General features: G+C 64.5%; 52 protein-coding genes (2 of these 52 running past the window's edge). 27 read left to right on the top strand and 25 right to left on the bottom strand.

The genetic code is table 11. The annotated features are described in order from the left end of the window. The 5 genes from treY to ABE434_RS01850 form a co-directional block, all read left to right on the top strand. On the top strand, positions 1–1,427 hold the 3' portion of the coding sequence (gene treY / locus ABE434_RS01870) for a malto-oligosyltrehalose synthase (RefSeq protein WP_346477600.1). 1,138 nt of this gene lie to the left of the window's left edge; only the last 1,427 of its 2,565 coding nucleotides appear in the window; the start codon falls outside the window, past its left edge; its stop codon occupies positions 1,425–1,427. A 60-nt stretch (positions 1,428–1,487) separates the two neighbouring features. Next, positions 1,488–3,710: a glycogen debranching protein GlgX gene (gene glgX, locus ABE434_RS01865; protein WP_346477693.1), complete on the top strand. Its 2,223-nt coding sequence runs from the start codon at positions 1,488–1,490 to the stop codon at positions 3,708–3,710. A gap of 141 nt (positions 3,711–3,851) precedes the next feature. Further along, positions 3,852–4,166 (top strand): KGG domain-containing protein, encoded by a 315-nt coding sequence (locus ABE434_RS01860; RefSeq protein ID WP_346477599.1) that lies wholly within the window; start codon positions 3,852–3,854, stop codon positions 4,164–4,166. 201 nt (positions 4,167–4,367) lie between these two features. Further along, positions 4,368–4,877, top strand: coding sequence for a ferritin-like domain-containing protein (locus tag ABE434_RS01855; protein ID WP_346477598.1), 510 nt, complete (start codon positions 4,368–4,370; stop codon positions 4,875–4,877). 246 nt (positions 4,878–5,123) lie between these two features. Then, entirely contained in the window at positions 5,124–6,026 is a 903-nt protein-coding gene (locus tag ABE434_RS01850; protein WP_346477692.1) for a manganese catalase family protein, read from the top strand. A 117-nt stretch (positions 6,027–6,143) separates the two neighbouring features. Here ABE434_RS01850 and ABE434_RS01845 read toward each other — a convergent pair whose 3' ends face one another. The 3 genes from ABE434_RS01845 to ABE434_RS01835 are packed head-to-tail and all read right to left on the bottom strand — an operon-like array spanning position 6,144 to position 8,447. Next, on the bottom strand, positions 6,144–7,319 hold the full coding sequence (locus tag ABE434_RS01845) for a zinc-dependent alcohol dehydrogenase (RefSeq protein ID WP_346477597.1): 1,176 nt from the start codon (positions 7,317–7,319) through the stop codon (positions 6,144–6,146). 19 nt (positions 7,320–7,338) lie between these two features. Beyond that, positions 7,339–7,842 (bottom strand): hypothetical protein, encoded by a 504-nt coding sequence (locus tag ABE434_RS01840; RefSeq protein ID WP_346477596.1) that lies wholly within the window; start codon positions 7,840–7,842, stop codon positions 7,339–7,341. Between the two features lie 17 nt (positions 7,843–7,859). After that, positions 7,860–8,447 carry a DUF4142 domain-containing protein gene (locus ABE434_RS01835; protein ID WP_346477595.1) on the bottom strand — a complete coding sequence of 196 codons (588 nt, stop codon included), beginning with the start codon at positions 8,445–8,447 and terminating at the stop codon, positions 7,860–7,862. A 243-nt stretch (positions 8,448–8,690) separates the two neighbouring features. On the opposite strand from ABE434_RS01835, the gene ABE434_RS01830 reads away from it, so the two are divergent. From ABE434_RS01830 to ABE434_RS01815, 4 genes are all read left to right on the top strand, one after another. Then, on the top strand, positions 8,691–8,972 hold the full coding sequence (locus tag ABE434_RS01830) for a DUF3247 family protein (RefSeq protein ID WP_346477593.1): 282 nt from the start codon (positions 8,691–8,693) through the stop codon (positions 8,970–8,972). Between the two features lie 10 nt (positions 8,973–8,982). After that, positions 8,983–9,177, top strand: a complete 195-nt coding sequence (locus tag ABE434_RS01825) for a DUF3606 domain-containing protein (RefSeq protein ID WP_181406109.1) — start codon at positions 8,983–8,985, stop codon at positions 9,175–9,177. Between the two features lie 3 nt (positions 9,178–9,180). Continuing rightward, positions 9,181–9,429: a hypothetical protein gene (locus tag ABE434_RS01820; RefSeq protein ID WP_346477592.1), complete on the top strand. Its 249-nt coding sequence runs from the start codon at positions 9,181–9,183 to the stop codon at positions 9,427–9,429. A gap of 109 nt (positions 9,430–9,538) precedes the next feature. Beyond that, the gene (locus ABE434_RS01815) at positions 9,539–9,985 is read left to right on the top strand and encodes a hypothetical protein (protein WP_346477591.1); all 447 of its coding nucleotides are present in this window, start codon (positions 9,539–9,541) and stop codon (positions 9,983–9,985) included. Positions 9,986–11,078: 1,093 nt separating this feature from the next. Here ABE434_RS01815 and ABE434_RS01810 read toward each other — a convergent pair. From ABE434_RS01810 to ABE434_RS01800, 3 genes are all read right to left on the bottom strand, one after another. Next, complete coding sequence (locus tag ABE434_RS01810; protein WP_346477590.1) at positions 11,079–11,564, bottom strand: DUF4126 domain-containing protein; 486 nt, start codon at positions 11,562–11,564, stop codon at positions 11,079–11,081. 39 nt (positions 11,565–11,603) lie between these two features. Next, entirely contained in the window at positions 11,604–11,768 is a 165-nt protein-coding gene (locus ABE434_RS01805) for a hypothetical protein (protein WP_346477589.1), read from the bottom strand. A 602-nt stretch (positions 11,769–12,370) separates the two neighbouring features. Then, positions 12,371–13,576 (bottom strand): tyrosine-type recombinase/integrase, encoded by a 1,206-nt coding sequence (locus tag ABE434_RS01800; protein WP_346477588.1) that lies wholly within the window; start codon positions 13,574–13,576, stop codon positions 12,371–12,373. A 270-nt stretch (positions 13,577–13,846) separates the two neighbouring features. Between ABE434_RS01800 and ABE434_RS01795 the strand changes: the two genes are divergently transcribed. The 4 genes from ABE434_RS01795 (at position 13,847) to ABE434_RS01780 (ending at position 19,696) form a co-directional block, all read left to right on the top strand. Next, entirely contained in the window at positions 13,847–14,119 is a 273-nt protein-coding gene (locus tag ABE434_RS01795; protein WP_346477587.1) for a DUF6538 domain-containing protein, read from the top strand. A 342-nt stretch (positions 14,120–14,461) separates the two neighbouring features. Next, positions 14,462–15,418, top strand: coding sequence for a DUF2971 domain-containing protein (locus ABE434_RS01790; protein ID WP_346477586.1), 957 nt, complete (start codon positions 14,462–14,464; stop codon positions 15,416–15,418). Positions 15,419–15,897: 479 nt separating this feature from the next. Continuing rightward, positions 15,898–17,199 (top strand): hypothetical protein, encoded by a 1,302-nt coding sequence (locus tag ABE434_RS01785; RefSeq protein ID WP_346477585.1) that lies wholly within the window; start codon positions 15,898–15,900, stop codon positions 17,197–17,199. 454 nt (positions 17,200–17,653) lie between these two features. Further along, positions 17,654–19,696: a DUF3732 domain-containing protein gene (locus ABE434_RS01780; protein ID WP_346477584.1), complete on the top strand. Its 2,043-nt coding sequence runs from the start codon at positions 17,654–17,656 to the stop codon at positions 19,694–19,696. A 298-nt stretch (positions 19,697–19,994) separates the two neighbouring features. Here ABE434_RS01780 and ABE434_RS01775 read toward each other — a convergent pair whose 3' ends face one another. Beyond that, positions 19,995–20,966 (bottom strand): AraC family transcriptional regulator, encoded by a 972-nt coding sequence (locus tag ABE434_RS01775; RefSeq protein WP_346477583.1) that lies wholly within the window; start codon positions 20,964–20,966, stop codon positions 19,995–19,997. Between the two features lie 104 nt (positions 20,967–21,070). On the opposite strand from ABE434_RS01775, the gene ABE434_RS01770 reads away from it, so the two are divergent. Both ABE434_RS01770 and ABE434_RS01765 read left to right on the top strand, forming a co-directional pair. Continuing rightward, positions 21,071–22,315: an MFS transporter gene (locus ABE434_RS01770; RefSeq protein WP_346477582.1), complete on the top strand. Its 1,245-nt coding sequence runs from the start codon at positions 21,071–21,073 to the stop codon at positions 22,313–22,315. Positions 22,316–22,454: 139 nt separating this feature from the next. After that, on the top strand, positions 22,455–23,138 hold the full coding sequence (locus ABE434_RS01765; protein ID WP_346477691.1) for a thermonuclease family protein: 684 nt from the start codon (positions 22,455–22,457) through the stop codon (positions 23,136–23,138). Between the two features lie 5 nt (positions 23,139–23,143). Here the strand turns inward: ABE434_RS01765 and ABE434_RS01760 are convergent, their stop codons facing one another. Further along, entirely contained in the window at positions 23,144–23,506 is a 363-nt protein-coding gene (locus tag ABE434_RS01760) for a hypothetical protein (protein WP_346477581.1), read from the bottom strand. 200 nt (positions 23,507–23,706) lie between these two features. Between ABE434_RS01760 and ABE434_RS01755 the strand changes: the two genes are divergently transcribed. Further along, positions 23,707–24,033: a helix-turn-helix transcriptional regulator gene (locus tag ABE434_RS01755; protein WP_346477580.1), complete on the top strand. Its 327-nt coding sequence runs from the start codon at positions 23,707–23,709 to the stop codon at positions 24,031–24,033. Positions 24,034–24,078: 45 nt separating this feature from the next. Next, on the top strand, positions 24,079–24,939 hold the full coding sequence (locus tag ABE434_RS01750) for an OST-HTH/LOTUS domain-containing protein (protein ID WP_346477579.1): 861 nt from the start codon (positions 24,079–24,081) through the stop codon (positions 24,937–24,939). A 100-nt stretch (positions 24,940–25,039) separates the two neighbouring features. Here ABE434_RS01750 and ABE434_RS01745 read toward each other — a convergent pair whose 3' ends face one another. Together ABE434_RS01745 and ABE434_RS01740 are read right to left on the bottom strand one after the other, a co-directional pair. Further along, a complete protein-coding gene (locus ABE434_RS01745; RefSeq protein ID WP_346477578.1) occupies positions 25,040–25,966 on the bottom strand; it encodes a DUF6624 domain-containing protein in 927 nt (308 codons plus the stop codon). Positions 25,967–26,046: 80 nt separating this feature from the next. Further along, positions 26,047–26,595 (bottom strand): DUF805 domain-containing protein, encoded by a 549-nt coding sequence (locus ABE434_RS01740; RefSeq protein WP_346477577.1) that lies wholly within the window; start codon positions 26,593–26,595, stop codon positions 26,047–26,049. Between the two features lie 166 nt (positions 26,596–26,761). Here ABE434_RS01740 and ABE434_RS01735 point away from each other — a divergent pair, with 166 nt between their 5' ends. Next, positions 26,762–27,673, top strand: a complete 912-nt coding sequence (locus tag ABE434_RS01735; RefSeq protein ID WP_346477576.1) for an NAD(P)/FAD-dependent oxidoreductase — start codon at positions 26,762–26,764, stop codon at positions 27,671–27,673. Positions 27,674–27,732: 59 nt separating this feature from the next. On the opposite strand, the gene ABE434_RS01730 is transcribed toward ABE434_RS01735, so the two are convergent. The 13 genes from ABE434_RS01730 to ABE434_RS01670 form a co-directional block, all read right to left on the bottom strand. Next, complete coding sequence (locus tag ABE434_RS01730; RefSeq protein ID WP_019184192.1) at positions 27,733–27,903, bottom strand: CsbD family protein; 171 nt, start codon at positions 27,901–27,903, stop codon at positions 27,733–27,735. 147 nt (positions 27,904–28,050) lie between these two features. Then, positions 28,051–28,794: an SOS response-associated peptidase family protein gene (locus tag ABE434_RS01725; protein WP_346477575.1), complete on the bottom strand. Its 744-nt coding sequence runs from the start codon at positions 28,792–28,794 to the stop codon at positions 28,051–28,053. Between the two features lie 23 nt (positions 28,795–28,817). After that, positions 28,818–29,777, bottom strand: a complete 960-nt coding sequence (locus tag ABE434_RS01720; RefSeq protein ID WP_346477574.1) for a cation diffusion facilitator family transporter — start codon at positions 29,775–29,777, stop codon at positions 28,818–28,820. A 101-nt stretch (positions 29,778–29,878) separates the two neighbouring features. After that, positions 29,879–30,259, bottom strand: a complete 381-nt coding sequence (locus tag ABE434_RS01715) for a response regulator (protein WP_179458622.1) — start codon at positions 30,257–30,259, stop codon at positions 29,879–29,881. A gap of 147 nt (positions 30,260–30,406) precedes the next feature. Next, the gene (locus tag ABE434_RS01710) at positions 30,407–32,830 is read right to left on the bottom strand and encodes a PAS domain-containing protein (protein WP_346477573.1); all 2,424 of its coding nucleotides are present in this window, start codon (positions 32,828–32,830) and stop codon (positions 30,407–30,409) included. Further along, positions 32,823–33,296, bottom strand: coding sequence for a response regulator (locus tag ABE434_RS01705; protein ID WP_176988594.1), 474 nt, complete (start codon positions 33,294–33,296; stop codon positions 32,823–32,825). Before ABE434_RS01705 ends, ABE434_RS01710 begins: the two co-directional genes overlap by 8 nt. After that, positions 33,293–35,530: an ATP-binding protein gene (locus ABE434_RS01700; RefSeq protein WP_346477572.1), complete on the bottom strand. Its 2,238-nt coding sequence runs from the start codon at positions 35,528–35,530 to the stop codon at positions 33,293–33,295. The genes ABE434_RS01705 and ABE434_RS01700 overlap by 4 nt, the downstream gene beginning before the upstream one ends. Before the next feature lie 176 nt (positions 35,531–35,706). Then, positions 35,707–38,265, bottom strand: coding sequence for a TonB-dependent receptor (locus ABE434_RS01695; RefSeq protein WP_346477571.1), 2,559 nt, complete (start codon positions 38,263–38,265; stop codon positions 35,707–35,709). A 147-nt stretch (positions 38,266–38,412) separates the two neighbouring features. Beyond that, a complete protein-coding gene (locus ABE434_RS01690) occupies positions 38,413–38,949 on the bottom strand; it encodes a TlpA disulfide reductase family protein (RefSeq protein WP_346477570.1) in 537 nt (178 codons plus the stop codon). Next, the gene (locus ABE434_RS01685) at positions 38,946–39,947 is read right to left on the bottom strand and encodes a cytochrome c peroxidase (RefSeq protein ID WP_346477569.1); all 1,002 of its coding nucleotides are present in this window, start codon (positions 39,945–39,947) and stop codon (positions 38,946–38,948) included. Before ABE434_RS01685 ends, ABE434_RS01690 begins: the two co-directional genes overlap by 4 nt. A gap of 13 nt (positions 39,948–39,960) precedes the next feature. Then, entirely contained in the window at positions 39,961–40,410 is a 450-nt protein-coding gene (locus ABE434_RS01680) for a protein-disulfide reductase DsbD domain-containing protein (RefSeq protein ID WP_346477568.1), read from the bottom strand. Further along, positions 40,407–40,988, bottom strand: coding sequence for a YceI family protein (locus ABE434_RS01675; protein WP_346477567.1), 582 nt, complete (start codon positions 40,986–40,988; stop codon positions 40,407–40,409). The genes ABE434_RS01680 and ABE434_RS01675 overlap by 4 nt, the downstream gene beginning before the upstream one ends. Positions 40,989–41,102: 114 nt before the next feature. Continuing rightward, positions 41,103–42,452, bottom strand: coding sequence for a TlpA disulfide reductase family protein (locus ABE434_RS01670; RefSeq protein WP_346477566.1), 1,350 nt, complete (start codon positions 42,450–42,452; stop codon positions 41,103–41,105). A gap of 386 nt (positions 42,453–42,838) precedes the next feature. On the opposite strand from ABE434_RS01670, the gene ABE434_RS01665 reads away from it, so the two are divergent. From ABE434_RS01665 to ABE434_RS01630, 8 genes are all read left to right on the top strand, one after another. Further along, entirely contained in the window at positions 42,839–43,888 is a 1,050-nt protein-coding gene (locus tag ABE434_RS01665) for a hypothetical protein (RefSeq protein WP_346477565.1), read from the top strand. Between the two features lie 356 nt (positions 43,889–44,244). Further along, positions 44,245–45,105: an STAS domain-containing protein gene (locus ABE434_RS01660; RefSeq protein WP_346477564.1), complete on the top strand. Its 861-nt coding sequence runs from the start codon at positions 44,245–44,247 to the stop codon at positions 45,103–45,105. A gap of 1 nt (position 45,106) precedes the next feature. Further along, positions 45,107–45,478 (top strand): STAS domain-containing protein, encoded by a 372-nt coding sequence (locus tag ABE434_RS01655; protein WP_176988605.1) that lies wholly within the window; start codon positions 45,107–45,109, stop codon positions 45,476–45,478. Further along, complete coding sequence (locus ABE434_RS01650; RefSeq protein WP_176988606.1) at positions 45,475–45,876, top strand: anti-sigma regulatory factor; 402 nt, start codon at positions 45,475–45,477, stop codon at positions 45,874–45,876. The genes ABE434_RS01655 and ABE434_RS01650 overlap by 4 nt, the downstream gene beginning before the upstream one ends. Then, positions 45,867–46,883, top strand: coding sequence for an ATP-binding protein (locus tag ABE434_RS01645; protein ID WP_346477563.1), 1,017 nt, complete (start codon positions 45,867–45,869; stop codon positions 46,881–46,883). The genes ABE434_RS01650 and ABE434_RS01645 overlap by 10 nt, the downstream gene beginning before the upstream one ends. Beyond that, positions 46,880–47,740, top strand: a complete 861-nt coding sequence (locus tag ABE434_RS01640; protein ID WP_346477562.1) for an ATP-binding protein — start codon at positions 46,880–46,882, stop codon at positions 47,738–47,740. Before ABE434_RS01645 ends, ABE434_RS01640 begins: the two co-directional genes overlap by 4 nt. Then, on the top strand, positions 47,727–49,670 hold the full coding sequence (locus tag ABE434_RS01635) for a response regulator (RefSeq protein ID WP_346477561.1): 1,944 nt from the start codon (positions 47,727–47,729) through the stop codon (positions 49,668–49,670). The genes ABE434_RS01640 and ABE434_RS01635 overlap by 14 nt, the downstream gene beginning before the upstream one ends. A 55-nt stretch (positions 49,671–49,725) precedes the next feature. After that, positions 49,726–50,514, top strand: a complete 789-nt coding sequence (locus ABE434_RS01630; RefSeq protein WP_346477560.1) for a CHAD domain-containing protein — start codon at positions 49,726–49,728, stop codon at positions 50,512–50,514. Positions 50,515–50,532: 18 nt separating this feature from the next. Here ABE434_RS01630 and ABE434_RS01625 read toward each other — a convergent pair whose 3' ends face one another. Together ABE434_RS01625 and ABE434_RS01620 are read right to left on the bottom strand one after the other, a co-directional pair. Continuing rightward, positions 50,533–53,280 carry a UvrD-helicase domain-containing protein gene (locus ABE434_RS01625; protein ID WP_346477559.1) on the bottom strand — a complete coding sequence of 916 codons (2,748 nt, stop codon included), beginning with the start codon at positions 53,278–53,280 and terminating at the stop codon, positions 50,533–50,535. Between the two features lie 107 nt (positions 53,281–53,387). Continuing rightward, positions 53,388–54,602 carry an MFS transporter gene (locus ABE434_RS01620; RefSeq protein WP_346477558.1) on the bottom strand — a complete coding sequence of 405 codons (1,215 nt, stop codon included), beginning with the start codon at positions 54,600–54,602 and terminating at the stop codon, positions 53,388–53,390. 387 nt (positions 54,603–54,989) lie between these two features. Between ABE434_RS01620 and ABE434_RS01615 the strand changes: the two genes are divergently transcribed. Next, positions 54,990–56,645: the 5' portion of a type IV secretory system conjugative DNA transfer family protein gene (locus ABE434_RS01615; protein ID WP_179458636.1), read on the top strand. The gene runs 21 nt beyond the window's last position; only the first 1,656 of its 1,677 coding nucleotides appear in the window; the start codon lies at positions 54,990–54,992; its stop codon lies beyond the right edge, outside the window.

Genomic DNA, 56,645 nt, shown 5'->3' with positions numbered 1-56,645 from the left:
CCGTGGTGCGTCGCCTCGGCCGCGCTGGCCACCTGGACACTGCAGCGCCGGGCGCGCCGGTGGTGGAGCGCGCCATGACCGAGCTGCTGGTGCATTTCCCGGTGTATCGCAGCTATGTGCATGGTCGGCGGCACGGCCCAGGTGATCGCGCGAGTTGGGCGCAGGCATTGGAGGCGGTCGAACGAAGCACGCCCGAAGACACGGCGCTGGTGGCCCGGCAGCTGACAGACTGGTTCTGGGGTGGCGCGGAGGCGCCCGCACAGAAGCGCGCGCGCGACCGGTTGCGTCGGCGCATCCAGGCATTGAGCGCTCCGCTGAACGCCAAGGCGGTGGAGGACCGCGCGTTCTACCGCCATGGCGTACTACTGTCACGCAACGAAGTGGGCAGCGACCCGGACCGGTTCGCCCTCGACACGGCGCAGATGCACGCCTGCGCCCTCGCCAGGCGCGAACGCCACCCCTACGCACTGCTGGCCACCGCCACCCACGACCACAAGCGTGGCGAGGACGCGCGGGCCCGGTTGGCCGTGCTGTCGGAGCGACCGCCGTGGTGGGTGCGGCAGACCGGCGTGCTGCGGCGTCTGGCTACGCGCAGCGGCATGCCGTTGCCCCCGCCGGACGTAGAGCAGATGCTCTGGCAAACGCTCGTGGGCGCATGGCCGGTAACGCCGGTCGACATGTCGTGGTTCACCGCGCGCATCGTGCAATGGCAGGCCAAGGCACTGCGTGAGGCCGCGCTGCACTCCAGTTGGGCCGATCCTGTGGAAGCGGTGGAGCGGGATGTGAAAGCGTTCGTGGAGGGCGTGCTGCTTTCGCCGCGCGGCGAACCGATACGGCGGCGTCTGCACCTCTGCGTCAGCGCGGTGGCGGCGGCCGGCGCGCGCAATGCCCTGGCCCAGACCGCGCTGCGGCTGACCTTGCCGGGAGTGCCGGACCTGTACCAGGGCACCGAAGGCTGGGACCTGTCGCTGGTGGATCCGGACAACCGCCAGGACGTGGACTACCCGCTGCGCCGCGGCTGGCTGGACGACACACGCACGTGGTCGCACCTGCTCCAGCACTGGCAGGACGGCGCGGTGAAGGCGCGCCTGGTGCAACGGTTGTTGGATTGCCGGGCACAGCAGCCCGCGCTGTTCGCCCAGGGCGACTACCAGCCCCTTCAGATCCCCGCGCACGTGCCGCTGCTGGCATTTTCCCGCCAGCACGGCCAGGTGCGGCTTCTCGTGTTGGTGGCCAGGCACACTCATCGCAGCCCCGCAGTACTCGGTGCCGGGCTCGCCGACTCGCACTGCCGCGGGGCGGCGCTGCAGGTTCCACCGGGCCGGTATCGCAACGTGCTGACCGGCGCCACGATCGACGCCGGGCGACGGCCCGTGCGCCTGCGCACCTTGCTGGGCGGCAGCCCGGTGGCCATTTACCTACGTTGACAGGAGACCCATGGACGACGTGCAGAAGCAGTACCGGACCCAGGAGCTGGCCAGGCAGATCTGGGAAGCCGAAGGGCGACCAGACGGGCAGGCCGACCGGCATTGGCGCATGGCAGAGCAACTGGTCGCCGCCGAAATCGAAGCGGCCCAGCACGACCAGGCGCCGCAGGCATGACCCGCGCCGCCGTGGGAGCCCGTTCACGCGTGCGACAAGGTCAGCCGTTTCCGCTGGGTGCCACCTGGGACGGTATGGGCGTGAACTTCGCCCTGTACAGCCGGCACGCCACCAAGGTTGAGCTGTGTCTGTTCAACGCACGTGGCCGGGAGGTGGAGCGGATCGCACTGCCTGAATACACCGACGAGGTGTGGCACGGCTACCTGCCCGATGCCCGGCCCGGCATGCGCTACGGCTACCGGGTGCATGGGCCGTATGCGCCGGATGCCGGACACCGGTTCAATCCGCACAAGCTGGTGCTCGACCCTTACGCGAAACAACTCGTGGGCGACATCAAATGGGCGCCCCATCTGTTCGGTTACACGATCGGGCACAAGGACGCCGACCTGAGCATGGACCGACGCGACAGCGCGCCGTACATGCCACGATGCGTGGTGGTCGATCCGGCCTATACCTGGGGGCGTGACCGGCGACCCTGTACGCCCTGGGACCGGTCGGTTATCTACGAAGGCCACGTGCGCGGCCTGTCGATGCAGCTGCCTTCTGTGCCGGACGCCCTGCGGGGACGGTTCTCCGCCGTGCACGCCGATGAACTGGTCGACCACCTCCGGTACCTGGGCGTGACCGCGCTGGAGTTGTTGCCCGTGCACGCACACGTCGATGATCAGTATCTGGTCGAGCGTGGTCTGAGCAACTACTGGGGGTACAACACCCTGGGTTTCTTCGCCCCCCACCCGGGCTTCCTGTCCGGAACGGACATCGCCGAGTTCAAGCAGATGGTCGCCGGGCTGCACCACGCCGGGCTCGAGGTGATCCTGGACGTGGTCTACAACCACACCGCCGAAGGCAATGAACTGGGCCCGACCCTGTCGTTCAAAGGCATCGACAATGCCAGCTACTACCGGCTTGCCGACGACCGCCGTTACTACATCAATGACACCGGCACCGGGAACACCTTCGACCTGACCAACGCCGGTGCATTGCGCATGGTCATGGACTCGTTGCGATACTGGGTGCAGGACATGCACGTGGATGGCTTCCGCTTCGACCTGGCCACCATCCTGGGGCGCGAGCACGCCGGTTTCGACCCCTCCAGCAGCTTCCTCGACGCGGTACGTCAGGATCCCGTTCTGAGCCAGGTGAAGTTGATTGCCGAACCATGGGATATCGGGCCGGGCGGCTACCAGCTGGGCCGGTTCCCGCCGGGCTGGTCGGAATGGAACGACCGGTTTCGCGACACCATGCGCGCGTTCTGGCGGGGCGACGAAGGACAGTTGTCGGACTTCGCCACACGGCTGATGGGCTCGGCCGATCTGTTCTCGCACCTCGGGCGCCGCCCGTCGGCGTCGGTGAATTTCGTTACTGCACACGACGGATTTACCCTGCACGATCTGGTCAGCTACAACGACAAGCACAACAACGCCAATGGTGAAGATGGCCAGGATGGCAGCGACAACAACCTGTCGTGGAACCATGGCGCGGAGGGTCCCACCGACGACCCAGACGTGCGCGCGCTGCGCCAACGGCAAGTACGCAACCTGTTGGCCAGCCTCATATTCTCCCAAGGGACGCCGATGCTGCTGGCCGGCGATGAATTCGGACATGGACAAAACGGCAACAACAATGCCTATTGCCAGGACAACCCGTTAACATGGTTGGACTGGGAGCGCGCCCAGAACGCGGAAGGTCGCTCGCTCAGCGCGTTCGTCCGCCGACTGCTGGCGTTGCGACGCCGCTACCCCCAGTTGCGTCGCAGCCGCTTCCTGCAGGCACGCGACGCGCACTCTGAAGAAGGCGTGCACTGGTACCAAGCCGACGGGCAGCCAATGACCGTGGACGACTGGAATCATCCCCAGGCGCGCAGTCTGATGCTTGAGATGCCCGCAGCGTTGGACGCCGGGCAGACGCCCCGCCAGACAAGCCTGCTGTTGTTGATCAATGCGGGCGCCACAGATCAACGGTTCATGCTGCCAGCGCTGGATACCGGTCGTTGGAAGATCATGATCAGCAGTGCGGCTGCGGCGACGGAGATCGGCGACGACGGTTCGGTCGTGTTGGTCGACCGCGCGCTGATGCTGCTTGCACGACGTCATGCTGCGGAACGCTGAAGCGTCCGTGTCATGATGTCGTGGACTACTGCCGCGTCCGGTATCACGTTTCGTCCTCATGCGCTCGACGGGGTTTTCAAGCATCGCGCTCTACGCTGGATACGTCGGCAGTCCCGCCGACTTCTACGCTAGGAGAACGAAATGGCAAACAGCAACAACCAGTCCAATCGTGGCTTCGCTGGCATGGACGAAGACAAGCAGCGTGAGATCGCCGCGCAGGGCGGTCGCGCCGCGCACGAGTCTGGCAACGCGCATGAATTCACTTCTGAGGAAGCACGCGAAGCAGGTCGCAAGGGCGGCGAGGCCGTGAGCCAGGACCGCGAACACATGTCCGAGATCGGCCAGAAGGGCGGTCAGCAGCGCCAGGACGATGGCGGCAACCAGGGCAACAACCAGGGTAACAACCAGGGTAACAACCAGGGTGGTCGTCAGCAGGGCGGTCGCCAGCAGAAGTAACCCCTGAGCATCACCCGTTGGCCCGGCACCGGGAGCGCAATGGCTCCGGTGCCGGGCCTTTTCTTTATGGCGAACGCTAATTCAGTTGTGGAGGCCCTAACACCTTCTGCACCGGATGGAGACGGTGTATCCACCGTCTTTTGGCAGTCGGTTGACAACGCGTCCTGCAAGCTGGACGTCCTTCTAGGGAGAATAGTCACCATGACCGAGATCAAGGAAAACCTGTTGGACTGGCTGCGCGATGCTCATGCCATGGAGCAGCAGGCAGAGCAGATGCTGAAGGCACAGGCGGGTCGCATCGAGCACTATCCCAAGCTGAAGGCGCGTATCGAGGAGCACATCCAAGAAACGGTGGGCCAGCGTGAGCGCCTGGAGCAGTGCATCAACCGCCTGGGTGGCTCGCCCTCCATTCTCAAGGACACGTTGGGGAAGATGGCCGCTGTGGGGCAGGCGATTGGCGGCATGACCGCTTCGGACGAGATCGTCAAAGGCGCCATGGCCGGCTATGTGTTCGAGTGTTTCGAAATTGCCAGCTACACGTCGCTGATCGCTGCGGCGCGGACCGCCGGCGAGCATGAGGTGGCACAGGTGTGCGGTGAAATCCTGGTCCAGGAAGAGGCGATGGCTGCCTGGCTGCTTGAGAACCTGCCCGACGTCACCGAGGAGTTCCTCGTGCGCGACGGTACCCCGGGCGTCACCGCCAAAAAATAGTCCATTGCTACACCGCGTATAGGCGCGTGTATGTACGCCTATCGCACTGAAAAGTTACAGGAAGAACCCCGGCATGACGCCGGGGTTTTTCGTTTCTTATCCCTGCAGCGTTGCGTGAACGATGCATCAGCATCCGCGCGCACGGCATCATCCAACCCCCACATTGCTTCGACGGGCCTGCACGCATCGCACGCGCATTGTCATGCGACCCGGGACGCCCCGGTGACACCCGAGAAGGAGACCGAGATGTTTCTTCACCACAAGAAGTTGATGTACACCGTTCGCGTGCGCCAGAGCGACCCGGCACTGGCGACCTTGATGCTGGAACAGTTTGGCGGTCCACAAGGCGAACTTGCCGCTGCCATGCGCTACTTCACCCAGGCGCTTGGCGAGTGCGACCCCGGGCGCAAGGATATGTTGTATGACATCGCTACGGAAGAGATCAGTCACCTGGAAATCATCGGCACGATCATCGCCATGTTGAACCAAGGCCCGAAGGCGGTGCAGTCCGAGGCCATGGCCGAGGTCGAGGAAATGCGCACGCTCGGCCAGAACAGCACCAGCCATACCGAGCAGATCCTCTACGGCGGTGGACCCGCGCTGGTCAATTCCAGTGGCGTGCCGTGGACGGCGGCCTACGTGGATTCCATTGGTGAGCCCACTGCGGACCTGCGTTCGAACATTGCCGCCGAGGCACGCGCGAAGATCGTCTACGAGCGGCTGATCAACGTTACGGACGATCCCGGCATCAAGGACGCCCTCCGCTTCCTGATGACGCGGGAGGTGGCCCACCAGAAGTCGTTCGAAAAGGCGCTCTACAGCATCAACCCCAACTTCCCGCCTGGCAAGCTGCCCGGCGATCCTGCGTTCACCGACCTGTACATGGACATGTCCCAGGGCGAAGGCGATCGTGAGGGCAGCTGGAACAGCGGCGACTTGTGGGAACGCGTGAGCGACCGCGACGCCCAGGCTGCCCTGGATGGCGGCGATGGATCTTTCTCCGTGGGCCTGACAGCCGCAGAAAAGGCAGCGGTCGAGGAGATGACAACGCGCACGCTGTCCAATCCGGCCGTACAACCGCCCACTGGCGCCGAACTGGGCGCAGGCGTGGGAGCGGGGGCCGTGCTGCGCAGGCCGCGGGAGCCCTGATCAATTCCTGGCGGACGCCGGGTGCGGTCACGCACCCGGCAGGGGACAGGGCACGCTGGGATGGCCGTCCGGTGGCGGGCTCCGACGCGTATGCGGCGCCGACCCGCAATCGCTGTTTCATCCACCCGGAACGAACACCGCCCGAACGCAGCCGTCCTTCTTGTGCTTGAACAGATCGTAGCCGCGAACGGCGTCTTCCAACGGCATCCGGTGGGTGGCCATGAAGCGGGGCAGCAAGCTGCCCTGCTGCGCCAACGCCAGCAACCTCGGTAGGTAGCGCTGGCCGTGCTGCTGAGCGGTGCGTACCGTGATGCCCATATTCATCAACGTGCCCAGCGGGAACTTGTCCATCAGCCCATACACGCCCAGCACCGAGAGCGTTCCGCCTTTGCGACAGGCCATCACAGCTTCGCGTAACGCCTGGCCGCGGTCGGTGTGCAGGTGCAGGGCCTGCTTGACGCGGTCATAGGCATGGCCAAGCCCCTTACCATGCGCTTCCATTCCCACCGCGTCGATGCAGGCGTCGGGGCCACGGCCGCCAGTAAGCTCGCGTAGTGCATCCGGCACGCTGTCCACGGCGCTGTAGTCGATGATCTCGCTGCCCACGATGTCACGCGCCATGACCAGCCGTTCGGGCAGCCGATCAATTCCGATCACCCGTTCGGCGCCCATCAGGCGTGCGCTCTGCTGGGCCATCAACCCGGCCGCCCCACATCCCCACACCGCCACGATGTCCCCGGGCCGGATATCGCAGAAGTCCGCACCCATGAAGCCGGTGGGTCCGGCATCGGACAGGAACAGCGCGTCTTCGTCGCTGACCCCGTCGGGCACCGGGAAGCACCCGACATCCGCGTGGGGAACGCGGATATAGTCGGCGTGCGACCCCGCGTAGCCCCCAAACGCATGTGTGTAGCCAAAGATACCGGCGGTGGGATACCCAAGCGCGGGTTCCTGCAGGTGCCCGTTGGGGTTGGTGTTGTCGCACAGGGAATACTCGAGGCGCCCACAATGCCAACAACTGCCGCAGGATATGAAGGAGGGGACCACGACGCGTTGGCCCGGACGCACGTCCGTCACGGCCGGCCCGGTGTCTACCACGGTACCCATGAACTCGTGGCCGATGATGTCGCCTTCGCGCATGCCGGGGATGTAGCCGTCGATGAGATGCAGGTCAGAGCCGCAGGTGGTGCTCAGCCCGACCTTGATGATGGCGTCGCCTGGCGCAACCAACACCGGGTCCGGGGTGGTTTCCACGCGTAGCTCGTTGACGCCGTTCCAGCACAGCGCTCGCATCGGTAACTCCTGTTCGGCCTCAGCGTGCGGCCGGGTTGGACGTCAGGGAGGGGATCTCGCCACTTTCGAGCAGCGCGCGAAGCCGTCTCAGAATCTGACCGGCCAGCGCACCCGGCGGCGGATCAAGCAGCCGGGTCAACAGACCTTCGATCAGGCCGTCTGGCGCATAGCGGACGCGCAGCTCAACTTCGACCCCAGGGCGGTGCGCGCAGGGCCGCACCGCAAGTGAGATGGCAGCCTGAGCGCCATCATCTGTTTCAAGCACTTGTTGCACCAGCATGGTTGATGGTGCGTGCGTGCGCAGGCGAACAACCGGATGCCGGCCCAACGGCGCGGTCAGCCGCCACAGACTGGCCTCGCTGCCCAACTCGACGAGCTCGGCAGCGCCGGCAAACAACTGGCGCTGTACCTTTGGGTCGCACCATGCGGTCATGACCTGCGCCACGTCGGCCTGGATGGTCAGGGCGCGCATGATCAGAGCGGGGTCGGTCGCCTCGACGTTGCGCGGATCGGGAACATGCATGGCGTGCTCCGTAAGTGTCAGTCAGCCGCTGTCGCGTTGCCCGCCAGACGCTCGGCCCGCGCAAGGTGGTCGGCGACATGTGTGCGCGTTTCCTTGAGGAACGTGCGCAGATCGGCCTGCGTGGCGGCCGGGATGATCACGGTGTCCAGCGTGTCCAGTGCCTTGCGATGATCTGTCACCATGGCGCTGAGGTAGGCGGCATCGAAGGCAGCGCCTTGTTGCCTGGCCAGCGTCGCCGCCTCGGCCTGCGCTTCGGCGGCCTTTGCCTGTGCCGGGGCGCTACGCTTGTCAGGCTGCCAAGCCTCCAGCGCGCGCTGGTTCTGCGTGTGTTCCTGGATCATGGTCTGGGCGTACTGGCGGGTGGCTGCGTTCTGACCGCGGGCAAGCGCGAGCTGCCCGGCGTTGACCTCTGCCTGGTTGATGGCGGCCAAGACGCCCAATGCTTGGCGCTGGCGCAGCTCGCCCGATGGGTTGGCGCCGGTTGTGGCGTGGGTGGACGTGCGTTCTGCAGGGCGTGGACTCGGGGCGCTCTGTGCATTCAGCGCACCGGCGACCACCAAGCCGAGAACGACGGAGGTAACGCGCAGGCGGACGGTGTAGGACATGGCACATTCCCATCGATGAGGAGTGTGGATCCTGCCGCGACAGGCGCCAAGGCCATGAGACGCTCCCGTGTTCGTGCAGGTAGAAGCCGTCGACGTCATCGTCACGGGCGGTTCACCGCGCCGCCTGCGTCAAATTCAAGTGATGGACAGGGGCGGTGGGATTCGCATGAGCACGACGCCAAGCACAGCAGGTGATCGCAGGCCGATCGCTACAGTGCGCTTTTCCGGCAGGAGAAAAGGCGAATGACCCACCATGCCCCCCGCGTCCACACTGAAGCGGCCGCCATAGACCGACTGAAAGCACTGCAGCTGCAGCTGGGTGGCGAGATCGTCGCCGAACTTCACCTGCGCACCGGTGAGGTGATCGTGGCGACGGTACCGGAGCGACCGACCGTGCAGCAGTTTCTTGATGCAGACGGGAACGAGGGCACCAATGGGGTGGTGCGGCTGGACACCGGCGATGCGGGTGTTCACTTGATCTGGCTCGATGAGGTGGACCATGTGGTCCGCCTGGGTTCCTGTTAGGAGGATGAGGATGCGCAGACCACCCACCCCGGCGGAGACGCCCGGCGGCAAGCCGAAGGATCCGGATCGGATCAATATCAATGAGGAATGGGAGCTTCGGTTCTGGGCCCGGGAGCTTGGCCTGAGCGAAGATCAGCTCAAGCAAGCCGTGGAGGAGGTAGGCGTACTGACGACCGAGCTGCGCAGGTACCGGCCGCCGCATTGAGCCATGTACGACCGCGTCGACATCGACCATATGCTCGAAGAGCTGGAAGTGCTTCTTCCGGTGTGGTCTACACGGTACCCCGAAGCAGAGTTCGTCGCCATGCTCGCTACTGCCTCGGACTACATCTGCCGGGGTGCAGACGCGGAAGCGCGCACGTACGCGCTACAGCGGCTGGGCGTGCTTGTTCCGGGGAGCGGCTTCGCCGCATGGGCGTCGCGTTACGGCAACGACACGGGTCGGAACCCAACATAACGCCCCGGCCAGCGGGGCAGAATTGCCTCAATTACGGCCTGAGAATGTTGACGCCGTCTTGGCGCGTGCTGAGTGTACTTTTCCGTCATTGTTCCAGAGGAGAACGGCAATGGCCGCAACAAAAGAAACTCCGTCGGTTCCCAAGGTGTTGAGGATCGAAGCGATGCTGCTGGACTTCGGCGAAGCCGCCGTTGTGATCGAGTTGGAGGCCGAGCCGCCCAGGCGATGGTTCAAGGCACTCAAACGCGAAATGGTTTACGCAGCGGGCCTGGAGACTGCATCGGCGAAGTTCGACGGCTGCTTCGTCTACATCGTGGGGTTGGATTCGTCCCTCGGGAGCGCTGTTCGCTGTGCCAGCCGATTGCTTGCAGCGGTGCAGGACGGCTGGGAGCACAGAGGCGTCACTTCACCGGAGACATCGCATTTGACTGCGGACGGCGCTCGCCCTTCAGCCTCTTGCACGCAGACACCGCTTCGCGCGATGGGCTCAAATGAGGCGGTGGACATGCGTGCGACGGACGGCCGCTCCGTGTCCACACCATCAATATTCGTTTGAAGAGGGCCGGCGTTTTGCCCATACGAAATTGAGCCAATCGCGGACCTTCATTGTACGCCCGAGCGTGCCCCAGCGCGGAGAACCCGTAGATGCTTCAGAGTGCAGGGGCATGCGCAACGCGTGCGGTCTGCATCTATCAGCTGTTCAGGCCCGGATTACTGTTGTGGTGCATCCGGGGAGGCGAGGCCCCCGACCGACCGCCGAGAAAACTCAACGAACCGAGCCGCCGAAATAGCCTGACGGCTCCCGCACGCAGGACACTCCAGCACCGCGCCTCCTCCCGGTATGTTCACAAGGCTGGGCGGGGCGTCGGCCTGAGTGACGTGGTGGCAGGAAAGACATTCAGCCTGAACACGGACCACTCTGGACTCCTTGTCCGAACCTGGCCGCGCTGGGTGCACGTTTACTTCAAACAGATAGAACCGCCCTGTGTTTGGCATGCTCGAACGTTCGCGTCAAGGGGCCCGTGGGTCAATAGGCGCGGGCCTGAGCCTGGGTTTCATCATAGGCGACCGCGACAGGAGGAGCCAAGGGGCTGGTGCTCCCGCCCGGCTTCTTTGCTCCGGGCTTGGGACGAGCGGAAAAAGCACATCCATGCCCAGCCCAAGCCCCACCAGGCTGCTACCTGGTTTCGATCACCAAGGCTTGGCGAGATAGAGGAACCACGGGACGGACCCGTATCGGCCCTGCAGGAGCGGGCTGCGCAGTTGCCTTGAAAGGCGGGTGAGCAGCCGTGAGCCGGGCATTGCTGACCGCGTGATGGGACCCACATTGCACACAGCGAAAAAGCGCGCCACCTGGAAGCTCGATCAGGGAGGCTGTGGTCGAGGCAGTGGTCGTTCTGCACTGGCCACACTCAACCGTCAACGACAGTATGCGTGCCACATCGCCGGACGAAGCAAAACTCGCTTCAAAGGAGCGAACGACGAACGATGAGGTTGGCATCAGGCCTCCTGAACAAGGGAACGGTCAGAGCATGTCCGGCCACCCGTGACGGGGCTGTGGTGGCAGATTCTCGTGTCCGCTGCCCAAGCGGACGTCGTCCCGTTCGGAAGACCCGGGACCACCGACGGAGGACCCCACTGCAGGGGTCTCATCTCCGACGTTCTTTCGGTGTGGTGCCCCCGGCAGCCCATTTTGTGATGAGGGCAGCACTGCCGACGGCAATGGCGTCTTCCACGGCTCCTGTGCTGCTTTGGCCGTAGCGGGCGATTGCTCGCATGCGCAGGTTGAAGGTCACGTAGGCCATACCAACGGCGGCGCCGGCACCGAGAAGCGCGCCAAGCTTTCGCTGCCGATGGGGAGCGAGCGCCGCGCCTGCAATGAGCCCGGTAGCGACGCGCGCAACCATGCCTGCCGGAACGATGCGGTCGGGGGCCGATTTCATCTTGTCACCAACGAGCTCTCCGCCTGCCAATGCGAGCATGCCTGCGGAGGCGAGCTTGTCGGCCAGAAGACGAGGGGCACCATTATCGGCGGGCAAGTCACCGCTCCGCGCGGCGTTGGTCACTGCGGCCAAAGGGGTCATCGCGCGCATTCCCGCGACGGCTCCCATCAAAATCGAATGGATCAAGGCCATCTGGCTCTCCTGAATGGGGTGGAATCGCGGAGCCGGCTCTTAGGGCTTTGCCGGACGCTCGTAATCTTCCGGTTTGGCGGTGTGTTCCGCCTCAGGCATGTCCTTGTCTTTCCACGTGGCGTCATCGTTCCGGAGCTTGTCCGGGGTGTGCGCCTTGTCCTGGTCATCCACGCCGGCGCCGGGATTGAGGGGAAGTTTGCTCATGGGGCGCTCCGTGGTGGTGTCGCCCTCTATGCTGCTACCTCCGCCATGAGAACGGCGTTTGGGCGGGCTCCACATTTTCACCACGCTGCCGTCACCGCCTAGCCACGTCGACGCGCCCTCACCTCGGGAGTGCGCTGGTGCCAGTGCTGCGACTTTTCGGGAGGTCGGCGGCTTCATACCGCAGGTCACAGGCGAGGATGTGGCGCCGATTTGGGCACTTCAGCTCTCGCGAGCGAGCAGTGCTTAGCGAGCTCGCTTGGATGTTGGCATTGACACCGGCATGCCGGTTTACGAGGGCTATACGATCGAACGGGGCAGGTTCAACGGAACCATCTACTGGGCCGAGACCCAACTGGACCAGGACGATCACTCGCATCTAATTGATCCGGATGCCGAGCTTCAGGCTGTGATGCGCCACCAGTAGGGCCTCGCCGCCGAGCTACTGGAAGAGGCCTGTCGCACGTTCGGCTTGGGGCTGGTGATCAGTGTCCGCTTCTGGCCGGAAGCGGCTTGCCGGTGGCTATATGGAACAGCACGTACTGGTCCTAGCGCGGACCGCCACGGTAATGAGGCCGGAAGGAGGCTGGCCCCGCAGTCCTGCCTCACCCATAGTTAGGTAGTACGTAATCACTCCATGCCTGCATCATTGGTCGACGCTGTTCCAGCAGGTCGGTGCGGTGGTAAGCCGCTTCCACTTGACTCTTAACAGTATGGGCCAGCGCACGTTCTGCAAGATCTCTGGCGTAGCCATGCTCGCTGCACCAATCTCGGAAACTGGAGCGAAAACCGTGTGCGGTGGCCACTCGACCATTTGAGTCGCTGGGAGCCTCTAGTCGCCGCAACAGCGCCGTCAGGGTCATATCAGACATTACGGTTCTCGCGCGAACAGACGGGAAGGGCAGCTGATGGTGCTGGCCGAACTGCTGTTGGAGCAGAAGCAGCGCTTGCCTTGAGAGGGGTACTCGATGTGCTTGTTTCGCCTTCATCCGGCTAGCCGGAATTGTCCAGACTGCGCCCTGGAGATCCACCTCATCCCAAGTCATCCCGCGGACCTCCCCGGAACGGGCGGCAGTGAGAATAAGAAAGAGCATCGCTCGCCTTGTGACGTCCAGATCCGCAGCGCAGTCAAGCTCTGAGGCCGCAAACGCTGGCAGTGACTGCCATGGCATGGCTGGCTGGTGCTCCCGCCGGATGCTTATGCTCGCCTGTCCAGGAAGAAGGTGCCCCACTACGTCGACGGGGTTCGCGTTGTTGAAGCCATGGGCCCATCCCCATGCCATCACAGCATGAATCCGCTGCCTGACCCTCGAAGCTGTCTCCGCCTTCTCCAGCCAGATAGGTCTTAGTACGTCGGCCACATGACGCGGACTGAGCTGATCGATCTGGATTGCGCCGATCTTGGGAAAGGCATATTCAGTTAACGTGTTGATCCATTGCTGAGCGTGTTTGGCGTTCTTCCAGCCGGGCCTCAGCTCTTCGTGTACTTGGATAGCAGCCTCTTGGAAGGTTGGGACTACTCGTCTCTGTTCCTGAGCCTCCTTCTCAGTCAGCGGGTCTTGCCCGTTTGCGATCTGCTCACGCATCTCGCGGCCGATCTTTGCAGCCGTGGCGATTCCCACAGCGGGGTAGGCGCCCAGCCCGGCATTGCGTCGCTTGCCGCTAACGGGGCTTACGTAGCGGAGTACCCACTTGCCGCTGCCTTTTTGCTTCTTCGAGGGGAGCAGGGTCAGACCGGTTACGCCTCCGTGGGGAACCGGTCGGCTACCGGGGGTAATGCCTCTGGCCTTGAGATCTGTCAGGAGTGCCATGAGGCCCTTGGGTGGTTTCAGTATGCCATTGAGTATGCCATTTGTAGGCCGCTGTGAACGCACGTGCGTGGATGGTGCTGGATGCCATGCGAGCGCAAGGTGTTGACGCGGAGGGATAAATGACCGGTTCGAAGTCCTTCCTGGACTGCTGTGGACCAATACATGGACGTCACTCTCTCCGCCAACTGCTATATACGTCGTTGATGTAATTGAACTTATTTCGGATATCTGATTCTTTCGGTGGGACACAAATCGGAGCACATCTCCCGAATGCGCATCCCCGATCACCTTATCCGCAACCCTTCCGGCACCTACGCGTTTTGTCCTCGCGCGCCCAGCGACTTGCAGTCCGTCCTTCGTCGCAAGCTCATCAAGCAAACGCTTCGAGCATCGAATTTGGTTTCAGCCAGGTTGCGCGCGATTATCGTGGCATCGGGCTACGCTCATGCCTACGATCTGCTGAGGGACCAGCGCCACCCGGCCATGGATCAGCGCGACAATCGGCAGTGGGACCATCAGGACGAAGCCAATTACCGGCTGTAGTGAAAGTCCCCAAGCGACAAATGCAATGCGCTATCCGCGATCGATCAACGGCTGGGTTGGTGCCTCGTCAACACCGCTGGTTTTCTGGCGAGTGCCCGCAGCTTTTCCCAAACTCTTTTGTGAACACCCATCCATGTCCTTCCAAATAGAGTTGACCTTGCTCCCAGTGATACGTTGAACGTACGGGTCTTCTTCTGGGCGGATCGGTGAGACCGCTGACTAGGCGGCGCCACTCAGCACGAGCCTGTCGAGCGTTGGTCTTGGGCAACTGAGTGATGCCAAGAAATATGGTTCCTGTGTAACACTCGTCCCATCTGAATCGGCGGGGTCACGGAGCGAGGCATGCCCAGGAACAAGTTAGTACCTGAGAGGCTCTACAAATATCGAAGTTTTAGCAACTGGACGCTTTCGATGCTCGTCGATGACGTAGTCCACTACGCCGATCCTCGAACGTTCAATGATCCGCTGGACACGAAGCCGCACCTTGCAGCAGACATCCAGGACGCTGAGCTTGAAGCGATCCTTTCGCAGCTAATCAAGGAGCGAACGGACGCGGAGATGAGGGCGGCGGCGCGCACCATTCTCTACAAGGGACCCAAAACGATTGAGCATATCGCGCGACACAGTAAGCGCGCGGCCATGCTGCGGCTTCGGCACATCCGTTACTACGCCACGGATCCCGAAATCACAGATGGCAATGCTCTTCAGAGATTTCTCTGCCAAGACATTGAACTGGAGTTGTTGCGTAGGTACACCAAGGGAGTTTTCTCTATGGCAGAGCAATCCATCTGTCCGTTGATGTGGAGCCACTATGGTGATCAGCATCGCGGCATTTGCCTTGGTTACTCGGTTCCTGAATCAGGCGCTGATGTCTACAAAATTCGATATGGCGGCAGTAGAGCTGTCCAGGCAAGCGAAGTCGCTGCGATGTTGCAAGGTGACAAAGCTGCCAAGCGAAAGGTAGATGAGGCCGTGCTCCTTCGAAAAGCGCCACCTTGGCGTTACGAGCGGGAATGGCGACTGATCGGCCCCCAGGGCCGTCAGCCGTCGCCCTTGGAGCTTGAAGAGATCATTTTTGGCGTGCGCTGTGATCCCGCCGTCGTCTACGCGGTCATAGCATCACTCGAACGGCGCGATCGGCCGGTTGGCTTCTATGCAATCCACGAGCAGATGGACACCTTCACGCTAGACAAGAAGCCCATTGACTTGGCTGAAATTGCATCATCTCGACCGAATCGAAGCCTTAGTATTCTTGAGGATCTTGATGGCTTTTTAGACGAACCCTCTGGCAACAGCTGACCGCTTGCAATACCGAATGGGTCTCCTCATAGACTTTGACGACGTCAATGTGGCTGCGCGCTTTTGGTGTGGTGGACGGCGGTGACGCAAAAATCATTTATGTTTCTGGCATGCGTGTCATGGCGAAATGCCACGAGGGGCTATGTGGGCGCGGTTCGTTCGTTTCAATGGAGTGGTGGAAAATCAGCCAATATTTTAAACCATGGCATACCACTATGTAGACTTGCAGCGGGGTTGGCGGTTCTGATGATCTTTGAAAGTTTCTCAACTTGGTGTTGCGATTTCCTGAAAATAGACTCGATTGGGCGTGCCTAGAAGGCCGGCTCGCTGGATCACTACCAACTGTGTCCCAAGGGCAAATAGCTGAGAGCCGCCCAGTAGGGTTGTCGGTGGAAAGGATCAGTCGTGCGCCGCTCATGGATTTTGGCAGCGCATCGTTGGTAAGATTTTAGATCAACAAAGACAGGGGGGCTGTTTTCATGTCGTCAAAGAGTATCGCCACGGCGGAGCAGGGGCTATTGCCGTTGTCTCTCTCGGGCCTTTCCGTGCCCGCCGTGATACGGAGCGATAGGCTTCCATTTGATGCCACCCGGCTGTCAGAAGCACTGAAATATCAAGTGCACGTCGCCATGGACTACTGTCATACCTTAAAGCCTGATGACGTCCTCTGGATCGAGGTCTTTGGCGATGTGACGGTCGAAGGACGAGAACAAGTTGAGGTCAAGGACTATAGCGCTGATCTGACTGACGGTCACGAGAACCTGTGGAAGACGCTCAACAACTGGCTGAATCCTGGATTTCGGCAGGAGAGCTATGTTTCTTTGGTACTGCTTACGACGCAAAAGTTTGGCAGTCGCGCTTCGTTGAAGGGTTGGAAAGATCTGGACGCAGATCAGCGTCTAAGTGCTTTGGAGAAGATCCATCAAGACGCTGAGAAACGATTTGCGGAACGGGCCGACTCCAAACAGGGTGACCCGGCGCTGGGGGCGAGGCTTGATCCGAGCAATGGCAAGGAAGTACGAATTGCTGAGAGCTTGAAGCTTCAGAGGCGCGTTATGGCCTCAGGCGTCAGAACGACCTTGAAGCAGGTCCTGGGTAAGGTGAAGTTGGTCACGGAGCAGCCGGATTTGCTTGGGTTGATTAATCGATACAAGACGCTGTACCTAAGAGCTATTCTGCCTGGTCGACAAGACGAGTTCTTGGATGATCTTTTCGGATTCATGACCAATGCAAGGAAGATGACATCGGGGTGGAGCTTCACGGGTGCTCAGTTCACGTCGAAGCTCATAGAGCTCAACAAGCGATACTCGGTTGGAAACGTTAAATTTCCGCGCCTTGATGTCGGACAAATCACAATGGAGGCGCAAGGCGAGCATCTGCGGGAAAGGCTTTTTGTGAAGAAGCTTGTTGAGATTGGTGGCGATGACGAACTGGTTCTTGAGGCTACTGTTGATCTTCTCTGTGCGGAGAAGATCATCTCCGAGCTGCTAAGAGACCTCGATACGTCCGCCGAAGACATCGATGATTACAGCGGCAATCAGCTGCGGATGCATCGAGCGTCTCGCTCTGCGTTGCTTCGCAGCAGCAATCCTGCATTGTCTCATGCTGAGCGTCAGCAGGCTTCGTGCTCGTTCTACGACAGTCGATGTGCTTTACCGGCGGACCGGTTCGGCAGCTTTGATTCTACACCGGTGGGATTTCGCAACGGCATATACCACATGCTTGCTGATCAGGCCAATCTGCCCCCGTTGCGTGACTTCCAATGGAGGCTTTGGGAGTGACATCTAGTCCAGTTGAGCATCTCCACACGCTTCAACGATCCCCCTTCGCATTAGCCCCGGTCATTCATCAGTTCTACGACGGCGCGCCGCCTCGCGACCGAGACCTGTTGCTTAGCTACTTGGTCCTGCCAATGGTCCTATACCCAACTATGCAAAAATACCTCCTCGGCGCCACGAAGCGAAGTAATGTGCGAACGCTTTGCAATGATCAGTCCAGGCTTGTTGGTCTTGTGCACAACACCGGGCGGTTCAAGGCATTGACCCATTCCGCGCTACTGGTTCTAACGGCCGAACGAAGTATCGAGATTACTGACGCGCTAACGGTGAAGTCCGTTGGGAAAGTGCGCGGGGTCAATGCGGTTGAGAAGCATCTGCGTGCGGCTGAGAAGCTATCCATAGTTTTTGCCGAGGCGGATGTCGTATCCATTTACAGGATGTTGGGATTTAAGTCACTATGAAATGCTTTGTCCGCTATATCGGCGTTGTTGACACCACCGGTAATCTTCATGAAGTGAGATTCGAGCAAGGACTTAACATCATTACCGGCAAGTCCTCGACGGGCAAGAGTGCAATTCTCGAGATCTTCGACTACTGCCTTGGCAGTAGTGAGGATACGATACCGGTTGGGATCATCACGGAAAGGGCAGAAACGTTTTTCGTGGTCTGGCAGTTCCCTGGATATTTTTTGGTAACGGCAAGAAAGAAGAAGTCAAATCGGTGTTTTTTGCTTGAGCAGCAAGGTGCGGATCCTGATGCGCTTCTTGAGCTGATCAAACATCCGACGTCATTCTTCGCTGAAAAACATTTCATGCACTTGCCTGATTATATCAAGAGCGTTGGTCGCTACTTCGGCGTCACGCTGGAGAACATCGATGAGGATCCGCACTTGAAACTTGCCGGGATGAGGAAAGTCGCTACCCCTTCGGTGCGCAGCTTCTCTTCGTTCATGCTTCAACATCAAAATCTCGTCGCCAACAAGCATGCGATCTTCTATCGGTTCGACGAGAAGGAAAAGCGCGAACAAGCCATCAACCATTTTAAGATTTTTATGGGCCTGGTTGATGAGGCCTACTTCGATCTCGTTAAAGAACAAGAGGCAGCGAAGTATGAGCTAAAGAGGATCGAGGCTCAGATACCAAAGCAAGCCCAGCGCAAGGCAACGGCGATCCGTAGGTACGCCGATCTGTTGGCCCAGTTCAAGATGTTGGCCGGAGTGGACTTGACGGAAGCCACGGCAGAGCAGATATATGTGCATCCCTTGGAGTTTCTTAAACAGATCTCCGGGCGTCAGGTCAGAATTGATGTGCTGTCAAACGAAATCGAGTTTAAAAGAGGTGCGCTGAATCGCAGGCGTGGTGACGCCCTTCTTGAAAAACGCCAGCTGCAAGGTCAGCTCAGGCTTGTGTCAGAAGCGGTTGGTTCGGCTACTCAGTTTAGCGTCGACATGAAGACAGACAGACTGCCTCAGTCAACCGAGCTCTTTGAGGCCCATTGCCCGGTGTGCGACTCGCACACTTTGGCCCCGGCGGCTGAGGCGAATAAGCTCGTAGATGCGATTGACTGGCTAAACGGTCAGCTTGGAATTTCGAGCTACGCGCGAGAGAGCTTTGCCGCAGAAGGGCGCAAAGTTCAAGAGAAAATTGATCTCATTGACGATCAGCTTCGCTCGATCCTTGCTGAAATAAGGCCGATCGACGAAGAACTGAGTAGACTCACCTCGTCGAGATCCATTGACGAGCAGGCCACCAAATCTAAGCTGTTGCTTGAGATCGCTATCCAGGATCAGTTGGAGAATCCTGAGTCCGAGCTTTTGACGCATTCAAGGAGATTGCGTGATGAGATCAGTCGATTGGCTTACTTGTTGGCAGAGTACAGCGCTGATCGTCGGCTCGCAGCATTGAGTCAAAGCATCGATGCCAAATTGGCTGAGTATGGCGATCTTTTCAGCTTCGAAGAAACGTATAGGCCGTCGAAACTTCGCTTTAGCATCGAGACCTTCGAGCTTTGGTATCAGCAAGACGAACTCAATCGGGTCTATCTGCGTTCTATGGGAAGTGGAGCAAATTGGCTCTATTCCCACTTGGCGCTGTTCTTGGCGTTGCATTATCAGTTTGCAGCGGAGTCGAAGTGCAAGATCCCCCCAGTCCTGTTCTTAGATCAACCGACTCAGGTCTACTTCCCGGCTGCTTTGGATGACGCCGAGGATTTCAGTCCCGAGGATCTGGCTAAGCATTCCAAGCGCGAGAACAGAGTTGATGAAGATATGAGTGCAGTGAACAACATGTTTACCCAACTTGCCCTGTTCTGTGACCAGACCGCAAGGGACACTGGGGTTATGCCGCAGATCATTGTGTCGGATCACGCCGACAAGCTGACCCTTGGAGAGGGCTACGACTTCAAGAGCTTCGTTCGCGCCACGTGGCGGACAAGGGGATTTATTGCCGAGAACGCAGCAGCACCGTATAGCAGCGATGGAGGGCCGGTAGGCCTCTCTTGATGGGGCAGGGTGCCCCATACAGGCCGCTGCATGCCCAAAAGGCTGGCCCCCATCCAACGGTCACGTTGCTTGTTGCGCCATGGCAGGCGTATTCTTCCGGGACACTCACCAGGACACAGTCCGGTTTGAGTTCTGTGGGCAGATCAAGGGTTTAGGAGTGGGAACGTTTTGTCCCGCTCTCTCCGCCAGATACGCAAAGCGCCTCGGAAGGGGCGTTTTGCGTATCTGGCCGAGAGAAAAGGGTGCCGACGCCCATTGACGACGCTCAGGCCGCTTGAGCGACTGACCAAACTGCCTCCTATGACGATGCCACGCGGTGTCCCCGCCGAGTCGCCCCAGGCGAGTGCCCCATGACACGCTTATACGCCCGACTGAAAGCAGCCTGCGACGCGTAGCCAAGACGCTCTGCCACCACTTCGATGGAGATGTTTTGGTGGCTCAGCCATTGGCTGGCCAACTGCATACGCAGCTCAGTCACGTAGCGCAGGGGAGCGGTTCCGATGACAGTCTGAAACCGGTCTGCAAAGACAGACCGTGAGATGTTGGATTCCGCAGCCATCGCTTCGACGGTCCACTCACGCCCAGGGTCCCTGTGCAGCGCAAGCAAGGACAGCGATAGACGAGGGTCGCGCATCGCAATGACCAGGCCGGATGCGCCGTCGCAACCGCGCTCGACCCAGTCACGAACGATCATGGCGGCGACTGCATCCGCCAGCCGGGCGAGTATGCCTGCATAGCCAATGCGTCCGGAGCACACCTCGCGCTTCATCGCGTCGACCATCGGCAACAGCCCAGTGAACGGAGTGGCGTTGCCATCGGCCAACATCACCGCCGGCATCACCTTGCTCAACCCTTGCATGCCACCCAGATCGAACACCATGCATCCGTGGAAAAGCACAGCGCTTGGTACGGCATGGGTGCTCGGGCATGTGTCTATCCCGCTCACCGCGTCGCCCAGTGGGGCGGCGTCTATCGTTTCCAGACACTGGACAGGATGGTCCTCGCCCGACAGCAACGCGTGGCCTTCTCCGCGGGGAAGAAGCACGACATCCCCGGCGGAGAGAAGGTGTTGGCTGCCGTCCGCGCCACGAAGAATCGCATTGCCCACTGCCAGGTAATGGAAGTAGGCATGGCCTGGCTTCGGCGGAAATCCAAGCCCAAAGGTCGGCCCGGTCTGGATGCGTCGGTATTGAACGCCATTTAGTCGCATGCCGGTCAGCAGCTCGCTGATCAGGTCGGAGGACTGGGACGGGTGTGGAGCGTGGCTCACTGAGGCGGTCCGGGGCTTCGATCAAAAATACAGGCTGAACAATCATAGATCATCCTGGCCTGGCTCCCTAGACTCTCGGCTGCACGAATGCACTGGGATCTGTGATGAGCAATAACGTAGTGGATGCCGCGAACGCGCCTGATTCTGTGGACAGGGGTAGGGGGGAGCCGTCTTCATCGGCATGGGTGGCCGTGTTTTCGCTGGCCATGGGTGTCTTTGGGCTGCTCACGGCGGAGTATCTGCCTGCCAGCCTGTTGACGCCGATGGCGGCGGACCTGGGGGTGTCGGAGGCGCTGGCCGGTCAAGCCGTGACGGTCACGGCGGTTGTGGCCCTCTTCGCTGGCCTGCTTGTCCCTCGGCTGACCCGTTCGATGGACCGGCGCCTGGTGCTGTTGAGTTTCACGGCGCTGATGATCCTCTCCAACGCCTTGGTGGCGTTGTCGTCCAGCATGGGCGTGCTGCTGGTGATGCGCGTCCTGCTGGGCGTCGCGCTGGGCGGTTTCTGGAGCATGGCGGCGGCCGTGGCCATGCGGTTGGTGCCGCCCCAGCGCGTGCCTCGCGCGCTGTCCATCATCTTCAGCGGGATTGCGGTCGGCACGGTGGTGTCCGTTCCGTTGGGGAGCTACCTCGGCGGGCTGCTGGGCTGGCGCAGTGCTTTCTGGGCGGCGACAGCGGTGGGTGGACTCACGTTTGCGTTCCAGTGGTTCACGCTGCCCCGAATGGCTCCGCGCAGGGCGGCGCTCCCGGAGTCGGTGGTGGGTCTCTTGCGCCGGCCGGGGGTTGCGGTCGGAATGCTCGGCTGCGTTCTGGCGCACACCGGTCAGTACTCGCTCTTCACTTACATCCGCCCCACGTTGGAGAGCGTGGGGCAGATGAGCGCTGATGGCCTGGCGCTGATCCTGCTTGGATTCGGCGTGGCGAACTTTGTCGGCACACTCCTGGCCGGCTGGCTCATGGAGCGCAGTCTGAAAGTCACGTTGGTGATCATGCCTGCCTTGGTGGGTGCAGCCGCGCTCGGCATGGTCCTGTTGCCGGTGGGCGTTGGCGGGCTGTCGATCCTGGTCGCGCTCTGGGGTCTGGCCTTCGGTGGCGTGCCCGTTGCCTGGTCGAGCTGGGTCGCGCGTGCAGTGCCCGACCAGGCCGAGAGTGCCGGCGGGATGGTGGTCGCTGCCGTGCAGTCCTCCATCGCAGCGGGGGCCGCCTTGGGCGGTCTGGTGTTCGGGCTGGGGGGCATCGTGGCAGTCCTCACCGTGGCTGCGGCGGTGATGCTCCTCGCCAGCCTGCTCATCGCGTTCCGGGTCAGGGTGAGCCCGCCGACGTTCTCGGCAGGTCCGGCGTTGCATATTTAGGCGGCCACACCAGGAATGCGCATCGGGAGTGAAGGACTGTCGATGTAGTCGGCGTCCTGTCTCCGCTTCCGCTAAAGTGCTCGGCCCTGTTTTAACTGGCGCTCGCTCCCGGGCGTGCACTTGAAGGACGTTGTTGTTGATGGTGGTGAAAGGTCTGGTGGTATTGCTTGTGGTTTTTGCTTCGGTTCCTGGTGTGGCAGCAGAGCTGGTCGGCCGCGCGACGGTCACGGACGGGGACACTCTCACCGTGGCGAAGCAGCGCATCCGCCTGTGGGGCATCGACGCTCCGGAAAGCGCGCAGCAATGCACCGCCCAAGATGGGCGCAGTTGGCCCTGTGGGCGTCGGTCAGCCGCCGCGCTGGACGGCTATCTGCTGGAAAAAACCGTTCGTTGCCAGCCCAAGGACACCGACCGCTACGGCCGGGTGGTGGCGGAGTGCTTTGTTAAAGGTACGTCGGTCAATCGGTGGATGGTGCGCTCCGGTTGGGCGGTCGCGTATCGCCAGTATGCGACGGCTTTCATCGCAGACGAAGTCGACGCGCACCAGCACCAGCGGAACCTCTGGCAAGGGCCGTTCCAGATGCCAGCAGATTACCGTCGCAGCAAGCGTGAGCAGACGGCACGACACGCCCCGGTAGCCGCGCAGCCGGCGCCGGGCGGATGCCGCATCAAGGGCAACATCTCCCGCCAAGGCAAGAAGATCTACCACGTGCCCGGCCAGCGGGACTACGAGCGCACGAGCATCGACACGAACCACGGCGAGCGTATGTTCTGCAGCCCTGCGGATGCACTGCGAGCAGGGTGGCAGCCGGCGAAGCGCTGAGGTTCTCAAGGCCTCCCATGCAGGCGGCGGCGCAGCGCCCCGGCTGCCGCCGCGATGGCCATCGCAGGCACCGACAGCACCAGTGCGTACACCAGTCCGGCCAGCAACAACGGGCCAACGCCCGACATCACGGCCACCACCGGCACCTGCAGCGCCATGAGCAACAGTCCCCATAGCCACGCCTTGCGGGGAAAGCAGGCGCCTAGAACGGCGGCGATACCCAGTGCGATGGGATAGACGACGGTCCAGAACGCAGGCGCGTCCCAGGGCTCGCCGCCTGGTGTCCGCCAGGCCACCAGTACCCAGAACACCACGCCGACCTTCAGCGTGACAGCGCTGGCTGCAAGGGAATTTTCCGTTATCCGCATCGTTGGTCTCCCGCACGATCATGCAGGATGCCACTGTCGCGTTGGCGGTGTGTGACCCGCGCCGGCATGGCCACGCGTGCAGTGGGAGCATGGCATCGCACCCCGGATTGGCTTCGCGGTTTTGACGCATCTGGCCTTGCATTTCAGGGTACGTTGAACGTAATTTACGTTCAGCGTAGGTCCGGGTCATGCTTGCTGGCATGACCCGCACGCCTACCTCGATCCGCGCTGTCTTCGCCCGCCGCCTCCGGACGTGTCGGGTCGAGCAGGGCCTGTCTCAACGCGCGTTGGGGGTGCTTGTGGGGTTGCCAGAAGACGTAGCGGGCGTTCGCATCAACCGGTACGAGCGGGCCGTGCACAATTGCGATATCGAGACGGCTCAGAAGATCGCGGGTGTCTTGGGTGTCTCCGTTGCCTACCTGTACGCGGAGACAGACGACCTTGCAGAGCTCATCCACGAGTTCAGCAGGATGTCCGCCAAGGAGCAGGAGGCACTTCTTTCAAATGTCCGGCGTAAGGCGAAGTGAGGAAGTTCTTCCTACTCTTCATGGAACAGAGCTGAGCGGCCAAGGATGAAGAATTCCTACCAAGAGGCACTGCGGCTGCCGCAACAGGACGTTCAACGGCTTCTCGGGAAATGCCTACTGCGTATCCAGCAATACGAGTGGTTGCTGAAGAAGCTCGTTGCTCACCACAGAGTTGCGGGGCCTGCGTCTCGTATCGCCCGACTGCAGGCAGACCGCATTGACGAGGCATCTACGAAGACGCTGGGAATGTTGGTGCGCGACTTGTTGGGCTCTTATATCGTTCCCGATCTCGGCATTGATGCTGAGGAGGACGATGCTGCTTGTGATGACGTGGCGACAGTCAGCCTGTACTTCCGGCTCAACACATCGCCGCAGGACTATGCCGGCATCCAGAAGGATCTGGCTGATCTGGTGCAACTCCGAAATCGCCTTGCGCATCACTTCATAGAGGACTATGACCTAGGGACGCTGGAAGGGTGTCTTGCAGCCTCAAGCGCGCTCGAGGCGAGCTACGGGTTCATCGACAGGCACGTTGATCAGCTTCACGCCTGGGCAGACGGCATGGAGAAGGTGCGCTGCCTCATGGCGGAGCATGTTCAATCGGACGCGTTTGAACAATTCATGATCAACGGTATCGGCTTGGATGGAACGATCCACTGGGCTATATCAGGCGCCGTTCGCGTGCTTCGCGACGTCCTGCCAGAGCTTGCCGAAGATGGCTGGGCGCCCGTGAACGCCGCAGGACGCGCCATCCATGCCCGCGATCCTGGCCAGGTGCCGGAGAAGTATGGATGCCGAAGCTGGAAACATGTCCTGCATGCGTCAGGTCTGTTCGATCTTCAGTACCGCGACATCGGTGGCCAGCGCGTGGGTTTCTACCGGGAGCGGATTGCCAAACGTCCTTAGTCAGATCGACTTGAGGAGGCAGCGCAGGGAGGCACTGCATGCCATATCGCGCAACGTGGTGAGGCCCAATCCTGCACTCCGGCGATGATACTGCGGCAGCCTACCTGACCTGCTTACCGTACATCTCCGCCAGCATCGCCTTGTACGCCGCCAACGGCAGCAATCCCACCGCACGTCGCCGTGCATCCAAAGCCTTCAAATCCTCGGTAGGCCGAAGCTCCATGACCCCGTCCCCAGCCTCCGCAAACTGGGTCCCGTAGCGCTGCGGCTTCCCCTGCGCCAGCAAGACCCGATCGGTCAGCAGTGCCATGTCCGCAGGGTCGGCATCACCCGCCTCGCTGGCCTTCTGCATCAACGCCAACGCCTGCGCCTGGAACGCGGGGTCATGGTCGGCATGCTGCACGATCAGCCACGCCGCCTTGGCGCCATCGCGGCCGACGCGCGTCATGCCGGGCCAGCCCTTCTCGGCGATCACGGCTTTCAGCCAAGTTGCATTCGCTTCGCTCACCGGAGTTGTTTGCCGCCATGCATCGCCACCGCCTGCCGCGATGGCGGCATGTTGCGCCGCCTGATCCTTCGCCTCGCGTGCGAGCAACGCCTGCCGCAGCGGCGCATCGCGCAGCGCATCGTGTTTCTTCTCTTCGGCCATCACCCGCTGCAGCACCGCCGGCCACGCGGGATCGGCACGCAGCGCATCCAGGCCGGGGCGTTCTTTCGTGCGCAGATCGTCCAGCGGCAGGCGACCGCTGGCGAGCAGCGCGTCGATGTACGCGAAAGCCGCTGCATGATCGCCCGCTGCCGCCGTGCACTCGACCAACAACAGTTCGCCGCCCTCGGGGAACGGGATGCCCTGCCGGTGCAGGTCACTCAAGGTGCTGCTGCACGCGGCATAGTCGTTGTTTCCATACTGGTCCACCGCCGTGAAGAAGCTGGGCGGCTCAGCTGCGACGGTGCCCGCTGCAAGGAGGGCGAAGGTGAGTGTTGCCGCGCGGGCCACAGGGTGGGGGCGTATCAACCTTGAACGCATCGCAGTTCTTCCATGAAGGGCGTACAGGAAACGTAGCCGCTACCTGCCAGGGAATTCAAGCCCTCGTCCCGCCGCCTGGGTCATGCGTCCGGTTGCATGAGGTCTGGGTCACGCGCGCCAAAGCGATTCGATCCCGGCGTGGGAGGAAGCAGCATCAACGGGAAGAACACGAACACGCCCAACGGCACGAGGACGAGAAGCGCCAGCCAACCGGATTCGTCGATATCGTGAAGCCGCCGGATCGTGACGGCGATCAGGGGGATCACGAGCACAGTGGCCAGCAGCGCCGCCAGCACCATGCCCGTGATGACCCATGCGGCACTGTAGGTCCACATCATCAAGGCGTAGCAAACGCCAAGCGCGCTGAAGGCAAGCAGCGCGAACGCCCAGAATTCCCTGCGGCTGGCGCGCCCGGAGAACGTGCTGTAGCGCCTCAGCGGGAGAATTGCCAGTGCGATGCCGCGGGTCATGCCCGGCCGGCGGAGAGGTGTGGTGGAAAAGATCGATGTCATGCGGGCTTCATCCAAATGGCCTGTCGGCGACACGGCATCGCGGAGATACGTGCTGTCGCTTGCCTTGGGGACGGATTGTGCGACGCCCAGGGCGGTGCTTGCCCGGTTGTATAGCATGGTGAATTCCAGTGCCTGCTGAACTGCCCTGCGGTGGTAGGGGCGCCTCGGTGTCCGGCTCGATGGCGCGCTGTGATGCAGGGGCTCACACGCTGTACGCGCGGCGTTGATCCCGCCTCACGCACTCTGGCGCATTCGTCACTCTGCGAGATCGCAGGACAGCGCCATGGCCGATCTGGCTCCTGATCGTTTGGATGTGATCATCATCGGCGGCAGCTACGCCGGCATGTCCGCAGCGCTGCAGCTGGTCCGCGCCCGGCGCAAGGTGTTGATCATCGACGGGGGAAAACCGCGCAACCGGAATGCGCGCGTCGCCCATGGGTTCCTCGGCAGGGAAGGCCTGCCGCCGGCGGACATTGCCTCCCAGGCCCGCGACGAACTGCTGCGCTATCCCACCCTGACGTGGCTCACCGATACAGCGGTGTCGGCACAGGTGATCGATGATGGCGGGAGCTTCCAGGTCACGGTCGAAGAGGGCCAGACCTTCGTGGCGGATCGAGTGATCCTGGCCCACGGGGTGACCGACGACCTGCCCGACATCGATGGCATCGGCGAACGCTGGGGCCGGAGCGTTTTTCATTGCCCGTACTGCCACGGCTACGAGGTGTTCGAAGGGCGCATCGGTGTGATTGGCTGCGCGAAGGATGGTGGCGCGGCCCAGGCCCTGTTGCTCTGCGACTGGGGTCGGATCACGCTGTTCTGCAGCGAGGCATCCGCCAGGATCGATGCGGAGCAGCATGCACGGCTGGAGGAGTGCGGCGTCGTGATCGAATCGGCGCGGGTGACGCGCGTGGAAGACACCGCCACGGTGGTGCTCGCCGATGGGCGGCGGGTGGAGGTGGATGCGCTCTTCATCTCGCCGCATTCGCGGCTGTCCACGGATCTCGCCGGGCAGCTGGGCTGCGAATTGAAGGATGGCGGCTGCATCACCACCGATTCGGCCAAACAGACCACGGTGCCGGGCGTGTTTGCCTGCGGCGATGCGGCCCGGATGGCGGGCAGCATCGCGTTGGCAGTGGGCGAGGGCGCGCTGGCAGGTGTAGCGGTGCACCACTCGCTGATGGGGTTGCTGGAATAACAGGCTAGCCTCCCACTGCTCTCTGCCCGGGTCGGGCCAGAGAGCGGTGGGGTCAAGACTCAGCGGCGAGCGTCATCCCGCGCCTTTCCCACGTCGCTTTGGACTTCGCCAACACCCTTCTGGATCTTGCCTTCCACTTCCTTCGTCTTGTCGCCGGTGACCTTGCCCACGACTTCCTTTACGGTGCCCTTGACCTGGTTCTTGGCGCCTTCAGTGCGATTCTTGTCCATGGTTGACTCCACGATTGGTTAGAGAGAGGGCCCGTGTTGCTGGGCATCTCCACCCTGACGGGAAGGCGGTGGCGCGAAGGTGAAATCCGCCGCGGCCCCGGAATCCGTTCAAGCGCCGGAAAGGTTGACGCTCACGCGCGCTGCACGTCATTCATCCGCATCCCGCTCGTCCCCCCCATCGTCTTCCCATTCCTGTGGCTCGGCGGTTCCTGCCGCGGCATCCGGATCGACAGGTTCCAGCAGCGTGTAATCGTCACGCGCGGGATCGCGGAAGGCACGGCTCACGGGATGCGCCTCCAAGGCCGGCCTGGACGCTCGGGCACTCAACGCCGCAGGCATCTTGAAGGCACCGCTGAGCCAGTCAAGCGCCGTACCCGCATCGATGAAGATCGGTCCATCCGGGGTCAGTGGCGCAGGGATCGCGGTGTTGGGGCCGGTCAACACGGTGAAGCTGTCCAGCTGCTGGCCGTCGTCGCCTTCCCAGTGCTCCCAGAGACCTGCCGCCAGCAGGGCCAGGCCATCGCTGCGCTGCACGAACAGCGGCCACGGCGGTCGGCGCTGCCGGTCCCATTTGTAATAGCCGCTCAGGGGCAGCACGCACGGGCGCTGCGCCCACGCCTGCGCGTAGATGCGGCTGCGCGGCGCGCGATCCAGGCGGGCGGTGACAGTCGTGTAGGGCGTGGCCGGTTCCTTGGACCAGCGCGGCACCAGGCCCCACACCATGTCGGCCACCGCGATCGAACCATCGTGGTCACGCGCGAGCACGGTCGCGGTGCCGCCCTTGCCGATGTTGTAGTGGTCCGGCGCGGTCGCCACCGCGCGTGCCAATGCGGCGGGAAGCCCGTCGGGCAGGGAGGCGGTATCGGCGATGGCTTGGGCGAATCGACGCATGCGTGGTGAAGTGTCCAGTGTGCTCAGCTTTCGGGATGCCGCTCCCCGAGCGCCGCACGTCGTGCCTGGAACACCTCCGGCGTCTGTGGCTTGACGAACAACGCCACCAGCTCGGGGTACTCGGCCTTCACCGCCTTCTCGATCCGCGTGATGCACGCCTCGATCTGCGGCGTGGTGCGATCATCTTCGAATTCCGCACTCAGCATCGCCACGACCTGGTCCGGGCCCATCTGCATCGTGGTCACGCCATTGGCGCGGCGCAGATCGGCATCGGAGCTGGCCACGGCGAGGATGCGCTTGGCCACGCTCGGGTGCGCCGGCTCACCCACCAGCAGGCCTTTGGTTTCGCGGGCGAGCAGGAAGGCGGTGACGGCCAGCACGCCGGCGATGCACAGCGAGGCCACGCCATCCAGGATCGGCATCTCCAGCAGCTGCGCGGCGAGCAGGCCGACCAGCGCGAAGCCCAGGCCGAGCAGGGCGGCGCTGTCTTCCAGCAGCACGGTGAACGTGGAGGGATCCTTGCTGCGGCGGAAGGCTTCGAAGTAGCCCAGCGAACCCTTGGTGGCGCGGAACTCGCGCAGCGCGATCCACCACGAGGTGCCCTCGAACACGATCGAGACGCCGAGCACGATGTAGCTGACCAGATGGTTGGTGGCCGGCTCGGGATTGCGGATGTGCTGGATGCCTTCGTAGGCCGATACACCGGCGCCGGCCGCGAACACCAGCAGTGCCACGATGAAGCTCCAGAAGTACAGCTCGCGCCCGTAGCCGAAGGGATGCAGGGTGTCCGGCTTCTGCTCCGCCCGGCGCAGGCCATACAACAGCAGGAGCTCGTTGATAGTGTCCACCAGGGAGTGGACGCCCTCGCTGAGCATGGCCGAACTGCCGGAGATGCCGGCGGCGACGAACTTGGCGATGGCGATGGCGAGGTTGCCGGCGAGGGCGGCATAGATGACGAGACGGGAGCCAGTCGGCTTGGCCATGGCGGTCGGCGGGAGCGGGGAGGGTGCGCGCATCATCGCGGACGGCGCGTCCCGGGCGCGTGCACGACGCCAGGAGCAGCGGGCGACCGTGCCCGCTGCGCTCACAGCAGCGACCGCACCGAACTCACCAGCTGCTTGAGCGTGAAGGGCTTGCGCAGCAGTTTGATGTCGTCGCCGCGGAAATCGGGACGGGCACCCGCAGCCCCGGCGTAGCCGGTCACCAGCAGGATGGGCATGGCCGGGTGCAGCGTGGTGGCGATGGTGGCCAGGTCGCGGCCATCCATGCCGGGCAGGCCGACGTCCGATACCAGCAGATCGAAGGGGCCGTCGCGCTTGAGGCATCCCAGTGCGGTTTCAGCGTCGGCGACATCGAGGACATCGAAGCCGTCGTCGCTGAGGATGTCCTTGGTCATCTCCCGGATGGGTGCGTCGTCTTCAACCAGCAGGACGCGGCATCGCGGGTGGGTACGGGCAGCACTCATTGCGGGTGGAGATCCTCGTGGCGTGCAGCCACCTGTGCGGATCTCCACCTTAGCGCCCGTGCGTGTTAGCCGGCCGTGCATCGCACGCCTGCCCGGCGTCATGACGGCCGGGAACTCCTGTCACGGCTCCCGCCTGGCGCGGGGGCGTCAGTTCAACGCGGCACCGTTGTGGGCGGCGCTTTCATCCTGCAGCGAGGTGCGGATGGAGCGCGCCAGGTCGCTGCGGGTGAACGGTTTGGCCAGCAGGGCGATGCTGCGGCCGACCATGCCGCTGGCGTCGATATCGCGCGGATACCCCGAGGTGAAGAGCACCCGCAGGCCGGGCTTGCGGGCCAGCGCTTCCTTGGCCAGCGCCCAGCCGGACATGCCCGGCATCACGATGTCGGAGAACAGCAGGTCCACGCGCACGTCGGTCCGGTCCAGCAAGCGCAGCGCGGACGGGCCGTCATGGGCTTCGAGCACGCGATAGCCCAGCTGGCGCAGGGTGTCCACGGTATAGGCCCGGACATCGTCATTGTCCTCGGCGACCAGGACCGTGGTTTCCTCCTCGACCTCGAAGGCGTCCAGCGCCTGGGCGTCGGCCATGCGGGTACTGGGCAGGGCGGCCGCCGAGCGCGGGAACAGCAGCGTGATCGTGGTACCGGTGCCCTCGGCGGAATCCAGCAGGACATGCCCGCCGGACTGCTTGGCGAAGCCGTACACCATGGACAGGCCCAGCCCGGTGCCGCGGCCGACCTCCTTGGTGGTGAAGAACGGCTCGAACACGCGCGCCATCACCTCCGGCGACATGCCCTGGCCGGTGTCGCGCACGCGGATCATCGCGTACTGGCCGGGGGGCACATCGGGGTGCTGGGCCGCGTAATCCTTGTCCAGGTGGATGTTGTCGACCTCGATCGTCAGGCGGCCGCCCTCGGGCATGGCGTCGCGTGCGTTGACCGCGAGGTTGAGGATCGAGGCCTCGAGCTGGCTCGGATCGATCTCCACGCACCAGATGTCCGGGCTGTGCAGCATGTCGATCTGCACCAGCTCGCCCAGCGACCGCTTGAGCATGTCCTGCATGCCGCGCATCTCTTCGTTCAGATCCACCGGCATGTTCTTCAGCGGCTGGCGGCGCGAGAACGCGAGCAGGCGCTGGGTGACGTTGGCCGCGCGCATGACGCCCTTCATAGCGTTGTCGAGCGCGCGCGAGGAATTGCCCGCCGTGTCACCGAGCCGGTCGGTCAGCATCTTGGCGTATTCGATGTTGCCGGCGATCACGGTCAGGATGTTGTTGAAGTCATGCGCGATGCCGCCCGTCAGCTGGCCTACCGCCTCGATCTTCTGGCTGTGCCGGAGCGCTTCCTCGGCCTGACGGCGCGCGGTGGTTTCAACGGCCTCGGAGACGACGGCGGTGATCCGCGCCTGATGATCGAACAGGGGCCGGAACGAGAAGTCGAACGTGCGCTTGCCGGTCGGCAGGCGCAGCTCCAGCTCATGGCGGGAGGCGGTGCCGGCCGCGGCCTCGAGGATGGCGGTGCAGACCACGCCGGGCACGCCGGGTGTGTCGGCGAACCACGCCGATTCGCAGTACAGGTTGCCGCGCACGTCCTGCTTGTCGGCCAGGATGGCGGCCAGCGAGGCGGAATTGGTGTCGATGATGTAGCCATCGAGCGTCAGCAGGTTCTGGTGCTGGAAGCTGGATTCGAACAGGGCCTGCAACCGGCTTTCGCTGCGGTGCAGGGCCGAGGTCCGCTCGTCCACCTGGCGCTCCAGCGATTCGTTGCTGGCCTTCAACAGGGCCTGCGCCTGCTTGAGCTCGCTGATGTCGCGTGCCATGGCGTAGTAACCCACCACCGCCCCGTCGGGGCCCAGCTCCGGCACGCAGTCCACCTGTGCATGGCGGGGGGTACCGTTGCTGCGCAGCGACAGCATGTCGAAACTCACCTTCTCGCCAGCCAGTACGCGATCCAGGTGCTGCTGGATGCCGTTGAAGGCGTCCTCACCGATGACCTCGCGCGTATGCCGGCCGACCACGGTGTCCGGGGTCAGCCCGTGCCACTCGAAGTAGGCATTGTTGGCGAAGCGGTAGCGGTGGTCGTGGCCGAAGTAGGCGATCAGCGCTGGCAGTGAATCGGTGATCAGTTTCAGCCGTTGGTGGCTGTCACGCAGCTCGGCCTCCACGCGCAGCAGCCGGCGGCGCTCCTGCGCCTCCTGGATGGCCCGGACGACCGCATCGGGGAGCCGCTGCAGGCGCGACTTGACCACATAATCGCGCGCGCCGCGCTTGAGCGCCTGCACCGCCAGCTCTTCGGTGAGCGTGCCGGAGACGAAGATGAAGGGCGTCTCGGGTGCGATCTCGCTGGCAAGCGTAAGGGCCGCGTCGCCGTCGAAGCCCGGCAGCACGTGGTCGGCCAGGATCACGTCGAAGGAGGCCTTGCCCAGGGCGTCGAGCATGCCCTGGTGCGACCAGGTGCGCTCGGCCGTGAACGGCAGGCCGGCGCGCCGCAGCTGCGCGCTGATCAGCTCTGCGTCCAGTGCGCTGTCTTCGACCATCAGGATGCTGATGGTCCCTGTTGTGGCAGCCTCAGCCATCGTGTCTGCTCTTCCCGCCGAACAGCGTGCCGTTCGGCGGCGGCTGGTTGGTGATGCCCCAGAACATGCCCAGCCCCTGGATCGCCTCCAGGAATTCCTTGAAATCCACTGGCTTGACCACGAAGGCGTTGACGCCCAGTTCGTAGCTGCGGATCAGGTCCTGCTCCTCCCGCGAGGAGGTCAGCATCACCACCGGGGTGCTGCTCAGGGCGCGGTCGGTGCGGATTTCCTTCAGCACTTCCAGGCCGTTGAGCTTGGGCAGCTTGAGGTCCAGCAGCACGACCACGGGCCCGCCGTGCATGGCCCCTTCGTAACGTCCCTGGCAGCGCAGATACTCCAGCGCTTCCACGCCGTCGCGCACATGGGTCACGTCGTTGAGCAGCTGGCAGCGCGCAAGCGCCGCCATCGTCAGTTCGGCGTCTTTCGGGTTGTCTTCTACGAGCAGGATCGGTCGCAGATCTCTCATAGGTGGTCTCCAGCAGTAAAGGGGATGGTGAAAAAGAAGGTCGCGCCGGCGCCAACCTGGCCCTGGGCCCAGGTGCGGCCGCCATGGCGGGTGATGATGCGGTGGACGTTGGCCAGGCCGATGCCGGTGCCTTCGTACTCATCGACGTGGTGCAGCCGCTGGAACACGCCGAACAGCTTGTCCACGTAGCGCATGTCGAAACCGCAGCCGTTGTCCTTCACGAAGAAGACATCCTCGGTGTCCGTGCGTTCGTGTCCGATCTCGATGCGAGGCTCGGGCGTGTCGCGGGTGAACTTGATCGCGTTGGCCAGCAGGTTCTGCCAGACCAGCCGCAGCATGCCGGGGTCGGCCAGCACCTTGGGCAGGGGTGCGATCTGCCAGTCGATGGCGCGGCCGGTGTATTCCATGTCGAGCTTGTGGCGCACGTCATCCACCAGGGCCGTCATCTCCATCGCGATCTGGCCCATGGTCGAGCGGCCCATCTGCGAAAAGCTGAGCAGGTCATCCACCAGCGTCCCGGCCGATTTTGCCGACTCCACGATGGTCTCGAGGAATCTCTTTTCTGAATCGTTCAATCGCTCGCCGGCCGAGGACCACAGCAGTTCCGAGTAGCCCACGATGTGGCGGAACGGCGCGCGCAGGTCATGGCTGACCGAATAGGAGAATGCTTCGAGCTCCTTGTTGCTGCGCAGCAGCTGCTCGTTCAACGCGGCCATTTCCTCGGCCTTGCGCAGCACGATGTCGACGATCGCGGCGCGCAGTTCCAGCGCGGCATCGCGATCCACCTCGTTCCAGGGCAGCGACTGCTCGCGCACGGTCTGCTTCCAGCCCTCGAAGGAGGTCCGCGGCGACAGGGGCTGACCGGTCTCTTCCTTGCGCGGATCGCCGCCCCAGCGCACGGTGCGGACCACCTCCGGCCGGAACCAGATCACGAAGCTGTCGTGGAGCTGCGAGATGGAGATGGCCAGCACGCCACTGGCGACGCCGGCGAAGGCCTCTGCCTCTTTCCATCGCTGCGGCAGCGTGTCGGTGCAGAAGATATCGCCCTCGATCTGCTGCGCCGTCAGCCACTGGACCAGCTGCATCACCTGGCGCTGGCTCGGGCAGTCACCGTGCAGGATGCATTCGCCACGGTGCACGATCGCCGCGCCCGTGGAGTGGGTCAGCGCGAGCAGGCTGTGCTGGTCGCGGCCGAGCGCGGCCATGAAGTCGGTATCGCCGGCCATCCGCCCGAGCAGCCGGACCTGGATCGCCCGGCGCGCGATCCGCTCTTCGATCAGCATCGCGCGCTGCTTCAGCGCGATCTGCAGCGACAGGATCTGGCCGATGAACTCGCAGGCCGTGCGCACGTGGTATGGCACCCGGCGCGCGACCTGGTTGTGGCAGGAGATCAGGCCCCACAGCTCGCCCTCGCACAGCACCGAGACCGACATCGATGCACCGGTCCCCATGTTGCGCATGTACTGCAGGTGCACCGGCGAGACGCTGCGCAGCATCGCCGGGCCCAGGTCCGTGGGCGGCGCATCGGCGATGGCCGGCAGCCGCACCAGCGGCACGGGGGTGTAGTGGCTGTCGGCGATGAGCCGGACCCGGTTCTGCCGGTACAACTCGCGTGCCTGCGCGGGGATGTCCGATTCCGGGAAGCGCAGGTCGAGGTAGGAGGGCAGCACGGTATTGCGGTCTTCGGCCACCACCGCGCCGTTCCAGTCCGGGTCGAACTGGTAGAGCATCGTGCGATCGAAGCCGGTCAAGGCGCGGATGTGCTCGGCGGCGAGCTCGCACAGCGCCTGGGTGGTGGGCGCACGCTCGATGGCGGCCATGAAGCGGCGGATCGAGGGGTACAGGTCCTCCAGCGAGCCCGGCTCACCCGGCACCGGCGCTTCCAGTTCGATGATGATCTCATCGCCGATCCGGTGCGCCACGGTGTGGTGATGGCCCGCGGTGCCCACCGGGTGCGTTCCCAGGAAATGCGAAGCGCCTTGCTCCAGCGCTTCCAGCAGCGGCCTGCAGTGGGCCAGGGTACCGCCGAGCACCGCCTCCAGAGAGTGCCCCAGGGGGTCGCCGAGCGCCTCGATCAGGTCCGGTTGCGCGACTGCGCGGGCATTGACCGTCAATGTCAGGTGATCGAGGACCAGGATCAATCCGTAAGGCTGGATTGCGCCGGGGGTACGGATCGGCTCACGCGCGCAGCTGGACAGCTCCAAGGCGCTTGCGCCGGAATTCCTCGAGGACATTCATTGACTCCTGCTCGTTGCCAGTGGTGACCACCGCCCGAATGGCACGGCGTCGCCTGGTCGTCAGGAGCTCACACCGTCCACTGCGACGCGGTGTGCCACAGTTCCCTTATTTTTGCATAGGCGTTGATCCCGATCTGTGAGGATGCGACGGCGTTCCTTGCCTTGTCGCGCGCTCAGTCCCAGCGGTAGCGCACGGTCGCCGACCACAGCCCGCCGGAGCCGTCGATCGGGCCACCATTGGCGTAGCGGTAGTACTCGTTCGCCGCCAGCAGCGGCGCCGGCACTTTCGTGACCTTGCGGTCGAACACGTTGTTGGCATTCAAGGCCACGTCCCAGCCGCCGGGGAGGGTGGCACCAAGCTGCAGATCGGTGATCCACAGCCCACCGATGTCGTAGGCGATCTCGGCCTGGCCCGCATACGGACCGCTGGTGGCGACCGACGTGGGCGAGCCATAGCGCTGGATGTCGCCATAACGGCTCTGGCGCACGCCCACCCGGTAGCGGCCGAGGGACCAGTCCAGGGCAAGCACCTGGCGGGACTTCGGTGCCTTGTACAGCAGTTCGTTCTGCGAGCCGGTACTGAAGACGGGCACATTGAAGGCCGCCAGTACCGCGGGCGTGGGCGCCAGCCCGGTGATTTCCGCGCGGGTATGGCTGCTGGCCAGGGTCCAGCGCAGCGTGCCGGCGCGGCCGAGATCCCAGCGGCCTTCCAGCGTTGCCTCGACGCCTTCGGTGCGGGTATCGGCGGCATTGATGAAGTAACGCACCCCATCCTGGGCGCCGAGCCCGACCGAGGTGACCAGCGCGCCGGAGCCCGGGTACAGCCCTTCGCGGAACGTGGTGGACAGCGCGATGCGGTCGTCCACATCGATGCGGTAGGCATCCACCGTGAGCGAGGCGCCTGCCCAGGGCTCGGCGACGATGCCCAGGCTCAGGCTGCGCGATGTTTCCGGGCGCAGCGGCTGCGCACCCAGGGCGATGGCCTGCGGTGAGCCCGCCTGCAGGATGTGGTCCGTGTAGAAATTGCCGTTGGAGGTGTTGCGGTAGGCCTGTGCGGCCAGTGACGGTGCCTGGAAGCCGTTGCTGATCGTCCCGCGCAGGGCGAATCGGGGGTGCAGCGCGAACCGGGTGGACAGGCGGCCGGTGGTCTCGCTGCCGAAATCCGAATAGCGTTCGTGGCGACCCGCCAGATCGACGCGCCAGCGCGACCCCAGGTCGGCGGCGACACCGACGTACACCGCGCCACTGTTGCGGCTGACATCGACCGCGTCCTCCGGCCGATAGCCCGGCAGGGCCTGCGATCCGCCCAGGCCGATGCCCAGCACGGTGCCGGCGTAAGGTCCGTCCAGGACACGTTGGCCACCATGCGTGTAGGACTGCACATCGCCGGCGCCGATCCGGTAACGCTCGTCGCGGTACTCCGCGCCCGCGCTGAGCTCCAGGGGCGCGCTCAGCCAGCTGGCCTGCAGCAGGCGGCGCACGTCCAGGTTGTGCGTCCAGGCGCTGTAGCGCAGGTCGCCGATGTAGAAATCGGTCTGGCTGTCCAGTCCGTAGGTCGGGTTGATGCTGTCATGCAGGTTGATGTCCATCGCATCGCGGCCGTAGCCACTGCTCAGGTCCCAGTCCCAGTCACCGAGCTGGCCGCGCACGCCCAGGGTCAGTGCGCCATCCTTCTCGTCGATGTGCTCGGTCGGTGCGAAGCCATCCGGATCGATGGCGCGCACCACTTCGTTGCGCAGCGGCTGGCGGAAGTTCTGCGGTGCCCATGCGTCGCGCTGGGCGAGGGTCAGCAGTCCGTAGGCGTCCACCGTCGCAGTCAGGGGAAGGCTGGCACTGGCGGTGGCGGCCTTGGTCCGGAAGGCACGGATGCCGCGGTTGCGCCAGGCGTTGTTGTCGCGGGTGGCCTCGCGCGGATCCGGCGTGGCACCGGGCGGCAGGGTCGGGTTGCTGGCCTGGTTGCCGCCGGGCCGGATCGCATTGCCGTCGGCATCGCGCGGGAAGTAGTACAGGAAGGTGTCGCGGGCCGGACTGGTGTAGTCGGTGGCTTCCTGGTCGTCCAGCTGCGCGGCCAGGTGCAGGAACCCGCCGTCACCGATGCCGAACCCGGCATCGGCCTGCACCACGCGCGAACGGCCATCCCCGGCGAAATAGGTGCCATCGCGGTAGGACACGTTGCCGCCGCGCGCGCCTTTGTGGGTCACGATGTTGATCACGCCGGCGATGGCGTCCGAGCCGTAGATCGCCGAGGCGCCGTCGCGCAGCACCTCGATGCGCTCGATCGCGCCGGTGGGGATCAGCGCGAGATCGGCGGGCGCGGCGCCACCGAAGCCCCCGGCGCCCAGCAGTGCGGTGGCATGGCGGCGCTTGCCGTCCACCAGCACCAGCACGTGGCTGGAGTTCAGTCCCCGCAGCTGCCCGGCGCGCACCATGCTGTTGAGATCGCCGGTTTCCAGCGGCAGGTTGAAACTCGGCACGGTGGTGTTGAGCACGTCCAGCAGGCTGGTGGCGTTGGCGGCGCGGATGTCCTCGGCCGACAGCACATCGATCGGCGCGGCGCTTTCGCGCACGGTACGGCCCTGTGCACGGGTGCCGGTCACCGTGACGGTATCCAGGGTGGCGGTGCTGGTACTGGCGGCGGCGTCCGCCTCGGGCGCGCCGCGCGCGGCGACAGGCAGGAAGAGCGCGGACAGGACGGCGACAACCAACGGCAGGCGATGGTGCGTGGACAGCATGGAGGATCCCCGGAGATAGGTGGGCCGATGCGGCAGGGCATGCGGCGGACAGGCAGGCGGCGGCCGCAGGGCCGCCTCAGCAGGTGCGTTGGCGCAACGGACCCGGACAACAGCGCTCCGCCGAAGGGGCCGTGCTGCAGGTGCGGATCACGGCGCTACACCCGCCGCAGCCGCCCAGCGGGTGAGATCGGCGGGGTGCAGGGGGCCGTTGTGGACCTGCAGCACCGTGCCGTGTGCATCGATCAACACGGAAAACGGCAGCGTGCCGATCCGGTTGCCGAAGCCGGCTGCGGTGCCGGGCGGGCCGTCACTCTCCACCAGCTGCGGGTAGGTGAGATCAAGCTGGTCGCGCAGGGCCCTGGCGGCCTCGATGTCGTCCAGCGCGACGCCGACCACGTGCACGCCGTTCGGCAGGACGGCCTGCGCCTGCGAGAAGCGCTGCAGGTCAGGCAGTTCCTTCAGGCACGGCCCGCACCAGCTGGCCCAGTAGTTGAGCAGGACGGGACGGCCGCGCCATTGCGCGAGGGTGGCCTGGCCGCCGTCGAGGTCGTTCCACTGCAGTGCGGGGGCGGGCTTGCCGGCGGGTGGCTCGATGGGCAGCGGCGCGGCGTTGCACGGGAGTGCCAGGGCAGCCAGCAGCGCGAAGGCGATCAAGGTGACGAACCGGAGGTGGGGAGAGGTCATGGCGGGGTAGCCGTCGAGGACGCCGTTCGGGACGCGAAGCGGTCGTCGGTGAGGGAGTGCAGGAACTGCTCGATGTCGTCGATCTCCGCTTCGGTCAGGTGCAGCGGGTCGCGCAGCTGCGCGTCGCGGCCGATCGAGTCGGGGATCACCTTGGCGGGATCGTCGTAGTAGACGATCACCTCGCGCAGCGTCTTGAACATGCCGTTGTGCATGTAGGGGGCGGTCAGGGCCACGTTGCGCAGGCCAGGTACCTTGAATTCGCCTTTCTGCGCGGGATCGCCGGTGATGCCCCCGCGGCCTTCGTCGTTGAACGTACGGCCGTTGTAGATGCCGATGTTCTTGAAGCGGTCCGAGGTGAAGTCTTCGCCGGCGTGGCAGCTCACGCACTGGGCCTTGGTGATGAACAGCAGGCGGCCGCGCTTCGCCGCATCGCTGATCGCATCCTCCTGGCCGAGGGCATAGCGGTCATAAGGGCTGTCCACGGTGTTGAGGGTCTTCTGGTAGGCGCCCAGTGCCCGGCCCAGCGTGCGCGGGCTGGGGGGAGCGTTGTAGGCGTCCTGGAAGCGGGCGACCCAGGCCGGGTCGGCGAGCAGGCGGCTGATCGCCTCATCCACCGGCAGGTCCATCTCCAGCGGATTGGCGATCGGCGCGAGCGCCTGTTCTTCCAGGGTTTCGCTGCGCCCATCCCAGAAGAAACGCGTCCGCCCGGCGCTGTTCATGACGCTGGGGGTGTTGCGCGTGCCCAGCCGGCCCTCCACCCCGAGGCTGAGCGCGCGGTCATCGGCGAACGCGCGCGCCGGCTGGTGGCAGCTGGCGCACGACACCGTGCGGTCGCGCGACAGGATGGGATCGAAGAACAGCTGGCGGCCGAGCTGGGCGCGCGGGTTGTCGCTGAGATCACCGTCATAGGTTGGTGCATCGGCGGAAAACACCGGCGCCAGTGCGGCACTGCCGATCAGCGCGGCCAGCAGCGGGAGGGAGCGGACAGGGCGGGGCATGGCGATGCCGCGCTCAACGCGCGGCGATCTCCTGCTGGACCAGCTCGCACAGCCCGCTTTCCTCGAAGCACACCTGCGCGCGCAGGGTGCCGCTCACGGGGGTGCTGCCTGCGGCGATGGGCAGGCGCAGCTGTCCGCGCTGGCTGAAATAGGTATACCGATAGTCGCCGGCGAAGCTGCGGCCGTGGCCTTCGCGGGCGTCGACCGAACGCAGTGCCCCCTCCGCGTGCGTCCCATCCGCCAGCGTGATCCGCGCCACGCGCGGGCCGATCTGCGGCTGCTCGAAATCCGACGCATACAGGATCCAGCCGGGCGCGATGCGTGCATCGATGACCAGCTCGCGGGTACCGTCGGCACGCCCTTCCAGCCGGGGATCGAGCACCACCTTCGGTATGTCGGCGGCAACGGCGCTGACGCTGGTCAGCAGCAACGCCGTGGCGATGGCGAGGAGGCTGCGATTCACTCCTTGGCCCCCTGTGCCTCGGTGGTGATGCGCAGCTGCACTTCGTCGGCGATGTTGGGCAGGAAGGCGTCCAGGCCGAACTCGCTGCGGCGGATGACCGCGGTGGCATTGAAGCCGATCGTGGGCACCTTGCGGCTGGGATGCTCGCCGACCTTGTTGAGGGTGGCATCGAGCACGACCGGGCGGGTGACCCCGTGCAGGGTCAGCTCGCCGCTGATCTTCAGCCGACCGGTGCCCTGCGCGGCGACGGAGGTGCTGCGGAAGCTGGCCTGCGGGAACTTCGCGACGTCGAACAGCTTGTCACTCTTGACGATCTCGTCGAGCTTTGGGACGTGGGTGACCAGCTCGGCCAGGGGCAGTTCCACCTGCACCTGCGATGCCGTGGGCTTTGCCGCGTCGTAGATGAGGGTGCCGCTGCTGATTGCCGCGCGGCCGGTCGGGAAGGAGAAGCCGTTGTGGTTCCAGGTGAACAGCACATCGGTGTGGGTCGGGTCGAGCTGGTAGGTCACCGGTGCGGCGATCGCCACGGCGGGCGCGGTGGCGGCGGTGAGCAGGGTCAACAGCAGGGCAGTACGCATGGGCGGTTCTCTGGGAAGTGGCGCGCAGTCGCCCGCGGCGTCGCGAAGAGGCCGTGCGGGACGTGCATCGCAGGGAGGGCGGCGGCGACCCGGCGTGCTGGCCGCCGCCGGTAATTACGGGGCGACGGCCACTGACGCTGTCGTCCCCGGAGCAGCGGGTGCGGCCGCGCTGGCTGCATACGGATCCGGTTCGGCGATCAGCCCATCGAGCAGGCTGTTGAAGCGGGTCACATAGTCCTGGTGATACTCGCCCGTGACCGTGCCGGTGTAGCCGGTGTAGATTTCGCGCACCTTGCCGTCGCGGCCGATGATGATGGTGGTGGGGAAGGCGGCCATGTAGTTCAGGCCCTTCAGCTTCTCGGTCGCGACCTTCTTGTCGGCGATGCCGCCGAACACGATGTCGTAGCGGATGTCGAAGTAGTCCTTGAACGTGGTCAGGGTCTTCTTGAAGTAGTCGTAGTTGTCTTCCTGCTCGAAGGCCACTGCCACCGCCTCCACGCCGCGGTGCTGGTTCTGCCTGAACCACGGTGCCAGGAAGTAGGTCTGGTCGGTGCAGTTCGGGCACCAGGTGCCGATCACTTCGACGATCACCACCTTGCCGCGGTACTTGTCGTCCTGCAGCGAGACCTGTCTGCCCTGCAGATCAGGGAAGCTGAAATCAATGCGGTCCTGGCCATCCTTGAGGAAGGTGAGCTTGTACGGATCGGGCAGCTCCACCTTGTCGCTCTTCTCGGCCTCGAACTTGACCACGTTGTAGATGCCGCTGCCGAACGCGCCCTGGATGTTGCCGTCTTCATCGATCGTGCCGCGGATCAGCAGCGGGCTGGGCCCACTGAAGCCGGACAGGTAGAAGCGGGTGCCCTGCACGGTGCCTTCCAGCTCGCGGGTATCGCCGACCACGGTCATGAACACGCCGGAGAGGCGGTTGCCCTCCTGCTTGAGCAGCGCCACCTGATTACGCTTGTCCTGGCGGGCGGCCTTGTCGATGGTCTGCACGGCCCATTTGCCGCTGAGGTCCGCCGCCGGTGCCTCGTCCTGGCCGGGTTTGACGAAGCGCCACGCCGCGCCCTGTTCGGCGGTGAAGGCGAGGTTGCGCGCACCGTTGCGGCTGGGCACCAGGTCCTTGTACTGACCGACGAGGTGCTTTCCATCCGCGGAGACCTTGCCTTCCAGCACGGCGTCGTAGGTATTCATCCGCACCGAGAACGTCCCGTCATCACGTGGGGTGACCTTGAACCTGTCCGTGCGCGAGCCGTTGAGCAGGGTGAAGGTCGCGTCCTGCGCACGCTTGCCCTTTACTTCGAAGTTGAAGGGAATGGGATCGCCATCGATATTGAATTCGCCGCGCCACACGCCTTCGGCAGGAAACGGCCCCTTGGCCGCGGCAGGCGCGGAACCGGCGAAAGACAGGCTTGAGGCGAGGAACAGGGCCGCGACGACGCGACCGGATAATGCCAGTGTCATGAGTGTGCTTCCAGATAATCCCCTTGGTCGCGCCAAGTCGCCGGCGATGCAGCCCCCGTTCCACTGCATCCGCTGATGGCCATCCCTGGCCGGTCCTGAGCCATCCATGGCGTGACAGGATTATTGCCACGTGAATGTCGTAAAAGTTCAGCGCGGCTTGGAACACCTTCTCATCACCATATTCTGCGGCGCGACGATGGCAGGCTGATAACCGTTTTGATATCAGCGCCGGTTTGCTGCTGGCGCCGACATCGGAGACCCATCGGGCGATGATGCCATCGCGTCCACACCGTCTTGTTTTCAGCGTCTCGCGTATTTCACGACTGCAAGCGCAGCCTGCCGGTGCGAGCTGCGTCCGCAGCGCATGAAAAGGAGTGCCATACGCTATGAATACCCGAGGCGATTACGCCCACCCAGAGCCCGTCGCTGCGGCGACCGTGGCCGTGGTCACCCCACCGCCGGTGGTGGATCTTCCGCGCGACAGCGCTGTGTCATGGGGTGCCATCCTGGCCGGTGCGATCGCCGCGGCGGCGCTCTCGCTGATTCTGGTGATACTCGGTGTAGGCTTGGGCCTTTCATCGGTGTCGCCGTGGTCGTTCGAGGGTGTGACGGCCGAGACGTTCGGCTGGTCCAGCATCGCCTGGTTGACCTTTACCGCCATCGCCGCGTCCGGTCTGGGTGGCTATCTGGCGGGGCGCCTGCGCACGAAGTGGAGCAACATCCACGGTGACGAGACCTACTTCCGCGACACCGCGCATGGTTTCGTCTCGTGGGCGGTGGCCACGCTGCTCACGGCCGCGCTGCTGACCTCGGCGATTGGCGGCATCCTCGGCGCGGGTGCCAAGGTGGCCGGTGCTACCGCAGGCGCCGCCGCCTCGACGGCAGGCGGTATCGCCGCAGCCGGTGCAGGTTCGGCTGCGATGGGCAACGACCAGGGTGACGTGCAGTACTGGGTGGATTCGCTGTTCCGGGCCAGCCCGACCGCTGCGCAGCCCGCGCCGCCGGCCGGTCCGGCCGATCCGGCTGCACCGCCCGCACCACCCGCACCACCCGCAAACGGCGCAGTGCCGCCGCCGCGTCCGATGCCCGGTGCCGACCGTCGCCCGGACAGCCGTGAGGTCCGTACCGAGGTCAACCGCATCATCGTCAACAGCCTGAAGTCCGACACCATGGATCCGGCCGATACGCAGTATCTGAGCCAGCTGGTGGCGGCGCAGACCGGCATGACCCAGGCCGAGGCACAGGCCCGCGTGACCGATGTCCAGACCCGCCTGCGTGCTGCGCTGGACAACGCCAAGGAGCAGGCCAAGCAGGCCGCAGACGATGCCCGCAAGGCCACCGCCTACGCCGCGCTCTGGCTGTTCATCACGCTGCTGATCGGTGCCTTCATCGCCAGCCTGAGTGCCACCTGGGGCGGCCGCCGCCGCGACCTGTGATCCTGACCACCTCAAGGGAGGAAACACCATGAAGTACATTCTGCTGTGGATGCTCGGCATTCCGATTCCGCTGCTGCTCCTGTTCGCGCTGCTGCGCTGACCGCTCCACCATCAGGCCGCCTCCGGGCGGCCTGATGCGTTGTGGCGGCGTGCCGTTGCGGGCTGCTGGACGCGCGCCGGACTGGCAGTATCTGAACGAGTCAGGGAGGTGCAGAGAGCCTTCACGCCGCTGGCATCCATTGTCATGCCCAATCTTCCTGAATTCATTTAAGCTTTGAAAATTGCGGCCCCCATTCATATCGGTGATGGGTCGCCAGCCCATCCGGGGGTTTCCCTTCTCTCTCAGGACCTTTTCCATGGCGGCTTTGCAGCAGCGCACGATCGATCTCATCCGCAGCCACCAGGAGCCCCTGCTTGCTGCATGGGCCGGCAATCTGGCCGGTTCCAGCCAGGCACAGGACGGCCGCCTTTCCTCGCGCGAGCTGGACAGCCAGGTCCGCGAGTTCTGGCGCCTGTTCCTGGACGCACTGTCGGCCACGGACGTCAGCTCCGTCGCGCGGGCAGAGTGGCAGGACATCCGCCGTTTCCTGGAGGAACTGTCGCGCGAGCGCGTCCTGAAGGGATTCAATTCCTCGGAAACCGCCAGCTTCATCTTCTCGCTGAAGCGCCCGCTGTTCGAGGTGATCCAGCAGGGCTACGCGAATGATCCGGCACTGCTGGGCGACCAGCTGTGGGCGATCTCCGAACTGATCGATCAGCTGGGGCTGTACACGGTTACCGCGTTCCAGAAAACCCGCGAAGACGTGATCCAGCGCCAGCAGGAAGAAATGCTCGAGCTGTCCACGCCGGTGGTGAAGCTTTGGGAGGGCGTGCTGGCGCTGCCGATGATCGGCACGCTGGATTCGCAGCGCACCCAGGTGGTCATGGAGTCGCTGCTGCAGCGCATCGTGGATACCGGGTCTGAAATCGCGATCATCGATATCACCGGCGTCCCCACCGTGGATACGCTGGTGGCCCAGCACCTGCTGAAGACCGTCACCGCCATCCGCCTGATGGGCGCCGATGCGATCATCAGCGGCGTGCGCCCGCAGATCGCCCAGACCATCGTGCACCTGGGGCTGGACCTCAATGGCATCGTGACCAAGGCCAATCTGGCCGACGCACTGGCGCTGGCGCTCAAGCGCACCGGCCAGACCGTCACCCGGACCGCCCGCTGAGATGGAGCGTATTCCGATCCTGCAGATGGGCGATCTGCTGCTGGTGACCATCCAGGTGGACATGCATGACCAGCTTGCGCTGACCCTGCAGGACGACCTCACTGAAAAGATCCGCAGCACCTCCGCGCGCGGTGTGCTGATCGACATTTCCGCACTGGATATCGTCGATTCGTTCATCGGCCGCATGATCGCCACCATTTCGTCGCTGGCCCGGATCATGGATGCCACCACGGTGGTGGTCGGCATGCAGCCTGCGGTCGCGATCACGCTGGTCGAGCTGGGCCTCACTCTAAGTGGCGTGCGCACCGCGCTCAATGTGGAGCGGGGCATGAAGCTGTTGCAGCGCACTGACGACGACGAAGCCAGCTCATGACGGCGTCCAGTGGTTCGCTGCCGATCCGCATCGAGCAGGATGTGGTGCTGGCCCGCCAGGCCGCACGTCAGATCTGCGTGGCCTGCAAGCTGCGCTTGATCGACCAGACCAAGCTGGTGACCGCCGCCAGTGAACTGGCCCGCAATGCCGTCATCTACGGTGGCGGCGGGACCATGGACTGGGACGTGGTCGAGAAGGGATTGCGCAAGGGCGTACGGCTGGTCTTCGCCGACAACGGCCCGGGCATTCCGGATGTCGCACAGGCCCTGACGGACGGCTGGTCGTCCGGCTCCGGCATGGGCCTGGGCCTGTCCGGTTCGCGCCGGCTGGTGGATGAGTTCGAACTGGAGAGTGCACCGGGGCAGGGTACCCGTATCACGATCACCAAATGGAGCTGAACTTCGGCGGCCGGGTGACGCGGATCGTGGTGGTCGAGGAATCCTCACAGGTCGGGCAGGCCCGGCGCGAAGCCCTGGCGCTGGCCGATCTGATCGGCCTGGATGAAATGGACGCCGGCCGGGCGGCGTTGGTGGCGACGGAGATGGCGACCAATGTGCTCAAGCATGGGCGTGGTGGACGCATGTACCTGTCCGAGGTCTGTGGCCGCGGCGGCAACGGTGTGGAGCTGTGCACCGTGGACACCGGTCCGGGCTTCTCCCTGGCCGAGTGCCTGCCGGACGGCTACTCGACCGGGGGCACGCAAGGGCTGGGGCTGGGTGCGATCCAGCGCCAGGCCACCGTGTTGGATGCCTGGTGCGACGGCAAAGGCGCGGTCGTGGTGGCGCGGATCTACGCCAGTCGTGCGCCTGGCGATATCGACGTGCCCTACGGTGCACTGCGCATCCCCATGCGCCACGAGCTGGCCTGTGGCGATGCCTGGCATCTGCGCGCCGATGGACAGACCGTGGCGGTCACCGTGATCGATGGGCTGGGGCATGGATTGCCCGCCGCGGATGCAGCACAGGCCGGTGTGAATGCCGTCGCAGAATCGTCTGCTGTTGGCGCGCCGGCGTTGATCGGCGTCCTGCATTCAAGCATGTCGGGCACCCGCGGCGGTGCGGCAGCGGTCGCCTGCGTGGACGTGGCGAGTGCCCAGATGGAGTTCGCCGGCATCGGTAACATTGCCGCCAGTCTGTGCGAGCCCACCGGCTCACGCGGGTTGGCCTCGCACCCGGGCATCGTCGGGGTGCAGTACCGCAAGACACAACCATTCCATTTTCACGCGGCGGCAGGCACGCTGCTGGTCATGCACAGTGATGGACTGCAGGCGCGCTGGAGCCTGCGCGACTACCCCGGCCTGTTCCACCGCCACCCGGCCTTGATCGTGGCGGTGCTGCACCGTGATTTCGATCGTGGCCGGGATGACGCCGGCATCGTTGCCCTGCGTCTTGGAGACCTGCATTGAGCGCCACCCCCCACGACCAGGAGCTGCAACGGCTGCGCCTGGAAGCCGATGCGCTGCGCGCTGAACTGGATGAAACCAACCAGGGTGTGCTGGCGCTCTATGCCGAGCTGGACGAGCAGGCCGAGCAGCTGCGCGAGGTCTCCGAGCTGAAGAGCCGGTTCCTGTCCTACATGAGCCATGAGTTCCGCACGCCGTTGGGCTCGATCCTGAGCATGACGCGGCTGTTGGAGGATGGCATGGACGGGCCGCTGACCGAGGAGCAGCGCCGGCAGGTGCGCTTCATCAGTACCTCGACCAGCGAACTGCGCGAGATGGTGGACGACCTGCTCGACCTGGCCAAGATCGAGGCGGGGCGGATCACCATCTCGCCCGCCTGGTTCGACCTGATGGACCTGTTCTCGGCGCTGCGCGGCATGTTCCGCCCCTTGGTGGAAGGCAACCAGGTGGACCTGCTGTTCGAGGATCCGCCGGTCATGCCGATGCTGTACACCGATGACAAGAAGCTGGCGCAGATCCTGCGCAACTTCATTTCCAATGCGCTGAAGTTCACGCCCAGCGGTCAGGTGATCGTATCGACACAGCTGGAGGGTGAGAACGCGGTGCGCTTCAGTGTCCGCGATACCGGCATCGGCATCCCGGCGGAGCTGCAGTCGACCCTGTTCGAGGATTTCGTGCAGGTCGATACGCCGCTGCAGAAGCGCCTGCGCGGTACCGGCCTCGGGCTGTCGCTGTGCAAGCGCTTCGCCGAGCTGCTCGGTGGCCATGTCGGCGTGGAAAGCGAGATCGGCACCGGCTCGAATTTCTACGTAGTGCTGCCGCTGACCCTGGCCACGGAGGCCGTGAATGCCGATTCCTGATCGCATCCTTGTCGTGGATGACAACGTGGCAACCCGTTACGCGGTGCGCCGCGTGCTGGAGCACCACGGGTTCCATGTCGAGGAAGCCGGTACCGGCGGTGAGGGCCTGGCGCGGCTGGCCGAGCATGATTTCGGCGCGCTGGTGCTGGATGTGAACCTGCCGGACATGAGCGGCTTCGATGTAGTCCGCCAACTACGCGAAGACCCCCGCCTGCAGTTGCTGCCCGTGGTGCATGTCTCCGCGGCGTCGATCGCCACCGGCGACATGATCACCGGCCTCAACGCCGGTGCGGATGGCTATCTGATCCATCCGGTCGATCCGGATGTGCTGCTGGCGACGCTGCGCAGCCTGCTGCGCGCCCGCCGCGCTGAAGAGGCGCTGCGCGAGACGGAAGCGCGCTTCCGCGAGATCTACCGCCACATCAATGCCCCGATCGCGGTACTGGATGCGTCGCTCAACGCCCACGATGCCAACGATGCCTTCACCCGCCTGCTGGGCCAGCAGGCGGGACCTGGTCAACTCGAGCAGCTGCTGCAGGATCAGGTCGCTCCCCTCAGTGCGTTGAAAGTGGCGTTGGCCGAAGGTGAGCGCTGGCAGGGAACCTTCAGCCTTCGCGTCGGCGGGACGATCCGCATGACCGAATGGCGGGTGACGCCGTACCAGGCCGCCGGGCAGGGACTCGTACACATCGAGGACACCACCGAACAGCATGCGCGTGCGAACGAGCAGCGGCAGGAACTGGAGAGTGCGACCTCCGAGCTCGCCTTCCAGATCGCCGAGCGCGAGCGCACCGAAATCGAATTGATGCAGGCGCAGAAAATGGATGCGCTGGGCCAGCTCACCGGCGGCATTGCGCACGATTTCAACAATCTGCTGACCACGATCATCTCCGGGCTGGACATGATCGAGATCGCCGCGTCCAGCGGCAAATGGGACAAGGCGTCCCGCTATGTCGAGATCGCCACGGGCTCGGCGCACCGTGCGGCCGCGCTGACCCAGCGCATGCTGGCGTTTGCCCGCAAGCAGCCGCTCGATCCGCAGACCTTCGATGTCGTGTCGCGGGTGCGCTCGCTGGAAGACATGCTGCAGCGATCGATCGGTGAGAACATCGAACTCGAGCTGGAGCTGGGTCTTGAACCGCTGATCGCGGTCGCCGACCCGAACCAGTTCGAGAACGTGATCCTCAACCTGGTGATCAATGCCCGCGATGCGCTGGCCGGCCAAGGCCTGATCCGCATCCGCGCCGGGCGTGTCGAGATTGAGCGGGACCATGAGCTGGCGCCGGGTCACTACGTTACGGTGACCGTGCTCGACAACGGCGTGGGCATACCCGCAGAGTTGCTGACCAAGGTGTTCGAGCCGTTCTTCACCACCAAGCCGCAGGGCGAGGGAACCGGGCTGGGGCTGTCGATGACCTACGGGTTCGCACGCCAGTCCGGTGGCAGTGCGCGCATCGCCAGCGAGCGTGGCGAAGGCACCGAGATCGAACTCCTGCTGCCCGAGGGGCATCTGCAGCCTGCGGAACAGACACCTGTCACCCAGGGGCAGCTGCCCCGTGGCAGCGCCGAGCGCATCCTGCTGGTCGACGATACCGACTCGGTGCGCATGATGGTGCGCGAGATGCTGGTCGAGGCCGGGTATCAGGTCGTCGAGGCCATCAACGCACAGCAGGCCCTGCTGGAGCTGCATTCGGACCGCGAGCTGGACCTGCTGCTGTCCGATGTGGGCCTGCCGGGCATGAACGGACGTGAGCTCGCCGATGCGGCACGCGTGCTGCGGCCCCATCTGCCGGTGCTGTTCGTGACCGGCTATACGGAGAGTGCAGCCGTCCGCAATGAGTTCCTGGGGCAGGGCATGTCATTGTTGCCCAAGCCGTTCAGCGTGAACGAGCTGCTTCGGGGCGTGCGGCAGATGTTCAACCCGGCCTGAGCCGGCGGCCCGCTGGCATGGGTACAATCCCCCGACGTCTCCGGGGGAAACCGCCATGTCGCCACCCGCCATCGGCCCTGCCGCCCGCGCACTGGCAGACCGTGAGTGCAGGGCCATCGCCGATGCGCTGGCGCTCCAGCCGGATGTCCACGATGCCGTGCATCGTGCACGCAAGACGATACGCCGCCTTCGCGCGCTGCTCGCCGTGCTGGAGAGCAGCGAACTTGAGACCGCCCGGACTGACGCGGCCCTGCGTCGGCTCGGGCAGGGATTGTCGGCATTGCGCGATGCACATGTGGTGGTGGAGACCTGCCAGCACCTCGCCGCGCAGCATCCCGCCCGGCCGTGGGAGGAGGTGTGCAGGCGGCTGACGGCGCGGCGCGACGTACTCCTCGCCCGGGCGCTGGCGCGGGACCCGGCCTTCGCACGCCGTCAGGCGGCACTGGTGCGTATCGCGGGCGACCTCCAGGCGCAGCCATGGGACGCGCTGAGAGCGCGTGATCTCCGCAAGGGTCTGGCGCGCAGCGAACGTCGTACCGCCAAGGCGGAGAAGCGCGCCGCCCATACCGGGGATCCGGAGGACCTGCATCGCTGGCGGCGCAGAGTGCGTCGCCTGCGGATGCAGTTGGAGGCGCTGCCCGCGCTGGACAGTGCGCTTGCGGCCTCGATCAAACGGAAAGGACCGGGCCACCAGGCGCGCGCCCTGCATGCGCTGGGCGATCAGCTTGGCAGGCAGCAGGACCAGCGGATGGTCCGCAACCTCGTGCGGGTGATGCCGGGCGTGCCGGAACGGCGTGCCCTGCTTGCGCAGATCGATGCCGCACTGGCCGCTGTGCCCGGCTGAGCGGCGCAGGCGCAGCGCTCAGGCCCCCGCGACGCTACGCAGGCCGGCATGGCCGGCTGTCCTGGGCGGTTTGTACTCGCAGCGCGGATACCCCGAGCACGACTGGAACGCGCCATACGGCCCGCTGCGCGGCACGATCACGCCCACCTTGCAGGCCGGGCACGCCTGCTCGTGGATCGTCTCGCCGGCCATCGAGGTCACCCGCACCGCGCCGTCGTTGACCAGCTCGCTCAGGAAGGCGGAGCGGCGGCCCTGCACGGTGAACATCGCCACCGAGCGGCGCGCACGCGTCAGCGCGACATAGAACAGGCGGCGCTCCTCGCCGAGCGGATAGGGATCGCTGTCCGGCATCGCCAAGGTCAGGACCGGGTCATCGGCGCGGGTGTTGGGGAAGCGGCGATCCAGCATGCCGGGCAGGATCACGTAGTCCGCCTCGGCCCCCTTGGAGCGGTGCGCGGTGAGGAAGCTGACCTCCATGAGCTGCCCATGGCGGGCGCGCCACGTGGCCGGCAGCAGGGCGCGGTCGGCGTTGTAGCGGCCGAGCACGAAGACGCTGACCTTGCCGTCGCGGCCCGGCGGTACCTGGCCGCTCAGCAACTGCTGGTGCAGCTGCTGCAGATACTGCTCGACCGCGCCGGCCAGCCGATCGCGCGAGGCAACCTGGAAGGCCTGCAGCACCGCGCCATACGCGGGCGTGACCGAGTGGACGTCCTTGGGGATCTGGGCGGGATTGCGTGACACGAAGGCACTGGAGACATCACACAGCGCCTGCGGGCAGCGGAAGGTCTGCTCGAGCTTGAGCACCTGGCCCTGTCCGAACCACGCCACGAAACCCGTCATCATCGACACGTCGGCACCGGCGAACCGGTTGATCGACTGCCAGTCATCGCCGACCGCGAACAGATGCCTGCCCGGTGCCTGCACCAGCGCACGGCACAGCCGCGCGCGGGCCCGCGAGGCATCCTGGAATTCGTCGGCCATCACCAGGTCGAACGGGGCCACGTAGCGTCCCTGTTCGAGGTGTTCGGCGGCCTGGTTGAGCATGTCCTCGAAGTCGATGCCGCCTTCGGCGACCAGCGCATCGTCCCAGCCCTCCAGGATCGGAAGGATCAGTTCGAGGAAGAGGCGGTAACGGTGCTTGAAATGATCGTCGGGCAGGCGGCGCAGGCGCTCGACCATGTCCTGCATGTCCAGCCCGTTGCTCTTGGCGTGGCTGATGAAGGTGCGCACCAGGCCGATCAGTTCCGTATCCGGCATCGGCGTCGCGCCGCCTTCGGGCAACGCGCGGTCCGGGTTCGGATCGAGCACGACACCGTGCCGTGACAGCGCCTCGCCCAGCCGCACGAACAGTTCGCCGGTACGCAGCTGGTGAGAGGTGGTTTCGATCCGCTCGTTGCCGTGACGGGTGCCTTGGCGGCCCTCGTGATGCGCCGGCGCACGGCCGTGAAGGTCCGGGGCGAGGTGATCGTGATGCAGCGCAATGCCTGGATAGTGGAAATCCGGGCGGTACTGGCGGTACTCGTCCGTCCCGGCATCGAATGTGTCGCGTCGCGCATAGACGTACTCCACGCCGCTGTAGAACAGCCAGTCGGCGATCACGCACTCCTCGATGCTGCGCGCGCGCTCGCCGCGCAGCGTCCGCACGTACCCCTGGCCGTCCTTGTCCCATTCCTCGGCGTCCAGCGCACCGCCGATGACGGGCAGATCGCGGCCGAACACCAACCGGAACATGTCCCACTGCGTTCGGAAATGCAGGGAGCGGTCTTTCAGCGCATCGATGATCTCGGCCAGCCGATGGAAGCCCTGCGTCGCGTCCACCGCCCAGTCCGGCACCTGCGGCATGCGCCCGGTCGCCTGGGCGATGATGTGCCGGCCCAACGCATGGAACGTGCGTGCTTCCACCCGCACCCCATCCAGGCCGACGCGCGCGAAGGCCCGGTCGGCACGCGCCTGCAGTTCGGCCGCGGCATCCTTGTTGAAGGCGAGCATGACGATACGTTCGGGTGCGACCAGGCCGCGTTCGATGGCGTAGGCCGCCTTGGCGACCATGGTCGAGGTCTTGCCCGAGCCGGCCGCGGCCACCACCTGGACGCGGTTGTCGAAGCAGATCACCGCGCGGGCCTGCTCATCGGTGAGGGGGCGGCTTTCGACACGGTCCAGCAGCGGGCGGCTGGCGACCCGCTCGCGCGCCTGATGGGCTTCATTGCGGCGCGCCCACATCGCTGGCCAATCGGCCAGCCACAGCATCAGCGCTTCCTCGATCACCGAGGGGTCGCCCTCCAGTTCGCTGCGCAAACCGGCGTCATCGAACACCGCCCACAGCGCTTCTTCATCGAGCGGCAGGCTGGGGCGCGCCTGCAGCAGGGCCTGCTGCTGCTCGTGGGTCAGCCACAGCGACTCCTCGTCGGCGAGATCGGTGGCGGTCTGCACCTGCGTGAGCCAGCGCTGGATCGCGGCGTGGGCCTGCCCGAACAGGGCGACATGGTCACGCTGGCGCTGCGCTCCACGCTGCGCGTCCAGTGCCGCCACCAAGCCGCGCGCGGACGCCGCTGAAAGGCCGCCGAGCGTCAACGGGGCGTGGCCCTCGCGATGCAGGGTGAGGCGCGCCCAGGGCAGGCGCGGGTGCACCTGCAGCGCGTCCAGCGGCGCGTGATAGACCTGACCGTCGACGGTCAGGACCAGCTGTTCGTCTGCCAGGCGCAGCTGCCAGTGCGGCGATCGCGTCAGGCGTTGACCCCAGTGGCTCGGGGCCCATTCGTACGTCATCGGTGTTTCCAGGTGCGGCCCTCGTGGCGGCCGTGGCCGGGGCAGCACGAGTGGCGCGGTGTGAGCGGACACCCATGATAGGGGAAATAAAAAAAATCCCCGCGCGCTTACTGCTGCAGCACCGGCGCGCTGCGCGAGCGGCGGTCCACCAGCATCGCCACGCCCCACAGCAGCAGGCCACCCAGCGCGGTCGCCGCACCGACGTAGCCGGTCACGGCCGGGCTGAAGCCGGCGCCGATGGCCATGCCACCGAACCACGGGCCGAGCGCATTGGCGGTATTGAAGGCCGCATGGTTGGAGGCCGCGGCCAGCGTCTGCGCTTCACCGGCGACATCCATCAGGCGGGTCTGCAATACGGCCGCCAGTGCGCCCATGGTGCCGACCGCGATGATCATCGGGAACACGCTCCACACCGACTGCGCGGCGATCGGGAAAGCCAGCAGCACGATGATCGACCAGACCAGCACCACGGCCGCCGCGCGGAACTGGAAGCGGTCCACCAGCCAACCACCGGCCACGTTGCCGATGATCGCGCCGACGCCGAAGATGCCCACGGCCAGCGGCATCCACGATTCGGCCAGGCCGGTGACCTGCACCAGGGTCGGGGCGAGGTAGGTGAACACGCAGAACATGCCGGCAAAGCCGACCGAGCCGATCGCCAGTGCCAGCCACACCTGGGTGCGGTTGAAGGCGCGCAGCTCGCGCATCGGCGAGGTCCGGACTTCATCCGGATCGGGCAGCAGGAAGCGCGCGATCATCGCCACGGTGGCGATCGCCAGCACGCTGACCAGGGCGAACGCGGTGCGCCAGCTGACCTGCTGGCCGAGCCAGGTGGTCAGCGGATTGCCGACCAGGATCGCGACCGACAGGCCGAGCAGCACCTTCGATACCGCCGCGCCGCGCTGGGCGGGCGGACTGATCGCGGCGGCCACCAGCATCGCCACGCCGAAGTAGGCGCCGTGCGGCAGGCCGGCGACGAAGCGCGCGAGCAGCATCGTGCCGTAGTTCGGCGCCAGTGCGCTGGCCAGGTTGCCGATCGCGTAGAAGCCCATCAGGGCGAGCAGCAGGCTGCGCCGGGCGAAACCGGCACCGGCGAAGGCAAGCACCGGCGCACCGACCACCACGCCGATGGCGTAGGCGCTGATCAGGTGGCCGACCTGGGTCTCGCTGATCGACAGCCCACGGCTGATCTCCAGCATCAGTCCCATGCTGGCGAACTCGCTGGTGCCGATGGCAAAGCCGCCCAGCGACAAGGCCAGCAGGATCAGGGTGCGCTCGCGCGGCGAGAGCCGGGCGGCCAGGGAAACGGGGGAGGAGCTCATGCGGGCAGGACGTGACCAGAAGGCGGCCGCCTATTGTACTGCTGCGGCGCAACATACTGCCGACCCCTGCGCTGGGATGCTGTGGTGCGTGAAGGTCGTGATCTCCCACAGGCCCTGTCGGCGCAGCGCCATGATGCAGGGTAGCCCTGACATATCCGCCCGTGTACAGTCCGGGCGATGGGTCCGGCTACGCCGTGTTCACGTCCGAACGGCAAGGATCACCCCCCCGCTGCTGTCGCTGGAAACAGGCGCGTAGCGAGGGGGGCGTTGTTGTGGCGACGCGACGACGGGGCGTATGCACGACGAAGTGAAAGAAACGCGTACGGTGCGACCCAGGCGCCGGCGCAGGCCGTAGCGCCCTGTGGGGCGCGTCATGGAGGATAGGGTTTGTCCACGCAGAAGATTGTTGTTCCCGCCGTCGTCATCGTGTTGACCGTGATTGCCGGCTACTGCCTTGCCGGGTATCTCACCTTGTTGTTGCTGGGCCTGGATACCGGGCTGTTCAAGTGGAACACCTATCTGCAGTACCTGCAGGCACTGGATCAGCCCGTCGTGGCGCCGTACGTGACCAAGATCAAGCTGGCCGGCGTGGTCGGTTTCGGGCTTCCGCTGCTGCTGTCCCTGGTGGCGATGTTCCTGATGTTCCGGTCGAAGAAGACCTCGCTGCACGGTGACGCGCGCTTTGCCCAGGCTGCGGACCTGGCCAGGCACGGGCTGTTCAAGAAGACCGGCAACGGCATCGTGGTGGGCCGCTTCGGCGGCAAGCTGGTGCGCCTGAGTGGCCAGCAGTTCGTGATCCTGGCCGCCCCGACCCGCTCGGGCAAGGGCGTGGGCGTGGTCATCCCCAACCTGCTCGAGTACGACGAGTCGGTGGTGGTGCTGGACATCAAGCAGGAAAACTTCGACCTGACCAGCGGCTGGCGTGCCAGCCAGGGCCAAGAGGTGTTCCTGTTCAATCCTTTCGCCGAAGACCGCCGTACCCATCGCTGGAACCCGCTGAGCTATGTTTCCGACGACCCGGCCTTCCGCGTCTCCGAGCTGATGAGCATCGCCGCGATGCTGTATCCGGACGGATCGGACGATCAGAAATTCTGGGTCAGCCAGGCGCGCAACGCGTTCATGGCCTTCAGCCTGTACCTGTTCGAGAACCGCGACGATGCGCGCAGCAACGGCTTCCCCGGCGAGGCGCAGGACATGCCCACCCTGGGCGCGCTGTTCCGCCTGTCCACCGGCGATGGCAGCGACCTCCGGAAGTACCTGCAACGCCTGGCCAGCCAGACCTACCTGAGTGGCAACGCCAAGTCGGCCTTCGCCAACCTGCTGTCCCAGGCCGATGAGACGTTCGCTTCGATCATGGGCACCTTCAAGGAGCCACTCAACGCCTGGATCAACCCGGTGCTGGACAAGGCCACCAGCGGCAACGACTTCCTGCTGACCGACCTGCGCAAGAAGAAGATGACCATCTATATCGGCATCCAGCCCAACAAGCTGGCCGAAAGCCGCCTGATCATCAACCTGTTCTTCAGCCAGATCATCAACCTCAACACCAAGGAACTGCCCAAGTCCAACCCGGACCTGAAGTACCAGTGCCTGCTGTTGATGGATGAATTCACTGCGATCGGCAAGGTCGACATCATTGCCTCGGCGGTGTCCTACATGGCCGGCTACAACGTGCGCCTGCTGCCGATCATCCAGAGCATGGCCCAGCTCGATGCCACCTATGGCCGGGATGTGTCGCGCACCATCATCACCAACCACGCCCTGCAGATCCTGTACGCGCCGCGGGAGCAGCAGGATGCCAACGACTACTCGGAGATGCTCGGCTACACGACCATCCGCAGGAAGAACGTCACCCACGCCCGCGAGAAGACCCATAGTTTCACCGAGGAGCGACGCGCGCTGATGCTGCCGCAGGAGCTCAAGGCAATGGGCAACGATCACGAGGTGTTCCTGTACGAGGGCATCCCGCACCCGGTGAAATGCGACAAGATCAAGTACTACAAGGATCGCTACTTCACCTCGCGCCTGCTGCCGAAGACGTCC

This window comes from Stenotrophomonas sp. TWI1183 (assembly GCF_039673115.1).
GTDB lineage: Bacteria > Pseudomonadota > Gammaproteobacteria > Xanthomonadales > Xanthomonadaceae > Stenotrophomonas > Stenotrophomonas maltophilia_AA.
The sequence above is the reverse complement of the archived record's forward strand: the minus strand, read 5'-3'. Positions and strand labels throughout refer to the sequence as shown.

What these genes read in the sequence shown, in the direction of transcription:
- ABE434_RS01860 (WP_346477599.1), top strand. Translation starts at nt 3,852, where the DNA reads ATGGCAAACAGCAACAACCAGTCCAATCGTGGCTTCGCTGGCATGGAC.
- ABE434_RS01855 (WP_346477598.1), top strand. Translation starts at nt 4,368, where the DNA reads ATGACCGAGATCAAGGAAAACCTGTTGGACTGGCTGCGCGATGCTCAT.
- ABE434_RS01850 (WP_346477692.1), top strand. Translation starts at nt 5,124, where the DNA reads ATGTTTCTTCACCACAAGAAGTTGATGTACACCGTTCGCGTGCGCCAG.
- ABE434_RS01845 (WP_346477597.1), bottom strand. Translation starts at nt 7,319, where the DNA reads ATGCGAGCGCTGTGCTGGAACGGCGTCAACGAGCTACGCGTGGAAACC.
- ABE434_RS01840 (WP_346477596.1), bottom strand. Translation starts at nt 7,842, where the DNA reads ATGCATGTTCCCGATCCGCGCAACGTCGAGGCGACCGACCCCGCTCTG.
- ABE434_RS01835 (WP_346477595.1), bottom strand. Translation starts at nt 8,447, where the DNA reads ATGTCCTACACCGTCCGCCTGCGCGTTACCTCCGTCGTTCTCGGCTTG.
- ABE434_RS01830 (WP_346477593.1), top strand. Translation starts at nt 8,691, where the DNA reads ATGACCCACCATGCCCCCCGCGTCCACACTGAAGCGGCCGCCATAGAC.
- ABE434_RS01825 (WP_181406109.1), top strand. Translation starts at nt 8,983, where the DNA reads ATGCGCAGACCACCCACCCCGGCGGAGACGCCCGGCGGCAAGCCGAAG.
- ABE434_RS01820 (WP_346477592.1), top strand. Translation starts at nt 9,181, where the DNA reads ATGTACGACCGCGTCGACATCGACCATATGCTCGAAGAGCTGGAAGTG.
- ABE434_RS01815 (WP_346477591.1), top strand. Translation starts at nt 9,539, where the DNA reads ATGGCCGCAACAAAAGAAACTCCGTCGGTTCCCAAGGTGTTGAGGATC.
- ABE434_RS01810 (WP_346477590.1), bottom strand. Translation starts at nt 11,564, where the DNA reads ATGGCCTTGATCCATTCGATTTTGATGGGAGCCGTCGCGGGAATGCGC.
- ABE434_RS01805 (WP_346477589.1), bottom strand. Translation starts at nt 11,768, where the DNA reads ATGAGCAAACTTCCCCTCAATCCCGGCGCCGGCGTGGATGACCAGGAC.
- ABE434_RS01800 (WP_346477588.1), bottom strand. Translation starts at nt 13,576, where the DNA reads ATGGCACTCCTGACAGATCTCAAGGCCAGAGGCATTACCCCCGGTAGC.
- ABE434_RS01795 (WP_346477587.1), top strand. Translation starts at nt 13,847, where the DNA reads ATGCGCATCCCCGATCACCTTATCCGCAACCCTTCCGGCACCTACGCG.
- ABE434_RS01790 (WP_346477586.1), top strand. Translation starts at nt 14,462, where the DNA reads ATGCCCAGGAACAAGTTAGTACCTGAGAGGCTCTACAAATATCGAAGT.
- ABE434_RS01785 (WP_346477585.1), top strand. Translation starts at nt 15,898, where the DNA reads ATGTCGTCAAAGAGTATCGCCACGGCGGAGCAGGGGCTATTGCCGTTG.
- ABE434_RS01780 (WP_346477584.1), top strand. Translation starts at nt 17,654, where the DNA reads ATGAAATGCTTTGTCCGCTATATCGGCGTTGTTGACACCACCGGTAAT.
- ABE434_RS01770 (WP_346477582.1), top strand. Translation starts at nt 21,071, where the DNA reads ATGAGCAATAACGTAGTGGATGCCGCGAACGCGCCTGATTCTGTGGAC.
- ABE434_RS01765 (WP_346477691.1), top strand. Translation starts at nt 22,455, where the DNA reads ATGGTGGTGAAAGGTCTGGTGGTATTGCTTGTGGTTTTTGCTTCGGTT.
- ABE434_RS01760 (WP_346477581.1), bottom strand. Translation starts at nt 23,506, where the DNA reads ATGCGGATAACGGAAAATTCCCTTGCAGCCAGCGCTGTCACGCTGAAG.
- ABE434_RS01755 (WP_346477580.1), top strand. Translation starts at nt 23,707, where the DNA reads ATGACCCGCACGCCTACCTCGATCCGCGCTGTCTTCGCCCGCCGCCTC.
- ABE434_RS01750 (WP_346477579.1), top strand. Translation starts at nt 24,079, where the DNA reads ATGAAGAATTCCTACCAAGAGGCACTGCGGCTGCCGCAACAGGACGTT.
- ABE434_RS01745 (WP_346477578.1), bottom strand. Translation starts at nt 25,966, where the DNA reads ATGCGTTCAAGGTTGATACGCCCCCACCCTGTGGCCCGCGCGGCAACA.
- ABE434_RS01740 (WP_346477577.1), bottom strand. Translation starts at nt 26,595, where the DNA reads ATGCTATACAACCGGGCAAGCACCGCCCTGGGCGTCGCACAATCCGTC.
- ABE434_RS01735 (WP_346477576.1), top strand. Translation starts at nt 26,762, where the DNA reads ATGGCCGATCTGGCTCCTGATCGTTTGGATGTGATCATCATCGGCGGC.
- ABE434_RS01730 (WP_019184192.1), bottom strand. Translation starts at nt 27,903, where the DNA reads ATGGACAAGAATCGCACTGAAGGCGCCAAGAACCAGGTCAAGGGCACC.
- ABE434_RS01725 (WP_346477575.1), bottom strand. Translation starts at nt 28,794, where the DNA reads ATGCGTCGATTCGCCCAAGCCATCGCCGATACCGCCTCCCTGCCCGAC.
- ABE434_RS01720 (WP_346477574.1), bottom strand. Translation starts at nt 29,777, where the DNA reads ATGGCCAAGCCGACTGGCTCCCGTCTCGTCATCTATGCCGCCCTCGCC.
- ABE434_RS01715 (WP_179458622.1), bottom strand. Translation starts at nt 30,259, where the DNA reads ATGAGTGCTGCCCGTACCCACCCGCGATGCCGCGTCCTGCTGGTTGAA.
- ABE434_RS01710 (WP_346477573.1), bottom strand. Translation starts at nt 32,830, where the DNA reads ATGGCTGAGGCTGCCACAACAGGGACCATCAGCATCCTGATGGTCGAA.
- ABE434_RS01705 (WP_176988594.1), bottom strand. Translation starts at nt 33,296, where the DNA reads ATGAGAGATCTGCGACCGATCCTGCTCGTAGAAGACAACCCGAAAGAC.
- ABE434_RS01700 (WP_346477572.1), bottom strand. Translation starts at nt 35,530, where the DNA reads ATGTCCTCGAGGAATTCCGGCGCAAGCGCCTTGGAGCTGTCCAGCTGC.
- ABE434_RS01695 (WP_346477571.1), bottom strand. Translation starts at nt 38,265, where the DNA reads ATGCTGTCCACGCACCATCGCCTGCCGTTGGTTGTCGCCGTCCTGTCC.
- ABE434_RS01690 (WP_346477570.1), bottom strand. Translation starts at nt 38,949, where the DNA reads ATGACCTCTCCCCACCTCCGGTTCGTCACCTTGATCGCCTTCGCGCTG.
- ABE434_RS01685 (WP_346477569.1), bottom strand. Translation starts at nt 39,947, where the DNA reads ATGCCCCGCCCTGTCCGCTCCCTCCCGCTGCTGGCCGCGCTGATCGGC.
- ABE434_RS01675 (WP_346477567.1), bottom strand. Translation starts at nt 40,988, where the DNA reads ATGCGTACTGCCCTGCTGTTGACCCTGCTCACCGCCGCCACCGCGCCC.
- ABE434_RS01670 (WP_346477566.1), bottom strand. Translation starts at nt 42,452, where the DNA reads ATGACACTGGCATTATCCGGTCGCGTCGTCGCGGCCCTGTTCCTCGCC.
- ABE434_RS01665 (WP_346477565.1), top strand. Translation starts at nt 42,839, where the DNA reads ATGAATACCCGAGGCGATTACGCCCACCCAGAGCCCGTCGCTGCGGCG.
- ABE434_RS01660 (WP_346477564.1), top strand. Translation starts at nt 44,245, where the DNA reads ATGGCGGCTTTGCAGCAGCGCACGATCGATCTCATCCGCAGCCACCAG.
- ABE434_RS01655 (WP_176988605.1), top strand. Translation starts at nt 45,107, where the DNA reads ATGGAGCGTATTCCGATCCTGCAGATGGGCGATCTGCTGCTGGTGACC.
- ABE434_RS01650 (WP_176988606.1), top strand. Translation starts at nt 45,475, where the DNA reads ATGACGGCGTCCAGTGGTTCGCTGCCGATCCGCATCGAGCAGGATGTG.
- ABE434_RS01645 (WP_346477563.1), top strand. Translation starts at nt 45,867, where the DNA reads ATGGAGCTGAACTTCGGCGGCCGGGTGACGCGGATCGTGGTGGTCGAG.
- ABE434_RS01635 (WP_346477561.1), top strand. Translation starts at nt 47,727, where the DNA reads ATGCCGATTCCTGATCGCATCCTTGTCGTGGATGACAACGTGGCAACC.
- ABE434_RS01630 (WP_346477560.1), top strand. Translation starts at nt 49,726, where the DNA reads ATGTCGCCACCCGCCATCGGCCCTGCCGCCCGCGCACTGGCAGACCGT.
- ABE434_RS01625 (WP_346477559.1), bottom strand. Translation starts at nt 53,280, where the DNA reads ATGACGTACGAATGGGCCCCGAGCCACTGGGGTCAACGCCTGACGCGA.
- ABE434_RS01620 (WP_346477558.1), bottom strand. Translation starts at nt 54,602, where the DNA reads ATGAGCTCCTCCCCCGTTTCCCTGGCCGCCCGGCTCTCGCCGCGCGAG.